The 57,039-nt window shown below is 66.2% G+C and carries 51 protein-coding genes (1 of these 51 only partly in view); 28 read left to right on the top strand and 23 right to left on the bottom strand.

Annotated features, from left to right (window positions below):
- The 7 genes from olsB to rsmI form a co-directional block, all read right to left on the bottom strand.
- Positions 1-394: the beginning of a l-ornithine N(alpha)-acyltransferase gene (gene olsB / locus IEV83_RS16740; protein ID WP_181760154.1), read on the bottom strand. It extends 548 nt beyond the left edge of the window; the window shows 394 of its 942 coding nt (coding positions 1-394); the start codon lies at positions 392-394; its stop codon lies off the left edge, out of view.
- A gap of 189 nt (positions 395-583) precedes the next feature.
- A complete protein-coding gene (locus tag IEV83_RS16735; RefSeq protein WP_181760032.1) occupies positions 584-2,875 on the bottom strand; it encodes an ATP-binding protein in 2,292 nt (763 codons plus the stop codon).
- Between the two features lie 171 nt (positions 2,876-3,046).
- A complete protein-coding gene (locus tag IEV83_RS16730) occupies positions 3,047-4,573 on the bottom strand; it encodes a YifB family Mg chelatase-like AAA ATPase (protein WP_181760031.1) in 1,527 nt (508 codons plus the stop codon).
- A gap of 87 nt (positions 4,574-4,660) precedes the next feature.
- A complete protein-coding gene (gshB, locus tag IEV83_RS16725) occupies positions 4,661-5,605 on the bottom strand; it encodes a glutathione synthase (RefSeq protein WP_181760030.1) in 945 nt (314 codons plus the stop codon).
- A gap of 144 nt (positions 5,606-5,749) precedes the next feature.
- Positions 5,750-6,145, bottom strand: a complete 396-nt coding sequence (locus IEV83_RS16720) for a YraN family protein (protein ID WP_181760153.1) — start codon at positions 6,143-6,145, stop codon at positions 5,750-5,752.
- 49 nt (positions 6,146-6,194) lie between these two features.
- Positions 6,195-6,368: a hypothetical protein gene (locus IEV83_RS16715; RefSeq protein WP_181760029.1), complete on the bottom strand. Its 174-nt coding sequence runs from the start codon at positions 6,366-6,368 to the stop codon at positions 6,195-6,197.
- Positions 6,365-7,348 (bottom strand): 16S rRNA (cytidine(1402)-2'-O)-methyltransferase, encoded by a 984-nt coding sequence (gene rsmI / locus IEV83_RS16710; protein WP_181760152.1) that lies wholly within the window; start codon positions 7,346-7,348, stop codon positions 6,365-6,367. The genes IEV83_RS16715 and rsmI overlap by 4 nt, the downstream gene beginning before the upstream one ends.
- Before the next feature lie 356 nt (positions 7,349-7,704).
- Between rsmI and IEV83_RS16705 the strand changes: the two genes are divergently transcribed.
- From IEV83_RS16705 to cysK, 4 genes are all read left to right on the top strand, one after another.
- Complete coding sequence (locus tag IEV83_RS16705; RefSeq protein WP_244628220.1) at positions 7,705-8,859, top strand: penicillin-binding protein activator; 1,155 nt, start codon at positions 7,705-7,707, stop codon at positions 8,857-8,859.
- 47 nt (positions 8,860-8,906) lie between these two features.
- On the top strand, positions 8,907-10,124 hold the full coding sequence (gene coaBC, locus IEV83_RS16700) for a bifunctional phosphopantothenoylcysteine decarboxylase/phosphopantothenate--cysteine ligase CoaBC (RefSeq protein WP_181760028.1): 1,218 nt from the start codon (positions 8,907-8,909) through the stop codon (positions 10,122-10,124).
- Positions 10,125-10,219: 95 nt separating this feature from the next.
- Entirely contained in the window at positions 10,220-10,669 is a 450-nt protein-coding gene (gene dut, locus IEV83_RS16695) for a dUTP diphosphatase (protein ID WP_181760027.1), read from the top strand.
- Positions 10,670-10,865: 196 nt separating this feature from the next.
- Positions 10,866-11,828, top strand: coding sequence for a cysteine synthase A (gene cysK / locus IEV83_RS16690; RefSeq protein WP_181760026.1), 963 nt, complete (start codon positions 10,866-10,868; stop codon positions 11,826-11,828).
- Positions 11,829-12,016: 188 nt separating this feature from the next.
- Here cysK and IEV83_RS16685 read toward each other — a convergent pair whose 3' ends face one another.
- Complete coding sequence (locus IEV83_RS16685) at positions 12,017-13,498, bottom strand: fused MFS/spermidine synthase (RefSeq protein ID WP_181760025.1); 1,482 nt, start codon at positions 13,496-13,498, stop codon at positions 12,017-12,019.
- 93 nt (positions 13,499-13,591) lie between these two features.
- Positions 13,592-14,239, bottom strand: coding sequence for a maleylacetoacetate isomerase (maiA, locus tag IEV83_RS16680; protein WP_181760024.1), 648 nt, complete (start codon positions 14,237-14,239; stop codon positions 13,592-13,594).
- 354 nt (positions 14,240-14,593) lie between these two features.
- Between maiA and IEV83_RS16675 the strand changes: the two genes are divergently transcribed.
- From IEV83_RS16675 to IEV83_RS16665, 3 genes are all read left to right on the top strand, one after another.
- The gene (locus tag IEV83_RS16675) at positions 14,594-15,949 is read left to right on the top strand and encodes an NAD(P)-dependent oxidoreductase (RefSeq protein ID WP_181760023.1); all 1,356 of its coding nucleotides are present in this window, start codon (positions 14,594-14,596) and stop codon (positions 15,947-15,949) included.
- A 69-nt stretch (positions 15,950-16,018) separates the two neighbouring features.
- Positions 16,019-17,329, top strand: a complete 1,311-nt coding sequence (preA, locus tag IEV83_RS16670) for an NAD-dependent dihydropyrimidine dehydrogenase subunit PreA (protein ID WP_181760022.1) — start codon at positions 16,019-16,021, stop codon at positions 17,327-17,329.
- Positions 17,330-17,360: 31 nt separating this feature from the next.
- A complete protein-coding gene (locus IEV83_RS16665; protein ID WP_181760021.1) occupies positions 17,361-18,266 on the top strand; it encodes a DMT family transporter in 906 nt (301 codons plus the stop codon).
- Positions 18,267-18,290: 24 nt separating this feature from the next.
- On the opposite strand, the gene IEV83_RS16660 is transcribed toward IEV83_RS16665, so the two are convergent.
- From IEV83_RS16660 to IEV83_RS16650, 3 genes are all read right to left on the bottom strand, one after another.
- On the bottom strand, positions 18,291-19,094 hold the full coding sequence (locus IEV83_RS16660; RefSeq protein ID WP_181760020.1) for a lytic murein transglycosylase: 804 nt from the start codon (positions 19,092-19,094) through the stop codon (positions 18,291-18,293).
- 113 nt (positions 19,095-19,207) lie between these two features.
- Complete coding sequence (locus IEV83_RS16655; protein WP_209003217.1) at positions 19,208-19,855, bottom strand: TetR family transcriptional regulator C-terminal domain-containing protein; 648 nt, start codon at positions 19,853-19,855, stop codon at positions 19,208-19,210.
- Positions 19,852-20,523: a TetR/AcrR family transcriptional regulator gene (locus IEV83_RS16650; protein WP_181760019.1), complete on the bottom strand. Its 672-nt coding sequence runs from the start codon at positions 20,521-20,523 to the stop codon at positions 19,852-19,854. Before IEV83_RS16650 ends, IEV83_RS16655 begins: the two co-directional genes overlap by 4 nt.
- Before the next feature lie 410 nt (positions 20,524-20,933).
- Here IEV83_RS16650 and aptA point away from each other — a divergent pair, with 410 nt between their 5' ends.
- From aptA to IEV83_RS16605, 9 genes are all read left to right on the top strand, one after another.
- On the top strand, positions 20,934-22,259 hold the full coding sequence (aptA, locus tag IEV83_RS16645) for an omega-aminotransferase AptA (RefSeq protein ID WP_181760018.1): 1,326 nt from the start codon (positions 20,934-20,936) through the stop codon (positions 22,257-22,259).
- 6 nt (positions 22,260-22,265) lie between these two features.
- Entirely contained in the window at positions 22,266-23,762 is a 1,497-nt protein-coding gene (locus IEV83_RS16640) for a CoA-acylating methylmalonate-semialdehyde dehydrogenase (protein ID WP_181760017.1), read from the top strand.
- A gap of 112 nt (positions 23,763-23,874) precedes the next feature.
- Positions 23,875-25,125, top strand: coding sequence for a Zn-dependent hydrolase (locus IEV83_RS16635; protein WP_181760016.1), 1,251 nt, complete (start codon positions 23,875-23,877; stop codon positions 25,123-25,125).
- A 304-nt stretch (positions 25,126-25,429) separates the two neighbouring features.
- Positions 25,430-26,887, top strand: coding sequence for a dihydropyrimidinase (gene hydA / locus IEV83_RS16630; protein ID WP_181760015.1), 1,458 nt, complete (start codon positions 25,430-25,432; stop codon positions 26,885-26,887).
- Between the two features lie 102 nt (positions 26,888-26,989).
- Entirely contained in the window at positions 26,990-27,796 is an 807-nt protein-coding gene (locus IEV83_RS16625; RefSeq protein ID WP_181760014.1) for an ABC transporter ATP-binding protein, read from the top strand.
- Positions 27,789-28,712 (top strand): ABC transporter permease, encoded by a 924-nt coding sequence (locus tag IEV83_RS16620; protein WP_181760013.1) that lies wholly within the window; start codon positions 27,789-27,791, stop codon positions 28,710-28,712. The genes IEV83_RS16625 and IEV83_RS16620 overlap by 8 nt, the downstream gene beginning before the upstream one ends.
- A 56-nt stretch (positions 28,713-28,768) precedes the next feature.
- Positions 28,769-29,836: an ABC transporter permease gene (locus IEV83_RS16615; protein ID WP_371873486.1), complete on the top strand. Its 1,068-nt coding sequence runs from the start codon at positions 28,769-28,771 to the stop codon at positions 29,834-29,836.
- A gap of 35 nt (positions 29,837-29,871) precedes the next feature.
- Positions 29,872-30,849, top strand: a complete 978-nt coding sequence (locus tag IEV83_RS16610) for an ABC transporter substrate-binding protein (protein WP_181760012.1) — start codon at positions 29,872-29,874, stop codon at positions 30,847-30,849.
- A gap of 211 nt (positions 30,850-31,060) precedes the next feature.
- Positions 31,061-33,166 carry a methyl-accepting chemotaxis protein gene (locus IEV83_RS16605; RefSeq protein WP_209003216.1) on the top strand — a complete coding sequence of 702 codons (2,106 nt, stop codon included), beginning with the start codon at positions 31,061-31,063 and terminating at the stop codon, positions 33,164-33,166.
- Positions 33,167-33,241: 75 nt separating this feature from the next.
- On the opposite strand, the gene IEV83_RS16600 is transcribed toward IEV83_RS16605, so the two are convergent.
- The 4 genes from IEV83_RS16600 to IEV83_RS16585 form a co-directional block, all read right to left on the bottom strand.
- Positions 33,242-34,780, bottom strand: a complete 1,539-nt coding sequence (locus IEV83_RS16600; RefSeq protein ID WP_181760010.1) for a tripartite tricarboxylate transporter permease — start codon at positions 34,778-34,780, stop codon at positions 33,242-33,244.
- A 4-nt stretch (positions 34,781-34,784) separates the two neighbouring features.
- Complete coding sequence (locus IEV83_RS16595) at positions 34,785-35,306, bottom strand: tripartite tricarboxylate transporter TctB family protein (RefSeq protein ID WP_181760009.1); 522 nt, start codon at positions 35,304-35,306, stop codon at positions 34,785-34,787.
- A 90-nt stretch (positions 35,307-35,396) separates the two neighbouring features.
- Entirely contained in the window at positions 35,397-36,374 is a 978-nt protein-coding gene (locus tag IEV83_RS16590; RefSeq protein WP_181760008.1) for a Bug family tripartite tricarboxylate transporter substrate binding protein, read from the bottom strand.
- A 159-nt stretch (positions 36,375-36,533) separates the two neighbouring features.
- Positions 36,534-37,679 (bottom strand): ABC transporter substrate-binding protein, encoded by a 1,146-nt coding sequence (locus IEV83_RS16585; protein WP_181760007.1) that lies wholly within the window; start codon positions 37,677-37,679, stop codon positions 36,534-36,536.
- A 166-nt stretch (positions 37,680-37,845) separates the two neighbouring features.
- Here IEV83_RS16585 and IEV83_RS16580 point away from each other — a divergent pair, with 166 nt between their 5' ends.
- Together IEV83_RS16580 and IEV83_RS16575 are read left to right on the top strand one after the other, a co-directional pair.
- Positions 37,846-38,511: a response regulator transcription factor gene (locus IEV83_RS16580; RefSeq protein ID WP_181760006.1), complete on the top strand. Its 666-nt coding sequence runs from the start codon at positions 37,846-37,848 to the stop codon at positions 38,509-38,511.
- A gap of 3 nt (positions 38,512-38,514) precedes the next feature.
- Complete coding sequence (locus tag IEV83_RS16575) at positions 38,515-39,978, top strand: sensor histidine kinase (protein WP_181760005.1); 1,464 nt, start codon at positions 38,515-38,517, stop codon at positions 39,976-39,978.
- Position 39,979: 1 nt separating this feature from the next.
- Here the strand turns inward: IEV83_RS16575 and glpD are convergent, their stop codons facing one another.
- Together glpD and IEV83_RS16565 are read right to left on the bottom strand one after the other, a co-directional pair.
- The gene (gene glpD / locus IEV83_RS16570) at positions 39,980-41,536 is read right to left on the bottom strand and encodes a glycerol-3-phosphate dehydrogenase (RefSeq protein WP_181760004.1); all 1,557 of its coding nucleotides are present in this window, start codon (positions 41,534-41,536) and stop codon (positions 39,980-39,982) included.
- Complete coding sequence (locus tag IEV83_RS16565; protein WP_181760003.1) at positions 41,536-42,321, bottom strand: DeoR/GlpR family DNA-binding transcription regulator; 786 nt, start codon at positions 42,319-42,321, stop codon at positions 41,536-41,538. Before IEV83_RS16565 ends, glpD begins: the two co-directional genes overlap by 1 nt.
- 158 nt (positions 42,322-42,479) lie before the next feature.
- Here IEV83_RS16565 and IEV83_RS16560 point away from each other — a divergent pair, with 158 nt between their 5' ends.
- From IEV83_RS16560 to acdA, 7 genes are all read left to right on the top strand, one after another.
- On the top strand, positions 42,480-44,219 hold the full coding sequence (locus IEV83_RS16560) for an ABC transporter substrate-binding protein (protein WP_181760002.1): 1,740 nt from the start codon (positions 42,480-42,482) through the stop codon (positions 44,217-44,219).
- 158 nt (positions 44,220-44,377) lie between these two features.
- The gene (locus IEV83_RS16555) at positions 44,378-45,445 is read left to right on the top strand and encodes an ABC transporter ATP-binding protein (RefSeq protein WP_181760001.1); all 1,068 of its coding nucleotides are present in this window, start codon (positions 44,378-44,380) and stop codon (positions 45,443-45,445) included.
- 15 nt (positions 45,446-45,460) lie between these two features.
- Positions 45,461-46,528 (top strand): ABC transporter ATP-binding protein, encoded by a 1,068-nt coding sequence (locus IEV83_RS16550; RefSeq protein ID WP_181760000.1) that lies wholly within the window; start codon positions 45,461-45,463, stop codon positions 46,526-46,528.
- A 15-nt stretch (positions 46,529-46,543) separates the two neighbouring features.
- Positions 46,544-47,407, top strand: coding sequence for a carbohydrate ABC transporter permease (locus IEV83_RS16545; RefSeq protein WP_181759999.1), 864 nt, complete (start codon positions 46,544-46,546; stop codon positions 47,405-47,407).
- A gap of 13 nt (positions 47,408-47,420) precedes the next feature.
- Entirely contained in the window at positions 47,421-48,221 is an 801-nt protein-coding gene (locus IEV83_RS16540; protein ID WP_181759998.1) for a carbohydrate ABC transporter permease, read from the top strand.
- 25 nt (positions 48,222-48,246) lie between these two features.
- Positions 48,247-48,528, top strand: coding sequence for a DUF2160 domain-containing protein (locus IEV83_RS16535; RefSeq protein ID WP_181759997.1), 282 nt, complete (start codon positions 48,247-48,249; stop codon positions 48,526-48,528).
- 100 nt (positions 48,529-48,628) lie between these two features.
- Positions 48,629-49,849 (top strand): 3-sulfinopropanoyl-CoA desulfinase, encoded by a 1,221-nt coding sequence (gene acdA, locus IEV83_RS16530; RefSeq protein WP_181759996.1) that lies wholly within the window; start codon positions 48,629-48,631, stop codon positions 49,847-49,849.
- Between the two features lie 82 nt (positions 49,850-49,931).
- Here acdA and hemA read toward each other — a convergent pair whose 3' ends face one another.
- Positions 49,932-51,152: a 5-aminolevulinate synthase gene (gene hemA / locus IEV83_RS16525; RefSeq protein WP_181759995.1), complete on the bottom strand. Its 1,221-nt coding sequence runs from the start codon at positions 51,150-51,152 to the stop codon at positions 49,932-49,934.
- A gap of 305 nt (positions 51,153-51,457) precedes the next feature.
- Between hemA and trpS the strand changes: the two genes are divergently transcribed.
- Positions 51,458-52,534, top strand: coding sequence for a tryptophan--tRNA ligase (gene trpS, locus IEV83_RS16520; protein ID WP_181759994.1), 1,077 nt, complete (start codon positions 51,458-51,460; stop codon positions 52,532-52,534).
- A 153-nt stretch (positions 52,535-52,687) separates the two neighbouring features.
- On the top strand, positions 52,688-53,185 hold the full coding sequence (locus tag IEV83_RS16515) for an MmcB family DNA repair protein (protein ID WP_181759993.1): 498 nt from the start codon (positions 52,688-52,690) through the stop codon (positions 53,183-53,185).
- 30 nt (positions 53,186-53,215) lie between these two features.
- Here the strand turns inward: IEV83_RS16515 and IEV83_RS16510 are convergent, their stop codons facing one another.
- Entirely contained in the window at positions 53,216-53,734 is a 519-nt protein-coding gene (locus tag IEV83_RS16510; RefSeq protein WP_308683741.1) for an ActR/PrrA/RegA family redox response regulator transcription factor, read from the bottom strand.
- Between the two features lie 79 nt (positions 53,735-53,813).
- On the bottom strand, positions 53,814-55,238 hold the full coding sequence (locus tag IEV83_RS16505; protein WP_181759991.1) for an ActS/PrrB/RegB family redox-sensitive histidine kinase: 1,425 nt from the start codon (positions 55,236-55,238) through the stop codon (positions 53,814-53,816).
- A gap of 208 nt (positions 55,239-55,446) precedes the next feature.
- On the opposite strand from IEV83_RS16505, the gene secB reads away from it, so the two are divergent.
- The gene (gene secB / locus IEV83_RS16500) at positions 55,447-55,935 is read left to right on the top strand and encodes a protein-export chaperone SecB (protein ID WP_181759990.1); all 489 of its coding nucleotides are present in this window, start codon (positions 55,447-55,449) and stop codon (positions 55,933-55,935) included.
- Positions 55,936-56,039: 104 nt separating this feature from the next.
- Here secB and IEV83_RS16495 read toward each other — a convergent pair whose 3' ends face one another.
- Together IEV83_RS16495 and IEV83_RS20100 are read right to left on the bottom strand one after the other, a co-directional pair.
- Positions 56,040-56,441: a DUF2852 domain-containing protein gene (locus IEV83_RS16495; protein ID WP_181759989.1), complete on the bottom strand. Its 402-nt coding sequence runs from the start codon at positions 56,439-56,441 to the stop codon at positions 56,040-56,042.
- Positions 56,438-57,039: hypothetical protein (locus IEV83_RS20100; RefSeq protein ID WP_209003215.1), on the bottom strand; the 602-nt coding region annotated here is incomplete at its 5' end. The genes IEV83_RS20100 and IEV83_RS16495, both read right to left, overlap by 4 nt.

The raw sequence follows: 57,039 nt of genomic DNA, 5'->3' as shown, positions 1-57,039 counted from the left end.
GGCGCAGCAGCCGGTAGGTGCCGACGATCCGAGGTTTCTTGCGTCCGAACGGCGCGTTCCGTTCCACCGCTTCATGGTCGAGCACCAGCAGGTGGTCGCAGATCGCGTCATAGGCATCGACGTCGCGCCGGCTGGCCAGGGCCTCGGCATTGGCGATGGCCGACATTTCCTCGTAGAAGACATGATACCGCAGTTGCTGCGCCTTGCGGATCTCCTTGGCGCTGCGCGCCAGGCGAACCTCCAGCGAGCCGATGCGGCCGAGACTGGGGCTGTCGCGCCGGACCCGCGATGCGCCAGCGCCGGGAAGCCAGGACGGACGATGGGCGCCAGAGGCGACGGCCGGAACGAATTTCCGCACGAAGTTGCGGGGTGACAAAAGTCCCGATCGTGGCATGACCATCACGCCCTTCCCTGTTGTGCCCCCGGACCGATCCGGCCAATCGGCGCTGCGGTCGAACCCTTGCTGTCCCGCGCCCGTCAGTCGTGAGAATGACGTCATGCACCGGGACATCGGAGCCGGATGGCTATCCACCTTGGCCGTGTCATAAATCATACTTTCCCGACACTTGCATGACAATCGTCGTTAGCCGGCGGCTTTGCCGCCATCCTGCGGCGCACTGAGGCGATTGCGCAACAGGTCCGGGTCCAGCGGCTTGGCCAGCACCGCATCCGCACCCGCTTCCAGCGCCGCATCGCGCGCCTCCGCCGTGACATCGGCGGTGACCGCGAACACCGCGACACGGGGCAGGGCCAGCTCCCGTTCCCGCGCGCGCAGGCGCCGAATGGCCGTGATTCCGTCAATGCCTGGCATGTGCAGATCCATCAGCACCGCATCGAAGTTGCCCTCGGCAAATGCCTTCAACGCCTCCGCGCCATCGCCGACGACAAGGGATTCATGCCCCAGCTTGCGCAACAGCGCTTCGGTCAGCATCCGGTTGATGTCGTTGTCCTCCGCGACCAGAAGCCGCAAGGGGCGGCGCGATTCCTGCCGTTGCTGCATGGCGGCAAGATGCGACCGGTCATCCTGCTGCAGGTCCCAGGAGGCCAGCGGTGCCCCGCTTTCCAGCATGGATTTCGTCACCTGCAGCAGCGAGGACGAGCGCACCGGGCGGATCAGATAGGCGCCAAAGCCGGCGGCCCGCAGGCGCGGCAGCCGGTCCCGCTCGGCGGGGGTGACGAGGACAACCGCGGGGGCGTCGATGCCGATCGCCCGGGCACCCGCCAACCATCCCCCGGCCTCGGTCACCGAGAGCTGGTCGAGCAGGATCAGATCGGCGTCGGCCAGAGCCTCGTCGATGGCCTCATCGCCCGGGGAAAGCAGGGTGACGCGCGCCCCCGCCTCGCCCAGTTGCCGGGCGATCAGCGGTCCCTCGACCTGGCTTTGCGTGATCAGGCAAATGCGCTGGCCGGCCAGCTCCGGCTGGGGGCGAACCCCGTCCGCGCCGGTCAGGGGCAGGTTGACCCGGAATTCCGCGCCGGCACCGGCAGTGGCCCGGGCCGCGATGGTGCCACCCATCATGTTGACGAGGCGCTGGGAGATGGCGAGGCCAAGGCCGGCGCCGTCGAAGCGTCGCGCCGGGCCGTGATCGATCTGTTCGAACTCCTGGAACAGCCGGTCGGCATCTTCCGCGGTAAAGCCGATGCCGGTGTCGCGCACGGTCACCAGCAGCCGGTCAGAGGGGACCTGTGCGGTGTCCCGGGTGCGGGCGACGTCGATGGTCACGCCGCCGGTCTCGGTGAATTTCAAGCCATTGCCGGCAAGATTGAACAGGATCTGCCGCAGCCGCGTGCCGTCGCCGACCAGATGGGTCGGCACTTCGGGGCCGATGTGGCATCCGATTTCCAGTCCCTTGGCCTGGGCGCGCGGGCTGAGAAGCTCCACCACCCCTTCCACCAGCGGCGTGAGTTCCAGCCGCGCGGGGGAGAGCTCCAGCCGCCCGGCCTCGATTTTCGACAGGTCGAGCACTTCGTCGATCAGCAGCAGCAGGATTTCGCCGGAACTGTGCACCGCATCCACATAGCTGTGCTGCTCCGCCGTCAGCCTTGTGTCCCTGAGCAGGCTGGCCATGCCGAGAATGCCGTTGAGCGGGGTGCGGATCTCATGGCTCACGGTGGCGAGAAACCGGCTTTTGGAGGCGCTGGCCGTCTCCGCCTGGTTGCGGGCGGCAACCAGTTCTTCCTCGACCCGGCGGCGATCGGTGACATCGCGCAGGATGGTCTGGACCAGCGGGGTTCCGTCGGTCAGATCGCGCACCGGCACATCGACCCGGGAGAACCAGCGCGGCCCCTCGGCCGTGTCGATGCGGATATCGGCGAAACCATCCCCGGTCTCGCGGCCCTCGCTTGCGTGCAGCGCGCTCATGCTGCCGTCGGGAAACAGGCGCATGGCCGCGTCGTTGGCGTAGGTCAGGGCGCCGCCCTCGCGCCAGCGGGTCACCACGTCGCCGAGCGTATCCAGCACATCGCGGTGCCGCGCTTCGCAATCCTTCAGCCGCCAGATGTCGTCAAGCAGGGCTTCGCGCTCCAGCGTCAGCGCCTCGATCGTGGCGGCTTGGGTGGCGTCATCCGGCCGGGCGCTGCCCGCGCGGGTCAGCCAGAGGGAGGCCAGCGCGCCGCTCAGAAAGGCAAGGGCAAGACCGACGAGCGGCACCGGACCTGACGATGGGGCCAGCAGCACCAGCGACACGGCGCCGGCCAGAAGCCCGGCGGTCACCAGGATCAGGAAGCCGGCAAATCGTGGAACGGCGGCGAGGGCGGTCAGGGACGGGGCGCGCGCGGCGGCTGCCGTGCTCTTGTGCCTGCCCGGGGGCGCGGTGGATGCGGCGGCGCGGCGTCGGGCCGGGTTCGGGGAACCATGATCGTCACGACCGGTCACGGCGGTCTCCTCCAGAGCGTGTGACCGGATTGCCCGGCATCAGGGGGCGCGGTTCTCCTCATGGCGCCGTGGGCAGCCAGGGACCGACGTTGCCAGCGTGACCGGAAAGGGGTTGAAAAACCGTTGCGCCAATGTCCTGCAAGGGCGGCGCTGGAGGGCAGGGCAGCCCGTTCAGGCGGCGCGCCGGTCCGGATCGGCGCCGCGATAGCTCAGGGCTTCGGCCAGATGCACCCGCCCCACCTTGTCCTCGCCGTCGAGGTCGGCCAGGGTTCGGGCCACCTTGAGGATGCGGTGATAGCCGCGCGCCGACAGATGCAGTGTGTCCGCCGCCCGTTGCAGCAGATCGAGGCCGGCCGTATCCGGCGCGGCGATCTGCTCGATCAGCCGGGCGCCCGCCTGGGCATTGGTGCGGGCGGCAACGCCGAGGGCGGCGAAGCGGTCGGACTGGATGGTGCGCGCCGCCGCGACCCGGGCGGCGACCGTTGCCGAGCTTTCCGCATCGGCGGGGCGGATCAGGTCGCTGGCGGTGACCGCCGGCACCTCGATGCGCAGGTCGAGCCGGTCGAGCAGCGGTCCGGACAGGCGGGCCTGATAATCGGCGGCGCAGCGCTCGCCGCGCCGGCACACATGGCCCGGCTCACCGGCATGGCCGCAGCGGCACGGGTTCATCGCCGCGATGAGCTGCACCCGTGAGGGGTAGGAGGTGCGGTGATTGGCGCGCACGATCACCGTCTCGCCGCTTTCCAGCGGCTGGCGCAGCCCATCCAGCACCTGCGGCTGGAATTCCGGCAACTCGTCCAGGAACAGAACGCCATTGTGCGCGAGCGATACCTCGCCCGGCCGGGCGCGGATGCCGCCGCCGACCAGCGCGGCCATGGAGGCCGAATGATGCGGCGCGCGAAACGGCCGTCGCTCGGTCAGCCGGCCGTCGGCCAGTTCTCCGGCAATGGAGGCGATCATCGACACCTCCAGCAATTCCTTCGGCGACAGGGCCGGCAGGATCGACGGCAACCGGGCGGCGAGCATCGACTTTCCGGCGCCGGGCGGTCCGACCATCAGGAGGTTGTGGCCGCCCGCGGCGGCGATCTCCAGTGCCCGTTTCGCGGTTTCCTGCCCGCGCACCTCCGCAAGGTCCGGCAAAGGGGCGGCGTTGGTGTTGAGCCGGGGCACGGGCCGGGACAGCATCTGCGTGCCCTTGAAGTGATTGGCGAGCTGGATCAGCGATTTCGGCGCGAGAATATCCATGTTCGGATCGGCCCAGGCGGCTTCAGAGCCGCAGGCGGCGGGGCAGATCAGCCCCTTGTCGAGCACATTGGCGCCGATGGCCGCCGGCAGCACCCCGGCAACTGGCGTGATACCGCCATCGAGAGCGAGTTCGCCGAGAATGACATAGCGTTCAAGCGCATCCGCCGGCACGGCCCCCATCGCCGCCATCAGCGCCAGCGCGATCGGCAGATCGTAATGGGAGCCTTCCTTGGGCAGGTCGGCGGGGGCGAGATTGATCGTCACCCGCTTGGCCGGCAGGGCAAGGCCGGAGGCAATCAGCGCCGAGCGCACGCGCTCGCGGCTTTCCCCGACCGCCTTGTCCGGCAGGCCAACGATGGTGAAGGCGACCTGTCCGGGGCCGATCTGCACCTGCACATCCACCGGCTTGGCCTCGATGCCCTGAAAGGCAACGGTGGTTACCCGCGACACCATTCTCGTCTCCCTGCATGGTCACGCGAGGCAATCTAGCGCAACCCATGCGGGAGAGCAAGAACATATGAGGAACGGGCGTGCGCCAGGTCAGCCGGCGCGCTTGGCCTCGACCGTGTCCCAAAACAGGGCGGCGATGTCTGGTCCGCCGAGCCGGGCGACGGCGCGGATGCCGGTGGGGGCGGTGACGTTGATTTCCGTCAGATGGCCATCGATCACGTCGATGCCGACCAGGATCAGCCCGCGTTCGCGCAGGGCCGGGCCGAGCCTTGCGCAGATCTCGCGCTCGCGCGGGGTCAGGTCGGCTTCGCGCGCCGCGCCGCCGCGCACCATGTTGGAGCGCAGATCGCCGGCCTGCGGCACCCGGTTGACCGCGCCGGCGAACTGGCCGTCGACCAGGAGGATGCGCTTGTCGCCTTCGGAGACATTGGGCAGGAACTTCTGGATCACCCAGGGCTCGCGGAAGCTGGCGGCGAAGAAATCGTAGAGCGAACCGTAGTTGAGGTCGTCGTTGGTGACCCGGAACACGGCGGCGCCGCCATGGCCGAACAGCGGTTTCATGACGATGTCGCCATGCTCGGCGCGGAAGGCGTCGATGGTCTCCCGGTCACGGGTGATCAGCGTTTCCGGCATCAGGTCGGCGAATTCGGTGACGAACAGCTTTTCCGGCGCATTGCGCACCGAGGCCGGATCGTTCACCACCAGAGTCTTCGGGTGGATCTTTTCCAGCATGTGGGTGGCGGCCACATAGGCCATGTCGAACGGAGGATCCTGCCGCATCAGGATCACGTCCATTTCCGACAGATCGACCATCTTCCGCTCGCCAAGAACGAAGTGTTCGCCCTTTGCGTCGCGCACCTCGACCGGCTCCAGGCCAGCGGTGACCGTATCGCCGGTCATGGCCAGCCGGTCGGGGGTGTAGTGGTAGAGCGCGTGACCGCGCGTCTGGGCTTCGAGCATCAGCGCGAAGGCGCTGTCGCCGGCAATGTTGATGGAGGAGATGTGGTCCATCTGGACCGCGACCTTGAGCGACATGGGCGTCTCCGCTGCCGTATGGCGAAGGGGGAGGGGCCGGGATCCGGAGCGGAACCGGCGACCTTGAGGGGTGTTGCCCAAGATATGCGGGCCGCCGCCGGGTTTGTCCAGATGCGCCGCCGTGGCAATGGTCTCGGGGCGGGATTAGCGCTCCTCGGGGATAAAGGCATTGGCGATATGCCGGGGCAGGTGCCGCGGGCACAGCAGCACCGCGTCGAAGCGCAGCGTCGACCGCGCGAGGTCAGTCCGGCCGCTCTGCCACATGCGCGCGGCTGCGGCAATCCGGCGCTGGCTTGCCGGGGTGATCGCGTCGAGCGCCGCCTGCGGCGTCGCCCGTGCCTTGACCTCGACGAAGGCGATGACCCGGCCCCGCCGGGCGATGATGTCGATCTCTCCGCCAGCGGCGCGGTAGCGCCGGGCGAGGATCCGCCAGCCCTTGAGGCGCAGGAACAGCGCGGCACGGGCCTCCGCCCGCAGGCCCAGCCGATAGGCGGCCTGGCGTCGCTCCGCCGAACTCCCGCTGCGCCCCCGCCGCTCCATCTGTTCGCCCTGCCCCTGTTGCTCCAAAGCCCGTCGCTCGACCTTTTCCTTAGGCGGGAAACTTGAACAGTGTTGTCAGCGCCAGCGCGAAGACGGTGGCGAGAAAGCCGCCAAGCGCCAGCTTCCAGGCATCGCGCCGGTGCTTCAGCCCGGGCCAGCCCAGCGGCTTGATGATCTGGATCGCCGCGACGGCGGCGAAGAACAGCATGATGATCTTGGTCATGTGTGCGGCTCCTCGTCGCCGTGGTCTCCGTCCGCCGCTTCGGGGTCGGCCTTCAGCTCCAGCGCCCGGGCATAGAGGGTTTTCCGGTCGAGCCCGGTTTTCTGCGCGACGAGCTTGGCCGCCGTCGCCGCCTTGTTGCCGGCAAGCGCGGCGATCAACAGCGCGTCCGCATCTTCCGCATCCGCTTCGGCCTCCGCTTGCGGCGGGCCGATGACGACGACGATCTCGCCCTTGACCGTCTGGTCGGCGAACAGCGCGGCGAGCGAGCCGAGCGTGCCGCGTTCGAAGGTCTCGAAGCGCTTGGTCAGTTCGCGGGCGACCGTCGCCTCCCGGTCGGCCCCCAGCACCGTCACCATGTCGGCCAGCGAGCGGGCCAGCCGGTGCGGGCTTTCGAACAGGATCAGCGTTGCCGGCAGCGTCCGCAATTCGGCAAGGCGGGCGGATCGGGCACCGCTTTTCTGCGGCAGGAAGCCGGCAAAGCAAACCGTGTCCGAGGCAAGGCCGGCGCCGACCAGCGCCGCGAAGGGCGCGTTCGCGCCCGGCACCGGGATCACCCGGTGGCCCGCCGCCACCACGTCGCGCACCAGCCGGTAGCCCGGGTCGGAAACGAGCGGCGTGCCGGCATCGGACACCAGCGCCACCGCCTCGCCGTTTTCCAGCGCCGCCAGCAGACGCGGGCGCATTCGGTTCGCATTGTGTTCGTGGTAGGCGATGAGCGGTGTGCGCAGACCGAAGCGCTGTACCAGCTTTGAGGTGATGCGCGTGTCCTCGCAGGCGATCAGGCTGGCGGAGGCCAGGGTTTCCAGGCCGCGTACGGTCATGTCGCCCAGATTGCCGATCGGCGTGGAGACGATGTAGAGCCCCGGCTCCAGCCTTGGTGCCTGAAACCGATGCGCGCCGATGATGAACCCCTTGTCCGGTGCGGAGCCACTGGCGGCCGGGTCCGTGTCTGGGGAAGCGTCAGGATCAGGGGAGGACATGCTCATCGGGGTCTTTCGCGGCACGGGCAGGGGCGGCGGTGCGGGGTGAGAGGGCTTGCGGGCGTTTCGGGTGGGCCAGGCCCCGGCAGGCCGGGCCGGCAAGCTCCGGCGCATGAAAATCCGCATCCGGCTCGCTTTTTGACAGGAAAAGGCGAGGATACCAAGATTTACATGCAATGGGCCGGGCTGATAAGCATCTCATCAGGATAATCTGGCAGGCGGACGCAGCGCGAAGGCGCATGTTCGCCCTGCACGCGGGCCGGTCCGCGGGTTCTGGGAGAACTGACGCCGTGCTTGGAATTTTCGACGTTATGCGTGGCTGCGCCGCGAAGGCGCGCCTAGGGTCCCTTGGAGCGATGCTCGCCGGTGCGGTTGCCCTGACCGGCTGCATGGGCTCGAGCCTTGGCGAATATCCCGGCTATCCGTCGACACCCGATGGCCAGCCGGCGACAACGGGCGAAACACTGGGGACCGGAACGGTGCGGGTCGGCCTGCTGCTGCCGATGTCGGGGGGCGGCAGCGCCTCGTCGATTGCCACCGTGTTCCGCAACACCGCCGAACTGGCGCTGAGCGATTTCCAGGGCGCCGATATCCAGATCCTCGTCAAGGATACCGCCGGCACGGCGGCCGGCGGCAAGGCCGCCGCCCAGGCGGCGATTTCGGAAGGCGCCGAATTGCTGCTCGGGCCGGTGTTCGCGCCTGCGGTGGGTGGTGCCGGCTCGGTGGCGCGCGCCTCCGGTGTGCCGATCGTCGCCTTTTCCAGCGATGAAGCGGTCGCCTCGCGCGGCATCTACCTCCTCAGCTTCCTGCCGCGCGGCGATGTCCGGCGGATCGTCACCTATGCGGCCTCGCAGCGCAAACGCTCCTTCGCCGCGCTCTTGCCCGACGATACCTATGGGGCGGTGGCCGAGGCGGCCTTCCGTCAGGAGGTCGGCCGGGCCGGGGCGCGGATCGTCACCATCGAGCGCTACAAGGTGCAGGGCGGCGACACCACCGACATTGCCGAAAAGGCCCGGCGCATCGCCGCCAACGCCAGCCAGATCGATGCGGTGTTCGTGCCCGCGGGCAATGTCGCGCCGTTCGTGGCGCAGACCCTGACGACCAGCGGCGTCAACCTGGCCACCACCAAGATGCTGGGCAGCGGCCAGTGGGAAGCCACGCAGGTGCTGAACGCGCCCCCCTTGTCGGGCGCCTGGTACCCGGGGCCGGATGGCGCGGGTTTCAAGGCCTTCGCGGAGCGTTACCGCGCTGCCCATGGCTCGGCGCCGCCGCGCAACGCCTCGCTCGCCTATGACGCGACGATCCTGGCCGCCGGGCTGGTGCGCTCCGCCGGGGCAAGCCGCTTCTCCGAGCGGGTGCTGACCAACCGCGACGGGTTTCTCGGCATCGACGGGGTGTTCCGCTTCAATCGCGATGGCCTGAACCAGCGCGGTCTGGCGATCTACGAGGTGACCGGCTCCGGCTCGCGCGTGATCGCGCCGGCACCGCGCTCCTTCGGCTCCGGAAGCTGACCGGTCGCCGCAACGGCGCGCGCAATCGTTATGGGGGAGGATGGCCGGTGAGCCTGACCGACAAGCGTATCCTGTTGATCATCGGCGGGGGCATCGCCGCCTACAAGAGCCTCGATCTCATCCGCCGCCTGCGCGAGCGCGGCGCCCGGGTGCGGGCGGTGATGACCGAGGGCGCCTGTCAGTTCATCACCCCGGTCTCGGTCGGGGCGCTGACCGGCGAGCGGGTGTTCCTCAACCTGTTCGACCGGGATGAGGAGCAGGATGTCGGCCACATCCGGCTGGCGCGCGAGGCGGATGCGGTCATCGTTGCCCCGGCGACGGCGGATCTGATGGCGAAGATGGCCAACGGCCTTGCCGGCGATCTGGCCACGGCGGTGCTTCTCGCCTGCGACCGGCCGGTGCTGGTGGCCCCGGCCATGAACCCGGCCATGTGGGCCCATCCCGCGACCCGCCGCAACCAGGCGCAGCTTCTGGCCGATGGCCTGCGCTTCGTCGGTCCGAACAGCGGCGAGATGGCTGAAAGCAACGAAGCCGGCCTTGGCCGGATGGCCGAGCCGATGGAAATCCTGCAGGCGGTGACGAAGATGCTGGCGCCGGTCCTGTCGGGGCTTGCCGGGCGGCATGTGCTGATCACCTCCGGCCCGACCCATGAGCCGATCGACCCGGTGCGCTACATCGCCAACCGCTCCTCCGGCCGTCAGGGCCACGCTATCGCCGCCGCCTTTGCCCGGGCCGGCGCCCGGGTGACGCTGGTGTCCGGGCCGGTGACGATCCCCGATCCGGCCGGTGTGGACGTGGTGCATGTGGAAAGCGCGCGGGAGATGCTGGCCGCCATCGATGCGGCCCTGCCGGCCGATGTGGCGGTGATGGCGGCGGCGGTCGCCGACTGGCGCATGGCCGAGGCGCAGAACGGCAAGATCAAGAAGGACGGCAGCGGCGCGGTACCGGCGCTGGCTCTGGTGGAAAACCCCGATATCCTCGCCACCGTCGGCCGGCATGCCACCTTGCGCCCGCGCCTTGTTGTCGGCTTCGCCGCCGAAACCTCGAATGTGGTCGACAATGCCAGGGCCAAGCTGGCGCGCAAGGGCGCGGACATGATCCTTGCCAATGATGTGTCGCCGGAACGCGGGGTGATGGGCGGGGACCGCAACACCATCCATCTGGTCAGCGGCGAGGGCGTTGCCAACTGGCCGACCCTGAGCAAAACGGAAGTGGCGGAACGGCTGGTGGCGGAAGTCGCCCGGCGTCTTCAGCCGGCGAAATGATCGCCCGAACCCGCGCCCGGCGGGCGGTTGATTCCGCGCCGGCACGGTGCCATTGAAGCCTTTCGATCCTCCCGCAGCCAGACCGGACCCAAGCCATGACCCTTCCCCTTCGCGTGCGGCGCCTGCCGCATGGCCTCGACCTGCCGCTTCCCGCCTACCAGTCCGATGACGCCGCCGGCATGGATCTTCTGGCGGCGGTCGACGCGCCGCTGCTGCTGGCGCCGGGCGCGCGGGCGCTGGTGCCGACCGGCATTGCCATTGCCCTGCCGCCCAACACCGAGGCGCAGGTGCGGCCCCGCTCCGGCCTTGCCGTCAAGCATGGGGTGACGGTGCTGAACACCCCCGGCACCATCGACCCGGACTATCGCGGCGAGATCAAGGTGATCCTGATCAACCTCGGCGAGGCGCCCTTCACCGTGGAACGTGGCAGCCGGATCGCCCAGATGATCATCGCCCCGTTGGCGCGGGCGGACCTGATCGAGGTCGATGCGCTGGACGAGACCCTGCGCGGCGACAACGGCTTCGGCTCCACCGGGCGACACTGACAGAACCTGCAACCAAGCGCGGGGGTCGATCGGCATTTGTTGGAAAATCGTTCTATCTGAGCGTCGGTTTGTAGGACGAGGTTTTACATTTCGCCATTTGGGGTAAGGCGTCCCCCTCGCTTCCTGTGCAGTGCGCTTCTACATTGGGCGGCAAGACACGCGGCCGTTCTCGCGCCGCTTTTCAGGAGAGCCTGTCATGAGCGATCAAACCCCCGGCCGGGGCCGGATCTATTCCTCCATTGTCGAGACCATCGGCGACACGCCGCTGGTGCGCCTCGACAAGCTGGCGAAGGATGCCGGCGTTAAGGCGGAGATCCTTGGCAAGCTGGAGTTCTTCAACCCGCTTGCCAGCGTCAAGGACCGCATCGGCCTCGCCATGATCGAGGCGATGGAAGCGGCCGGCAAGATCGCCCCGGGCAAGTCCACCCTGATCGAGCCGACCTCGGGCAACACCGGCATCGCGCTTGCCTTCGTCGCCGCCGCCAAGGGCTACCGGCTGATCCTGGTGATGCCGGAAACCATGTCGGTGGAACGGCGCAAGATGCTGAAGCTGCTCGGTGCGGAGCTGGAGCTGACCGAGGGGCCGAAGGGCATGAAGGGCGCCATCGCCCGCGCCGAGGAATTGCTGGCCGAGATCGACGGTGCGGTGATCCCGCAGCAGTTCGAGAACCCGGCCAATCCGGAGGTGCATCGCCGCACCACGGCGGAGGAAATCTGGAACGACACCGGCGGTCGGATCGACGCCTTCGTGTCCGGTATCGGCACCGGCGGCACCATCACCGGCGTTGCTGAGGTGTTGAAGCCGCGCAATCCGGATCTGCATGTGGTGGCGGTGGAGCCGACCGACAGCCCGGTGCTGTCCGGCGGGGCGCCCGGCCCGCACAAGATTCAGGGCATTGGCGCGGGCTTCGTTCCCGGCGTGCTCAACACTGCCGCCTATGACGAGGTGCTGCAGGTCGCCAACAACGAGGCCTTCGAGATGGCGCGCAAGGTGGCGGTTCTGGAAGGGCTGCCGGTGGGCATTTCCTCCGGTGCGGCGCTGGTCGCGGCGCTGAAGGTCGGCGCGCGGCCGGACATGGCCGGCAAGCGGATCGTCGTGATCATCCCCTCCTTTGCCGAACGCTACCTCTCCACCGCTCTGTTCGACGGGCTGGAGTAGGCGCGGCCCACGCTGCGAACAAGATGACCTGAACGGATCCGGCGCGGAAGGGGACTTCGCGCCGGACTTTCTTGTCCCTTGCGCCCGGCGGTTTCAAGACATGCGGGCGGGCGCCGGTCATCCGGCCGGGCCGATCAGCCGGGCGATGGGCGCGTAGTCGTCGGTGAGCACCGGCGGGTCGAGCCGCGCTACCAGCGCGTCGATCCGCGCCTGAGGAATGCGTCCGAGAATCCGTGTCGTGCCGCCGGCGTGCGCCGGCGGCAGCAGGATGCGGCCCCGGGGCGAGGGCCCCCGCCTGCCGCGAGCACGAAGGTGGTGCGCCCGCCGCTGGCGAAATCCTCCGCCTCGATCCACACCTCGACCACCGGGAACACCGTCTTGAGGGTGCGCACCGTTGAGGCCAGCGCCTGCAGCCGGTCCATGTGGTCGATCAGGTTCATCAGGTAGACGCCATCGGCCGTCAGCTTCGCCGCGATCTCGGCGTAGAACTCGCGCGTGACCAGATGTGCCGGCACGGCGATGTCGGTGAAGGCATCGCCAATCACCGCCTCCACCTTGCCCGCGCCGCGAAGCGCGGCGCGGGCATCGGCATGGCGCAGGGTGAAGCGGCTCGGGTCCACATCGAAATCCCGGGCGGCGATGCGGGTCACTTCCGGGTCGATCTCGGCGACGACGAGGCCGGGTCGGGGCGCGTCCGCGCTCCAGGCACGCGGCAGGGTCAGGGCGCCGCCGCCAATGAAAAAGGCGCTCTTCGGCGGCCCGCCGAAGCGTTGCCGTGCCAGCGCGTCGATCACCGCCGTATAGGGCATTTCGAGCCGCTGCGGTGCGCCCAGCACATTGATGCCATGGCCCAGATGGTCGATCACCATCAGCCGCGCCGGCGCGCCGATTTCGCTGGAGATGTCGAGCGAGCGGATGCAGTAGTAGCGGCTTTCCACCGTGCAGGCGGACCCGGTGAGGAAGGGGGCGGCACTGAGCGCCAGCAGCCCGGCAAGGCAGGTCAGCGTTGCGGCGCGCGCCCGTGCCTCCCCTGGCCGCCGCAGGGCCGCCAGCAGGCAGACGAGGGCAAAGCCCGCGTAGATCGCGGCAACGGTGACCAGGGTCCAGCCGGTGCCCAGCCAGGCGATGAAGAGGTAGCCGGCGGCCAGGGTGCCGGCGATGGCACCGATGGCGCTGACCGCGTGCAGGGCGCCAAGCGCCCGGCCGCTGCGGGCGGTGTCGATGATCGCCAGCCGGGCAAGGATGGGCGAGGGAATGCCGGCGGCGAGCGAGGGCAGGAAGAACAACAGGCCGGTGAGAATGACGATCCCGGCGACCGGATCGGTGAGGGTGCCGAGCACGGGACCCGACAGGAGACGCACCAGCGGCAGGGCGGCAATGGTGGTGATCGTGCCGAAGGCGCCGGCCATGGCCAGGGCAAAAAGCGCGGTCCGGGGCGGCCGGTCGGCATAGAGCCCGCCGATCCAGTGGCCGGCGGAAAAGCCGGCCAGCACGACGGCGATGACCGCGGTCCAGGTGTAGAGCGACATGCCGACGTAAGGGGCGAGCATGCGGCCGGCGACGATCTCGACGATGAGCCCGGCGGCGGCAATCAGGAATTGCGCCAGCAGCAAGAGCGAGAGGGCGATCCTGCCGGAATCGGCAGGATCCTGAGCATGAAAACCGGTCATGCCGGGAGACTAGATCAGTTCCGCCTGGTTGGGGAGCCGGTTTTCCGCAACCGGGCATTGCTGCCGGATTGGAACGGCAAGTCGGGCGGCGGGTCAGGCCGCCGGCGGCCCGATCTGGTCCGGATGGGCGGCGGCGAAAGCGGTCAGCGCCTCGCAGCGCTCGCCGATCTCCACCACCCTCGGGCAGGCGTCGAGATTGGCGCCCCAGCGGCGGGCGTTGTAGAGCTGCGGGACCAGGCAGAGATCGGCCATGGTTGGCGTGTCGCCATGGCAGAAAAGGCCGGTGCCCGGGGCGTCCAGCAGGGTCTCCACCGCCGCCAGGCCGGAGGAAATATACTGCTGCATCCATGCGTTTCGGATCTCGTCGCCGCCGCCGGCCAGCTCGACGATGTGCTTTACGACCCGCAGGTTGCAGACCGGGTGGATTTCCATGGCGATGGCATGGGAGATGGCCCGCACCCGCTGGCGTCCCAGGGCATCTGGCGGCAACAGGCCGCCTTCCGGCCGGGTGTCATTGAGATATTCGATGATTGCCAGCGACTGGGTCAGCATCTGCCCGTCGATTTTCAGCGCCGGCACCAGACCTTGCGGGTTGCGGGCAAGATGCTCCGCCGACCGGTGCGTACCGGCGAGCAGGTCGACGGCGACGGTGTCGTGCTCGATCCCGGCGAGATTGAGCGCGATCCGAACCCGGTAGCTCGCCGAGGAGCGCCAGTAGTCGTAAAGGACGGGTCGGGTCATTGCGAAAATCTCCTGCGCGGGTCTGGCGTTCGGGGTTGGGCCTTGAGGGCCGGGGCGAGGCGGCGGCGAGGCGCCGACACCCGCGTATTGCATGGCACCGGGCGTTTCGCCAAGCCCTGCCGGCTCGGGTGGAGGCTGGCAGCTTTGCAAAATAAATTTGACTAATTGGTCAAAATTCAGCCCAATACCGAAGTGGATGCGGGTCCGGCCAATGAGATCCGCGGCGCAAGCAATCGCCAGAGCCGCACATGCGCCCCATGTTTTCTGGGGCCTTGCGGCTGTTGAGGAGAACACACGCCGGAGGGCGCGCGGGATCCCCGTGCGTTCGCGGCCGGCTTTCGCGGAGGTTCAGCCATGGCTGACGCACTCTCGGCGCCCGACATCCGCTCGGGGCGCCTGACACCTGAGGACTATCTGGAGAATTTCGACGATCTGCATCCGCCGCTCGGCGCCCATGAGGCCTCGGTGGAAGCGGACCGCTGCTACTTCTGCTACGATGCGCCCTGCACGATCGCCTGTCCCACGTCCATCGACATTCCCAAATTCATCCGCCAGATTTCGACGGGCAATCCGGTCGGCTCCGCCAGGACGATTTTTGCGGAAAATATCCTCGGCGGCATGTGCGCCCGGGTCTGTCCGACCGAGACCCTGTGCGAGGAAGCCTGCGTGCGCAACCTTGCCGAGGATAAGCCGGTGCAGATCGGCCTGTTGCAGCGCCATGCCACCGACATCTATCTCAGCCAGACCGAGCGGCACCCGTTCGAGCGGGCACCGGAGACGGGGCGCAAGGTGGCGGTGGTCGGCGGCGGACCGGCGGGGCTCGCCTGTGCCCATGCGCTCGCCCGGCGCGGCCATGCGGTGACCATTTTCGATGCCCGCGACAAGATCGGCGGTCTGAACGAATTTGGCATTGCCGCGTACAAATCGACTGACGATTTTGCGCAATTTGAGACCGAGTTTGTGCTGTCGATTGGCGGAATTGTCGTCGAATGTGGCAAGGCGCTGGGCCGCGACATCGCCCTTGCCGATCTGCGCCGGGACTTCGATGCAGTGTTCCTCGGCATGGGGCTTGCCGGCGTCAACGCCCTCCGCACGGACGGAGAGGACCTTGCCGGCGTGATCGACGCGGTCGCCTATATCGCCGAGCTGCGCCAGGCGGAGGAGCTGTCCGCCCTGCCGGTCGGCCGCAAGGTGGTGGTGATCGGCGGCGGCATGACCGCCATCGACATTGCCGTGCAGATCAAGCGCCTGGGCGCCGAAGAGGTGACCATCGCCTATCGCCGCGATCGCGAGGCCATGAAGGCCAGCGCCTATGAGCAGGAGCTGGCCCTCACCGATGGCGTCGTCATCCGCGAGTGGCTGCAGCCGAAACGGCTTCTTGGCGAAGCCGGCCACGTGACGGGCATCGAGCTGGAACGCACGGCTGAGGACGACGCGGGCCGGCTTTCCGGCACCGGCGAGACGATGACGCTTCAGGCGGATCAGGTGTTCAAGGCCATTGGCCAGAGCTTCGTCGCCGATCCGCTCGGCGCGGGCGACGTGCCCGCGCTTGAGGGCGGACGCATCCGCGTCGACGGCGACCGCCGGACCTCGCTGGCCGACGTCTGGGCGGGTGGCGACTGTGTTGCCGGCGGTGAGGACTTGACCGTTGCCGCGGTCGAGGACGGCAAGGTTGCCGCCGCCGCCATCCACGCCGCGCTCAGCGCCTGACAGGGCCGCGACGCGGGCACTGTCCCGCGCGCCAGGAATTCACCCCAACCCGATCTGGGGAGACCGAACATGGCTAATCTCAGCAGCAATTTTATCGGCATCAAGTCGCCGAACCCGTTCTGGCTGGCCTCCGCGCCGCCGACCGACAAGGAATACAACGTCGTGCGCGCCTTCAAGGCGGGCTGGGGCGGCGTCGTCTGGAAGACGCTTGGCGAGGATCCGGAGGTGGTCAATGTCAACGGACCGCGCTACGGCGCCATCCATGGCCGCGACCGAAACCTCATTGGCTTCAATAACATCGAGCTGATCACCGACCGTCCGCTGGAGGTGAACCTGCGCGAGATCAAGCGGGTCAAGCGCGACTGGCCCGACCGGGCGATGGTGGTCTCGCTGATGGTCCCGTGCGAGGAGCAGAACTGGATCGACATCCTCAAGCGGGTCGAGGACACCGAGGCCGACGGCATCGAGCTCAACTTCGGCTGCCCGCATGGCATGTCCGAGCGCGGCATGGGCTCGGCGGTCGGGCAGGTGCCGGAATACATCGAGATGGTCACCCGCTGGTGCAAGCAGCACACCCGCATGCCGGTGATCGTCAAGCTGACGCCGAACATCACCGATATCCGCAAGCCCGCCCAGGCAGCCAAGGCCGGCGGCGCCGATGCGGTGTCGCTGATCAACACCATCAATTCGATCGTTTCGGTCGATCTCGATGCGATGGCGCCGAACCCGACCATCGACGGGCGCGGCGCTCATGGCGGCTATTGCGGCCCGGCGGTCAAGCCGATCGCCCTCAACATGGTGGCGGAAATCGCCCGCGACGCGGCGACCCACGGGCTGCCGATCTCCGGCATCGGCGGGGTCACCACCTGGCGCGACGCGGCCGAATTCATGGCGCTGGGCGCCGGCACGGTGCAGGTCTGCACCGCCGCGATGACCTACGGGTTCAAGATCGTCGAGGAGATGATCGACGGGCTGAGCGACTGGATGGACGAGAAGGGCTACACCTCGACCGATCAGTTCATCGGCCGGGCCGTGCCCAATGTCACCGACTGGCAACAGCTCAATCTCAACTACGTGGTCAAGGCGAAGATCGACCAGGACGCCTGCATCAAGTGCGGCCGCTGTCACATTGCCTGCGAGGACACCTCGCATCAGGCGATCACGGCAATGAAGGACGGGGAGCGGCATTTCGAGGTGATCGACGCCGAATGCGTTGGCTGCAACCTGTGCGTCTCGGTCTGCCCGGTGGAAGACTGCATCACCCTGGAGCAGATGACCGAAGGGGTGGATCCGCGCACCGGCAAGCCGATCAACCCGGCCTATGCCAACTGGACGACCCATCCGAACAACCCCAACCGGGTGATGGACGCGGCCGAATGAGGAAAGGCGCGGGAAGCGGCGCCGGCACCGCGTGAGCGGGACCGGCACATCGGCGGCCAGCGGGCCGGGCATGGCGCATCTTGCCATGCTCGGCTTCGTGTTTCTGGTCTCCACCTCGTTTCCGGTCGGGCACGCCATCACCGCCGCGCTCGACCCGGCGGCGCTGAACGCCCTGCGCTTCACCCTGGCGGCGGTTCTCTTCGCTGGGGTGGCGACCGCGAAGGGCAGCTGGCATTGGCCGCGCCTGTCGCGGCTGCCGGTCTATCTCCTGATCGCCGGGGCGCTCGATGTCTTCTTCGTCACCATGTTCGAGGCGCTGCGCCTGACCAGTGCCCTCAATGCCGGGGCGATCTTCACCCTGCTGCCGGCCTTCACCTGCCTTGCCGGCTATCTGCTCTTGCGCCAGACCATCAGCCGTTTCCAGGTCCTTTGCCTGCTGGTTGGGGCGATTGGTGCGCTGCTCGTCCTGTTCGGCAATGACCTGTCGCAGCTCGCCAGCCTGTCGCTCGGGGACGGCGAGCGGATCTTCCTGATCGGCGTTGTCGCCTACGCGTTCTATGCCCCGCTGATGCGGCGGTTCAACCGTGGCGAGCCACTGGAATCCTTCAATTTCTGGATCCTGGTAACGGCGGCCCTCTTGCTGTGCGCCTATGCGGCGCCGCAGATGCTGGCGACCGACTGGCGTGCGGTTCCTGCTCCGGTCTATCTCGGCATCGTCTATCTGGCGGTGTTCCCGACGGCGGCCAGTTTCTTTCTGGCAAGCTACGCCAGCCTGCGCCTGCCCTCCGGACCGGTGATGGCCTACACCTATCTGCTGCCATCCTTCGTGCTGGCGGAAACCCAGCTTCTCGGCGCCCCCTTCCCGGGCGTGCCCGTGTTCCTTGGGGTGGTCACGAGCGCTGCGGCAACGCTTCTGCTGCAACGTGATCTGCGCTGATAAGCCGGCTCGATACCGTGCCGCTTACCGCCTGAGGGCCGTTGCCATGTAGGCGATGGTCTTGCGATAGACCTCCGCCCGGTTCCACTGTTTCAGAACCCCGTAATTGGCGGTTCCGGGCGACCAGTCGCCGCCCTTGCGCCAGCCATGCTGGCGCAGGAAATTGGCGGTGGAGGCAAAGACATCGGGCTTGCTGCGGACCAGGTTCGGCCGCCCGTTGCCGTCAAAATCTACCGCGAAGCGTTCGTAGCTGGAGGCAAGAAACTGGGTCTGGCCGATCTCGCCGGCCCAGGCGCCCTTCATATCGGAAATCCGCATGTCGCCGCGATCGGCGATCCGCAAGGCGCTCATCAACTCGTTGGTGAAGAATCGGGAGCGGCGGCAGTCATAGGCGAGCGTTGGCAGGGAGCTGAAGACCGGGATGTTGCCCATATAGCGGCCGAAGCCGGATTCCAGCCCCCAGATGGCGACGATCACCTCCTTGGGCACGCCGAAGCGGCGCTCCACCCGGTCCAGAATGGTGCTGTGCTGGCGCATCCGCCGCTTGCCGATGGCAATGGTGCTGGGCGGGGCCCGCCGGGCGAGAAACTTCTTGAAGCTCAGCTTGAACGAGCGCTGGCTGCGGTCGCGGCGGATGACCTTGGTGTTGTAGCGAACGCCGGAAAGCGCCGCATTGACGGTCCGCTGCGAGATGCCCGAGGCGACCGCCTGTCGCTTGAAGCTCTCCAGCCAGGTGGGAAAGCCTTTCGCCGTATTGCCGCAGGAAGCGGCGCTGGCGGTGCCGGCGGCAAGGCACAGAAAACCGGCAACCAGAAGAGCTTTGCGCATGATACCTCCCACGAAACGTTGGGTCGGGCCAGCCGCCCACCGAAGGGCTTGCGCGGTCCGGCACAGGAAAACGCTGCGTCACTCGTAAAAGGATACCCCGCGTTCCCCCAAGATCAAGCGGGCGGCAGCAATCCGTCGAAGATAAGAGCGGTCAGGGTCTTCCGTACTTCGGCGCGGTAAGCCGGATCGGCGATGTCCCGCCCGGTCAGCGCGGCGATCTGCGGGGCGAAATCCGCATAATGCTGGGTCGTCGCCCAGATCAGAAAGATCAACTGATGCGGGTCGACATCGCGGATCCGACCCTCCGCCGCCCAGCGCCGCAGCACGCCGGTTTTCTCATCGACAAGCTCTTTCAGGGGCCCCTCAAGCACATCGCGGATCATTGGCGCGCCCTGCATCACTTCATTGGCGAAGAGACGCGAGGCTTCAGGCTCCTCCGCAGAAAACCGCAGTTTCTGCTCGATATAGGCGGTCAGTTCCGCACGCGGGTCGCCCTCCGGATCAAGCGTGCGCAAGGGGGCGAGCCAGCGCTCCAGGAGCGCGGCCAGGACCGCCTTGTACATCTCCGTCTTGGAGCGGAAGTAGTAGAGCAGGTTCGATTTCGACATGCCGGCGGCTTCGGCGATCTGCTCCACCCGCGCTCCGCGATAGCCGAACCGGGCGAAGGCGACGAGCGCCGCATCGAGGATCCGCGCCCGGTTGCGTTCCTGAATGCGGGTCCGGGTGCCGCCCTGTGCCGGTGTGTCACCATCCGTCATCATGCCTGGCTGCCCTCCCCGCCAGGGGCGGCGGGCACCGCGCCGATCCCCGCAAGGACGATGCGCACGACCGTTTGCTTGGCTTCCTCGAACTGGGCGTCGCTGAGCGGCGCGCCGCCGTTCAGCGTGTCGATCTGGTGATTGAAATCCGCGTAATGCTGGGTGGTGGCCCAGATCATGTAGAGAAGATATTCGCCGTTGACCGGGGCGATCCGTCCCTCCGCCACCCAGCGGTCGATCACGGCGACCCGGCTGGAGGTCCAGCTGCGCAAGGTGGTTTCCAGATAGTCCTGGATCACCGGCGCCTTGTGCAGGATCTCGTTGGCCCAGACCTTGGAGCCCATCGGATGGGCGCGGGAGATGTCCATCTTCGTCGAGATGTAGGCGGTGAGCGCCTCGACCGGATCGTCGTTCTCGTCGAAGGAATTGGCCGCATCGAGCCAGATAGTGAAGATATGTTCCACCACCTTGCGGTAGAGCGCTTCCTTGGTCGGGAAATAGTAGTGCAGGTTGGCCTTGGGAAGGCCGGCGCGTTCGGCGATCATGCCGGTGGTGGCGCCGCGAAACCCGCTTTCGGCGAACACCTCCTCGGCGGCGGCCAGGATGGCCCGCTCGTTCTCCGCGCGTGCGGCGCTTTTCTGGGTTTGCCTTGCCTGTTGCTTCGCCGCCATGAGCCTTGATCGCGGTTTCACCGTTCGGCCCAAAAAATGATCTTGACCATCTGGTCAAGCCTTCCTAGGCTCGATTTGACCATTTGGTCAGGTTTTCTTGCCTGAAGCAATGGCAAACGAATAACGGACCGTCGGCGGCAAGATGTCGACAAGCGACGGCCAGGACCTTCCAGATAGCGGTTTTCGCGCGTAACGTGCGAAGACCTGCCGGTGAACGGGCGCCGCACGCCAGTATTTTCGATGTGTGCGAGGGGCCATTCGCCGGGAGACGGGAACCGATCGGCGGTGCTAGGCTTTTTGCCGGCGCACCGCGTCTGCGCAATCGCCGGATTTGCCGGCGGGACGGGTGGAGCCGATCGCATCAGCTTGCAATGGACGCCCGTGCGGGATCGCGGGCGATCGGAGGATCTATGTCGCAGCCGGCGCTTACCAGCAACAATCTCGATGCCTTCTGGATGCCGTTCACGGCCAATCGCCAGTTCAAGAAGAATCCGCGCCTGTTCGTGGGCGCGGAAGGAATGTACTACAAGACCGCCGATGGCCGGGATGTGCTGGATGGCACCGCCGGCCTGTGGTGCTGCAACGCCGGCCATGCCCGCCCGCGCATCACCGAGGCGGTGCAGCGGCAGATCGCCGAGCTCGACTACGCTCCGGCCTTCCAGATGGGCCATCCCCATGCCTTTGAGCTGGCCGCGCGCCTGTCGGCCCTGATGCCTTCGCCGCTCGACCATGTGTTTTTCACCAACTCCGGCTCGGAATCGGTCGAAACCGCGCTGAAGATGGCCATCGCCTATCACCGGGTGCGCGGCGACGGCGCCCGGACCCGGCTGATCGGCCGCGAGCGCGGCTATCACGGTGTCAATTTCGGCGGCATCTCCGTTGGCGGCATTGTCTCCAACCGCAAGATGTTCGGCACCCTGCTCGGCGGCGTCGACCACCTGCCGCACACCCATGACCTGTCGCGCAACGCCTATTCCCGTGGCCAGCCGGAAAGCGGCGCCGAATATGCCGAGGAGCTTATCCGGCTGATCCAGCTGCATGACGCCTCGACCATCGCCGCGGTGATCGTCGAGCCGGTGGCCGGATCGACCGGCGTGCTGATCCCGCCCAAGGGCTATCTCAAGCGCCTGCGCGAGATCTGCGACCAGCATGGCATCCTGTTGATCTTCGATGAGGTGATCACCGGATTCGGCCGTCTCGGCTCGCCCTTTGCCGTCGAACATTTCGACGTCACCCCGGATCTCGTCACCACCGCCAAGGGTATCACCAACGGTGTCATTCCCATGGGCGCGGTGTTCTGCTCGCGCGATGTGCATGAAGCCTTCATGACCGGGCCGGAGCATCTGATCGAGTTCTTCCACGGCTACACCTATTCCGGCCATCCGGTGGCCTGCGCCGCCGCGCTCGGCACCCTCGACACCTACGAGGAGGAGGGGCTGCTGACCCGGGCGGCGGAGCTCGACGGCTACTGGGCCGATGCGCTGCATTCGCTGCGCGGCACCCGCCATGTCATCGATATCCGCAACATCGGGTTGATCGGCGCCATCGAGCTGGAGCCGATTGCCGGTGAGCCGACCAAGCGGGCCTTCAATGCCTTCCTCAAGGCTTATGAGGCTGGCGTTCTGATCCGCACCACCGGCGACATCATCGCCCTGTCGCCGCCGCTGATCATCGAGACCGCGCAGATCGACCAACTGGTCGACACCATCAAGACCGTGCTGGAAAGCCTGGACTGAGGCATCATGACCCTGATTGAAAATGCCATCGGCGGGGCGCGCGTTGCGTCCCGTTCCGGCCGCACCTCGGCCGTCTACAATCCCGCCACCGGCGAGCAGACTGGAACGCTCGGGCTCTCCTCCGCCGCCGAGGTTGGCGAGGCCATCGCCAATGCCAAGGCGGCCTTTCCCGCCTGGCGCGATACCCCGCCCCTGAAACGGGCGCGGATGATGTTCCGCTTCAAGGAACTGCTGTCGGCCAATGCGGAGGCCATCGCCCGGGCGATTTCCGCCGAGCATGGCAAGACCCACGACGATGCCCTCGGCGAGGTGGCGCGCGGCATCGAGGTGGTGGAGTTCGCCTGCGGCATTCCGCATCTCTTGAAGGGCGAGTTCGCCCGCAATGTCGGCCCGGCCATCGACAGCTATTCCGACCGGCAGCCGCTCGGCGTCGTCGCCGGCATCACCCCGTTCAACTTCCCGGCGATGGTGCCGTTGTGGATGTATCCGCTGGCGGTGGCCTGCGGCAACACCTTCATCCTCAAGCCGTCGGAGCGCGATCCTGGCGCCGTGATGGTGGTCTATGACCTCTTCCGCGAGGCCGGCTTCCCCGATGGGGTGCTGAACGTGGTGCATGGCGACAAGGAAGCGGTGGACGCGCTGCTGACCCACCCGGATGTGAAGGCGATTTCCTTCGTTGGCTCAACGCCGATCGCCGAATACGTCTATGCCACCGGCACGGCGCACGGCAAGCGGGTTCAGGCGCTGGGCGGCGCCAAGAACCACATGATCGTCATGCCCGACGCGGACATGGATCAGGCCGCCGATGCGCTGATGGGCGCGGGCTACGGTTCGGCCGGCGAGCGCTGCATGGCGATCTCCGTTGCCGTGCCGATTGGCGAGGAGACCGCCGACCGGCTGGTGGAAAAGCTCATCCCGCGGGTGCAGGCGCTGAAGATCGGCCCGGCCACCGACAAGGACGCGGAAATGGGGCCGCTGGTCACAGAGGCGCATATGCGCAAGGTGCTCGGCTATATCGACCAGGGCGAGAAGGAAGGCGCGGAGCTGCTGGTCGACGGACGCGGCTTTTCGCTGCAGGGCTACGAGAACGGCTATTTCGTCGGCGGCACCCTGTTCGACCGGGTCACCCGCGACATGACCATCTACCGGGAAGAGATCTTCGGACCGGTGCTCTCGGTGGTGCGGGCCAAGGGCTATGACGAAGCGCTGTCGCTGATCAACGAGCATGAATACGGCAACGGCACGGCGATCTTCACCCGCGATGGCGACGCCGCCCGGGCCTTCGCCGATGGCATCGAGGTCGGCATGGTCGGCATCAACGTGCCGATACCGGTGCCGGTCGCCTATTTCTCCTTTGGCGGCTGGAAGCGCTCGCTGTTCGGCGATCATTCGATCTACGGCGCGGAAGGGGTGCGGTTCAACACCCGGCTGAAGACCGTGACCACGCGCTGGCCCGCCGGCATCAAGGACGGCGCGGTCTACACCTTCCCCAGCATGGAGTGAGGAAGAACCCGCGCCATGACCCGCCCCGCCGGGCCGGGCAGACTGACATCAAGGACGGCAAGGCCTTGAAGGGCCTTGCCGAAGTGGAACGCAAGACCTGAAGGAGGGGCGCATGAGCGCACCGGGAAAGAACCTGCGCATCGACGGCGACCGGCTCTGGGAGAGCCTGATGGAGATGGCGAAGATCGGACCGGGTGTCGCCGGCGGCAACAACCGCCAGACCCTCACCGACGCCGATGCGCAAGGGCGCAAGCTGTTCCAGTCCTGGTGCGAGGCCGCCGGCCTGTCCATGGGGGTCGACACCATGGGCAACATGTTCATGACCCGACCGGGCACGGACCCCGAGGCGCTTCCCGTCTATGTCGGTTCCCATCTCGACACCCAGCCGACCGGCGGCAAGTATGACGGCGTGCTCGGGGTGCTCGGCGGGCTGGAACTGGTGCGCACCCTCAATGATCTCAACATCAAGACCCGCCGGCCGATCGTCGTCACCAACTGGACCAATGAGGAAGGCACCCGTTTTGCCCCGGCGATGCTGGCATCGGGCGTCTTTGCCGGGGTGCACCAGCTCGACTGGGCCTATGCCCGCGAGGACGCGGAGGGAAAGACCGTCGGCGACGAGCTGAAGCGCATCGGCTGGGTCGGCGAGGAAGAGGTCGGCGCGCGCAAGATGCACGCCATGTTCGAATTGCACATCGAGCAGGGCCCGATCCTGGAGGCAGAGCACAAGGACATCGGCGTCGTCACCCATGGCCAGGGCTTGTGGTGGCTGCAGGTGACGGTGACCGGCAAGGACAGCCACACCGGCTCCACGCCGATGCCGATGCGCCGCAACGCCGGTCTCGGCATGGCGCGCCTGACCGAACTGGTGCATGAGATCGCCATGAGCCACCAGCCGCGCGCGGTCGGCGCCATCGGTCATTGCGATGTTTATCCCAACTCGCGCAACGTCATTCCCGGCAAGGTGGTCTTCACCGTCGATTTCCGCTCGCCGGACCGGGACACCCTCGACGGCATGAAGGCCGAGTTCGAAAGGCGCGCGCCGGCGATTGCCGAGGAGCTGGGGCTGGGCCTTGAAATCGAGGCGGTCGGCCATTTCGACCCGGTCACTTTCGACGAGACCTGCGTCAAGGCGGTGCGCGGCGCGGCCGAGAAGCTCGGCTACTCGCATATGGATATCATTTCCGGCGCCGGTCATGACGCCTGCTGGGTCAACCGGGTGGCGCCGACGGCGATGATCATGTGCCCCTGCGTCGACGGGCTGTCGCACAACGAGGCGGAGGATATTTCCAAGGAGTGGGCCACCGCCGGCGCCGATGTGCTGCTGCACGCGGTGCTTGAGAGCGCGGAGATCGCCGAGTGAGGCGAAGGGCCCCTCGGTTCGGCTTTGTGCCTCTCCGATCCCGGGGCGCGGCGTCGCCTTGCCCGGGATGACGCGAGAGGGGGGGCGGCGAGGCGTATCTTCTCGAAGGCGCGGAGGGAGAGCCGGGAAACGGGAAGAGAGCCGGCAAAGGGGCGTCATCCCGGACGAGCGCCAGCGAAATCCGGGATCGGAGAGCCACCGGGAGGCGACCAGCGCGCGTGACACGCGCGCGCAGACGAAAAACAGGATACCGGCAAGGCCCGCCAAGAGGCCGACCCGGACCGAAAACCAGAGGGAAAGTGACATGGCCAGCAAAGTCATTAAGGGCGGGACGGTGGTCACCGCCGATCTCACCTACAAGGCCGATGTGAAGGTCGAGGACGGGAAGATCGTCGAGATCGGGCCGGACCTTTCCGGCGATACGGTTCTGGACGCCAGCGGCTGCTACGTCATGCCGGGCGGCATCGACCCGCATGTGCATCTGGAAATGCCCTTCATGGGCACCTATTCCACTGACGATTTCGAAAGCGGCACCCGCGCCGGCCTGGCCGGCGGCACCACCATGGTGGTCGATTTCTGTCTGCCGGCGCCCGGCCAGTCGCTGCTGGAGGCGCTGACCATGTGGGACAACAAATCGACCCGCGCCAATTGCGACTATTCCTTCCACATGGCGATTACCTGGTGGGGCGAACAGGTCTTCAACGAGATGGAGACCGTGGTTCGCGACAAGGGCATCAACACCTTCAAGCATTTCATGGCCTACAAGGGCGCCTTGATGGTGCAGGACGACGAGATGTACGCCTCGTTCCAGCGCTGCGCCGAGTTGGGCGCGATGCCGCTGGTGCATGCGGAAAACGGCGATGTGGTTGCGGACCTCTCGGCGCGGCTTCTGGCGGAAGGCAACAACGGGCCGGAGGCTCATGCCTATTCCCGCCCGCCGCAGGTGGAGGGCGAGGCGACCAACCGGGCGATCATGATCGCCGACATGGCCGGCGTGCCGCTCTATGTGGTGCACACCTCCTGCGAGGAGAGCCACGAGGCGATCCGCCGGGCGCGGCAGCAGGGCAAGCGGGTCTACGGCGAGCCGCTGATCCAGCATCTGACCCTCGATGACAGCGAGTACTTCAACAAGGACTGGGACCATGCCGCCCGCCGGGTGATGTCGCCGCCGTTCCGCAACAAGCAGCATCAGGATTCGCTCTGGGCGGGGCTGGCCTCCGGCTCGCTGCAGGTGGTGGCCACCGATCACTGCGCCTTCACCACCGAGCAGAAGCGCACCGGCCTCGGCGACTTCACCAAGATCCCCAACGGCACCGGCGGTCTGGAAGACCGGATGCCGATGCTGTGGAGCAATGGCGTTGCCACCGGCCGGCTGACCATGAACGAATTCGTCGCCGTCACCTCCACCAACATCGCCAAGATCCTGAACATCTATCCGCGAAAAGGGGCGATCCTGGTCGGCGCCGATGCGGATATCGTCGTCTGGGATCCGGCGAAGGAGAAGACCATCTCCGCCGCCAGCCAGCAGTCGTCCATCGATTACAACGTGTTCGAGGGCAAGCATGTGACCGGCCTGCCGCGCTTCACCCTGACGCGCGGCGAGGTGGCGATTGACGACGGCGCGGTGAAGACCCGCGAGGGCCATGGCCAGTTCGTCGCCCGCGAGCCCTATCAGGCGGTGGGCCGGGCGCTGTCCACCTGGAAGGAACTGACGGCACCGCGCAAGGTGGAGCGCAGCGGCATCCCGCAAAGCGGCGTCTAGGCCGTAGTCTTCGCAAGAGCTGGCACGCGCCGGTGGCGCGGGCCGGCGTCACAACAAGAAAAAGCCCGGCCATCGGGAGCCGGGCAATGGGGTACGCGAGCCATGCAGCCACAGCCAGCGGACAACGCGGCAAGATCCGTCATTGATATCGCCAAGCTTTCCCTGACATTCGAGACCGGCGACGGCCCGGTCCATGCCCTCTCCGATATCGATCTCAACATCGGCGCGGGCGAATTTGTCTCCTTCATCGGCCCCAGCGGATGCGGCAAGACCACGCTTCTGCGGGTGATCGCCGATCTGGAGGCGCCGACCGGCGGTACCATTTCCGTCAATGGCATGAGCCCGCATGAGGCGCGGCTCGCCCGCGCCTATGGCTATGTGTTCCAGGCCGCCGCGCTCTATCCCTGGCGGACAATTGCCGAGAACATCGCCCTGCCGCTGGAGATCATGGGCCACTCCCGCGAGGAGCAGGCGGAACGGGTCCGGCGCAATATGGAGCTGGTCGATCTCGACGGCTTTGAGCGCAAGTATCCTTGGCAACTGTCGGGCGGCATGCAGCAGCGGGCCTCCATCGCCCGCGCCCTGTCCTTCGATCCTGACCTTCTGTTGATGGACGAGCCCTTTGGCGCGCTGGACGAGATCGTGCGCGATCATCTCAACGAGCAACTGCTGAAGCTTTGGGCCAAGACCGACAAGACCGTGGTGTTCGTCACCCATTCGATCCCGGAGGCGGTGTTCCTGTCGACCCGGATCGTCGTCCTGTGTCCGCGTCCCGGCCGGATCTACGACATCATCGACAACCCGCTGCCGCGCGACCGCGGGCTCGACATCCGCGAGACCGCCGAGTTCCTGAAGGTCGCGCATCGAGTGCGCGAGGGCCTGCGAGCGGGGCACAGCTACGATGACTGAGGCCGGCACGTTTCAGACCCCGTCCCGCTCGCCCTTCGCCGGGCTGATGTCCGGAACCGCCGGGCCGGTGATCGTTGTCGTCGCGGCGATCATCGCCATCTGGTATCTGGCGGCGGTGCTGCTCAACACGCCGTTCCAGCGCGACATCTATCAGCGCGGCGGTATCGAAAACCCGCCGCTGGCCCAGCTTGTCGCCGACACCCTGTCGCAGCCGCGCCCGGTGCTGCCGGCGCCGCATCAGGTCGCCGAGGAGATCTGGAAGACCACGGCGGAAAAATCGATCACCTCGAAACGCAGCCTCGTCTACCACAGCGGCGTGACCCTCTCCTCGACCCTGCTTGGCTTCATCATCGGCACGGGGCTGGGCATTGCGCTCGCCATCGGCGTGGTGCACAGCCGGGTGCTCGACAAGAGCCTGATGCCCTGGATCATTTCGTCCCAGACCATCCCGATCCTGGCGATCGCGCCGATGATCATCGTGGTGCTCAATGCCATCGGCATTACCGGACTGCTGCCCAAGGCGATGATCTCCACCTACCTGTCGTTCTTCCCGGTGACGGTGGGCATGGTGAAAGGCTTGCGCGCGCCCGAAGCGATCCAGCTCGATCTGATGAAGACCTATTCGTCTTCCACCGCCCAGACCCTGTGGAAGCTGCGTCTGCCCTCGGCCATGCCCTATCTCTTCGCTTCGATGAAGGTGGGGGTGGCCGCCAGTCTGGTCGGGGCCATCGTCGGCGAATTGCCGACCGGCGCGGTGGCCGGGCTCGGCGCCCGCCTGCTCGCCGGCTCCTACTATGGCCAGACCGTGCAGATCTGGTCGGCGCTGATCGTCGCGGCGGTGCTCGCCGCCGGCCTCGTCAGCCTGATCGGCCTGACCGAACGGGTGGTGCTGCAACGCATGGGGATGGCGCGATGAGCCCGGTAACGCGAATCCTCTCGACCCTGGCGCTGGTCGTCGCCCTCATGGGCAGCATGCTGACGGTTGTCGAGACACCGATCATGACGCTGGGGCTGTTCGCCCTGCCGGTGCTGCTGGTCGGCGTCCTTCTCTCCATTCTGGTGCTGGCGCCCTACCGCACCGGCCTTTTGTCCGGTGCTCGCGCCTGTGCGGCGCTGACCGGCGTGTCGCTGCTGATGGCAGCGGCATTGCTCGGCACGGTGAGCGCCTATCCGGCCGCGGCCTCGCATGGGTTCTGGGCCTATGTGCTGGTGGCCTGGGCGATGGCCTGGCTGTCGGTGGAGGAGCTGTCGGGCTTGACGCCGCAGAGCCCCCTGGGGCAGCGGCTGGTGGCGCTGGCGATCCCGCTTGCCTTCGGCGTCTGGCTGCTGATCCTGTGGCAGCTCGCGGTGGTCGGCTTCGGCGTGCCCCGGGTGCTGCTGCCGGCGCCGTCCGAAATCTGGCTGCGTCTCCTCTCCTCGCCGCAGATCCTTTGGGAGGATTTCCGCCAGACCTTCCTGAAGGCGGTTCTGATCGGCTACGCCCTTGGCTGTGGCAGCGGCTTCCTGGTGGCGATCCTGGTCGACCGGGTACCGTTCCTGCGCCGGGGGCTGCTGCCGATCGGCAATCTTGTCTCCGCCCTGCCGATCATCGGCGTGGCGCCGATCATGGTCATGTGGTTCGGCTTCGACTGGCCGTCCAAGGCGGCGGTGGTCGTGATCATGACCTTCTTCCCGATGCTGGTGAACACGGTCACCGGACTTGCCGCCGCCGACCGCATCCAGCATGACCTGATGCATACATATGCGGCAAACTACCTCCAGACCCTGCTGAAGATGCGGCTGCCGATGGCCATGCCGTTCATCTTCAATGCCCTGAAAATCAACTCGACGCTTGCGCTCATCGGGGCCATTGTTGCGGAATTCTTCGGCACGCCCATCGTCGGCATGGGCTTCCGCATTTCCACCGAGGTCGGGCGGATGAATGTCGACATGGTCTGGGCGTCGATTGCCGTGGCGGCGCTCGCCGGATCGCTTTTCTACGGCTTGGTGACGCTCATCGAACGGGTGGTCACCTTCTGGCATCCGTCAGTCCGGGGATAACGGGCGGCGGGAGTCGAAACCAGAGGGAGTAGGATATGAGGAAGATATTGCTCGCAGGCGCCATGCTGGCCGCGGCCTTCGGCCCGGCCCGGGCGGCGGACGATGTGACCCTGCAATTGAAATGGGTGACGCAGGGCCAGTTCGCCGGCTACTACGTCGCCGCCGACAAGGGATTTTACGAGGAAGAAGGGCTCAACGTCACCATCAAGCCGGGCGGTCCGGACGTGGCCCCGGTGCAGGTGCTGGCCGGCGGCGCCGCCGATGTGATGGTCGACTGGATGCCCTCGGCGCTGGCGGCGCGGGAAAAGGGCGTGCCAGTGGTCAACATCGCCCAGCCCTTCGCCCGCTCCGGCCTCAACATGGTCTGCCGCAAGGAAACCGGCATCGAGAAGCCGGAGGACTTCAAGGGCAAGACCCTCGGCACCTGGTTCTTCGGCAACGAGTACCCGCTCTACAGCTGGCTCGCCAAGCTCGGCCTGCCGCGCGATGGTTCGGCGGAGGGTGTGACCATCCAGAAGATCGGCTTCAACGTCGACCCGCTGCTGCAGAAGCAGGCCGATTGCATCACGGCGATGACCTATAACGAATACTGGCAGATCATCGATGCCGGCATTCCGGAAAGCGAACTCGTGGTCTTCAACTACACCGACGAGGGCGTCGCGACGCTTGAGGACGGGCTTTACGTGCTTGAGGACAAGCTGAAGGATCCGGCCTTCGTCGACCAGATGGTTCGTTTCGTCCGTGCCTCGATGAAGGGGTGGGAATACGCGCGCGAGAACCCGGACGAGGCGGCCGATATCGTTCTGGAGAACGATGCCACCGGCGCCCAGACGGAAAAGCACCAGCGCCGCATGGTGCGGGAGATCAACAAGCTGACCGAAGGCACCGACGGCACGCTGAACATGGTCGACTATGAGCAGACGGTGAAGACGCTGCTGTCCGGCGGCTCCACGCCGGTGATCACCAAGGTGCCGGAAGGGGCGACCTCGACGGCGGTGACGGACAAGCTCTGAGCGCACGACATGAAGGCGCCGTGCATTCGGCGCCTTCATGTATTTCCGGTTGAATTTTCTTATGCTAATACTTTTGGATTATTCGCTGGATAAGCATTGTCCGGGAGTAGTTCTGAATAGGCGCCATTTACGCTTTCTTATACCAATTCAGTCCAAGCATCCGATTGCAGGTTTCGCAAGTTCTTGCGGCTTCCCTCTGAATCGGATGGTCATGATGTTGAAGAAGGCGTCAATCACGACGAAGCTGGTGATCACCAGCACGGCGGTCCTCGTTGCCACGCTCCTTGTCGGTATCTCGCTGATTGCCTGGCAGTCGTCCCGCATCGCCCGGGAGATCGCGATCAGCGAGGCGCGGGCGATTGGCGAGCGGGAAGCCCAGGCGATCCGCCGCCAGCTTGAGGTCGGGCTGGCCACCACCCGGGATCTGGCGGCGACCTTCACCGCGCTGAAGGCGGCGGGCATGGTCGACCGGGATGTGTGGACGGCGGTGCTCGACCGGGCGCTGCGTGACAACGGGGCGCTCTCCGGCGTCTGGGGCGGCGTCATCACCGACGATCTCGACGGCCGCAACGCGGAGTTCGCCAACAAGAACGATTGGTACGACGCCACCGGCCAGTGGCGCCCGTACATCTATCGCAAGGCAGACGGCAGCATCGGCCATCGCCCGACCGGCGAAATCACCGATGAGCCGGACAACGCCTGGTTCAATCACAGCTATCGCACCGGTGAGAATTTCGCCACCGAGCCCTACACCTGGGATGTGGGCGGCAAGATGGAGATCGGCATCTCAATGGCCGCGCCGATCCGCGCCGAGGGGCGGATCCTCGGCGTTGCCGGTATCGATGTGTTCGCCAGCGGCTTCTCCGAACAGCTTGCCAAGATCAAGCCGCTCGGCTCCGGCCACGTCGCGCTGGTGTCGCAGAAGGGCATCTTTGTCGCCCACCCGGATGCCGGTCTGATCGGCAAGCCGTTTGCCTCCGCCTATGCCGCGGAAGAGCAGGCTGCGGCGGCGACGGCGCTTGCGGCAATCGGTGATGGCCGGCCCATGAGCTATGACGGGTACTCCAAGGCGCGCGGCGAGGACATGTACCGGATGCTCATTCCGGTGCGGATCGGCGACACCCGCCAGACCTGGTCGGTGGTCGTCAGCGTTCCGACCGCAAGCCTGGCGGTCGCCTCGAACACCATCGTGATGTGGGTGGTGGGCATCGGTCTGGCCCTGGTGCTGGCCGTGGCCGCCGCGCTTTATCTGGTCGGCCAGCGGGTGATCCGCCGTCCGGTCGAGCACACGCTCGGTCATATCCAGGCGCTGGTCGATGGCGACTATGGCGTCGAGATCGACACCACCGAACGTCATGACGAAATCGGCAAGATCGGCCGGGCGCTGGAGGTGTTCCGGGAAAAATCCGCTCAGGCCGAGGCTCTGGCCAGCGAGCAGCAGCGCGACCAGCGTGAGCGGATCGCCCGGGCGGAAACCGTCGGCGCGCTGACATCCGAGTTCGATGCCTCGGCTGCGCAGCTTCTGGAATCGGTGGCGGCCTCCGTCACCAGCCTCAACCAGGCGGTGGCGGAACTGACCGGCGCGGCGGAGGAAACCAGCGCCCAGAGCACGGCGGTGGCTGCGGCCTCGGAGGAAGCCTCCTCCAATGTCGGCACGGTGGCGGCTGCGGCGGAAGAGCTGTCCGCCTCGGTGTCGGAAATCGCTCGGCAGGTGCGCAACTCGGCGGAAATCGCCGCCAATGCGGTGTCTCAGGCGCATCAGACCAATGCCAAGATCGAGGGCCTGTCGACGGCGGCCAGCCGTATCGGCGAGGTGGTCAAGCTGATCAACGACATTGCCGAGCAGACCAACCTTCTGGCGCTGAACGCCACCATCGAGGCGGCACGGGCCGGTGAGGCCGGTCGGGGCTTTGCCGTGGTCGCGGCGGAGGTGAAGGAGCTGGCGACCCAGACCTCCAAGGCGACGGACGAGATCGTCAGCCAGATCAGCCAGGTGCAGACCGAGACCGACGGTGCGGTCGGCGCGATCCGCGACATTTCGCGAACCATCGAGGAGATTAACAAGATCTCCGGCGATATTGCCGCGAGCGTCGAGCAGCAGGGCATGGCGACCAATGAAATCGCCATGAACGTTCAGGAGGCGACCGCCGGCACGCAGGATGTTTCGCGCAACATCGCCGGCGTGTCGGAAGCAGCGCAACTGACCGGATCGGTGGCGCAGCGGATCCGCCAGGATGCGGAAACTCTGCAGAGCGAGGAAGAGCGTCTGCGCGCCAATGTAGAAGCCTTCCTTTCCGGCATCCGCGCCGCGAGCTGACGGGCGTCCGGACGCATAAGGTCCCCGCGAACACCGACGCGCCGCCGGTTTCCCCGGCGGCGCGTTTTTTTGTTTTTATCCGCCCTCGCCGGCGTCCTCGCGCCGGCCGGCCAGGCTGCGGCCGATCAGCGGCGAGATCATCGGCGCCACCAGCACCAGCGCCGCGATCACCAGGATCGACAGGGTCAGCGGCCGCTCCCACAGGAAGCTCCAGCTGTCGTTGTTGATGATGAGCGCCCGCCTCAGGTTCTCCTCCATCATCCCGCCAAGGATGAAGCCGAGCAGCATCGGTGCCATCGGCATGTCGAGCAGGCGCAGCACCACGGCGGCGATGGCGAAGATCACCATCAACTGGATGTCGAAGGTGTTGAAGGAGACGAAGTAGACGCCGATCAGCGAGAAGAACAGGATCAGCGGCACCAGCACGGTATGCGGCAGGGCGAGGACGCGGGCGATATAGGGAATGAGCGGCAGGTTCAGGACCAGGAGGATCACATTGCCCAGATACATGGAGATGATCACCGACCAGAACACTTCCGGGTTTTCCACGAACAGCCGGGGGCCGGGCTGGATGCCGTAGGAGATCAGCGCGCCGAGCATGATCGCCGTGGTGCCGGATCCGGGAATGCCGAGAGTGAGCAGCGGCACGAAGGAACCGGAGCAGGCGGCGTTGTTCGCAGTTTCCGGCGCCGCCAGTCCGCGGATCGAGCCCTTGCCAAATTCCTTGCCCTTGTCCGGGCCGGCGAGACGTTGCTCCATGCCATAGGCGAGAAACGAGGCGATGGTCGCTCCGGCGCCGGGCAGGACGCCGACAAGGAACCCCAGTATCGACGACCGGCCGACCACCGGGGCAATGTCCTTGACCTCGGCGCTGGACAGTTTCATCGACCCCAGATTGGCATTGGCCTCCTTTTCCCGCTGGATATCCGCCGCCGTCTTCGGCTTCAGCACCGACATCAGCGCCTCGGAAAGGGCGAATGTGGCCATCGCCAGCAGCAGGAAGGAAATGCCGTCGATCAGGTCGAGCATGCCGAAGGTGAAGCGCTGCATCCCTAGCGTCTGGTCGGTGCCGACGGTGGAGAGCATCAGGCCGAGCACGGTCATCAGCAGCGCTTTCAGAACCTTGCCGCGCCCGGCGAAGGCGGCGACGGCGGTCAGCCCGAGCACCATCAGCGCGAAATAGTCGGTCGACTGGAAGGCGAGGGAGACGACGGCCAGCGATGGAGCGGCAATGAGCAGGAAGATCGCGGCGATGGTGCCGCCGGAAAAGGAGGAATAGGCGGCAATCGCCAGCGCCTTGCCGGCATGGCCCTGTTTGGCCAGCGGATAGCCGTCGAAGGCGGTGGCCACGGTGCCGGCGACGCCCGGTGCGTTGATCAGGATCGAGGAGGTCGAGCCGCCGAAGATTGCGCCGTAGTAGACCCCGGCCATCAGGATCAGGCCGGTCGCCGGGTCGAAGCCATAGGTGATCGGGATCATCAGGGCGATGGCGGAAATCGGCCCCAGACCAGGCAACATGCCGATGAAGGTGCCGGCAAAGCAGCCCACGGCGACCATCAGGATGTTGAGCGGGGAGGCGGCGGTCGACAGGCCGACCAGAATACCGTCGAGCATGGATTTACCGTCCCAGGACCTGAGGAAGCGGCGCGATATAAACGCCGAGGAACTGGGTCATCAGCACCCAGAAGAAGAGGGTGACGGCGATGGACACGCCCAGCAAAAGCCACAGCCGCCGCTCGCCGAGGACGAACATGCCGCCAGCCAGAAAGACCGTGGTCGACAGCAGAAAGCCGAACGGGCGAACGGTCAGGCCATAGACGACCATCAGGGCGCACAGCAGCGCGACCCGGACCAGCGGATGGGTTCGCCGCCCCTCCTCGTCAGCCGGTGTCGGGCGCAGCAACTGGCGCATTGCCTGCCGCCAGGCCGCCTCCTCGTTCGTTTCGGCAGCGCTGACCGGTCGCAGCAGCAGGGCGAGCGACAAGACGATGCCGAGCACGCTGAGGGCCTGCGGCATGGTGCGGGCGGTGAAGGCCTGATTGGCCTGAAACGGCAGCAGCGGAATATCGAAGATCATCACGCCGTAGCCGAGGGAAAACACCAGCATGAGAAGGGCGCCAAGGCGGTCGCGGGTCAACATGTCATCGCTCGATGGTCGGAGATGGGGCGGGGCGAGGGCTTTCGGGCGCGGCCATTGGGCCGCCGCGCCCGTTTGTGCAGGAAGGAGGCTTCAGAGGAAGCCCAGTTCCTTCATCAGCCCGCCGATTTCCTGTTCCTGCTTTTCAAGAAAGGCAGTGAAGTCATCGCCCGGATTGTAGATGTCGACCCAGCCGTTGCGCGTGCGCACGGCTTCCCATTCCGGGGTGTCGTACATCTTGGCGAAGGCCGCCTGATAGGCTTCGCGCTTTTCCGCGCTGAGGCCCGGAGGGCCGAAGAAGCCGCGCCAGTTGACGAATTCGGCGCCCGGCGCGCCCGCTTCGTCGCAGGTGGGCACATCGGCGGCGATGTCGAGGCGCTTCGGCGCGGTGACGCAGAGAATGCGCACCTGATCCTGTTTCGCCAGGTCGATGGCCTCGCCGAAACCGGTCGACAGAGCCATGATCTCGCCCGACAGCAAGCCGGCCATGGCCTTGCCGCCCGCGTCATACGGCACGTATTTGACGTCGGTCGGTGTGCCGCCGGCGCTCTTCATGATCATAGCGGCGACGATGTGGTCCATGCTGCCGGCGACCGAGCCGCCGCCGATCGAGACCTTGGTCGGATCGCTTTTGAAGGCCTCCGCAAGGCCGGCGAAGTCCTGGATCTGGCTGTCCTTGCCGACCACGAGCGCGGCGTAGTCGCCGATGGTTCCGGCGACCGGCGTCAGGTCGCGGAAGGACTGGGGAAACACCTTTTGCAGCGAGCGGATGACGATCGGGGTGGAGTTCACCATCAGCGTGTCATCGGCTTTGTCGGCGATCTCGATCAGATGGGCGATGGCCTTGCCGCCGCCGCCGCCGGACATGTTTTCATAGGAGGCCTGGCCGACGATGCCGGCCTTGGTCAGCGCCTCGCCGGTGCCGCGTGCGGTGCCGTCCCAGCCGCCGCCGGCGCCGCCGGGAATGAGGAAATGGATGCTGTCGATATCGGCCGCATGGGCGCTGGCGCCAAGTGACAGGCCAAGGGCCGTGGCGACGGCGACAAGGCCGCGTCGTGAAATGGTCTTCATGGTTTTCCTCCCTGACACGGCCCCTCCCGGACCGCGACATCTGTTGCGGTGGCGCGCCAGGCGCCGCCGATAGGAAACCATGACATGCCAGTCTGACGCGAAGCTGTCGCTGCGCCGCGGAAACGATGCCGCATTGCAAAAGGGAAGAACCGGAAAGGGCTACTGGATGCGCAAGGCCTGGTTCCAGCGGTCGATCAGCCGCTGCCGCTTGACCTGATCGAGATAGACCACAAGGGCCGGACCGACCGGCACCGGCCGCAGCCGGTCACCGAACGTCGCATGCAGGGAACTGGCGGTGTTCGGCCCGTCCAGATCCTGGCGGAGAGCGGCAAGGCTGCCGGTTTGCGCCAGGATTTGCTGGCCTTCGCGCGACAGCATGAAGTCGAGAAAGGCCGCGCCGAGGTCGGGGGCGGCGGCGTTGCGCGGCACCAGACCGGTGCGCGACATCACCACCGTGTAATCCTCCGGCAGGATGATGCCCAGGTCCGGAGCGGAGCGGGCCCAGGCGGCCGCGTAGGAGCCCAGGATGTTGTAGCCGAGGAGGAACCGCCCGTCGGCGACCCGTTCGACGATGGCCGAGGAGTTGGAGTAGAGCTTGACCCCGGCCGCGCCGAGGGCGCCGAACAGCTCCCAGATCTCCTTGTTGTGCTCCCGGTCACGGGCGAGGAAGAACAGGCCGAGCCCGGCCCGCTCCACGTCATAGGTGCCGACCCGGCCATAAAGGTTGGCTTCGTTGGCCTTCAGATAGCGGGTCAGCGCCGCCCGGGTCCGGGGCGGTTCGTGCCCGGCGAAGGCGGGCTTGTGATAGAGGATCACCGCCGGCTCAAAGGTGACGCCATAGACCGTGTCGCGCCAATGCGCCCAGTCCGGGAGGCTCGCGGCTTCGCGCAAGGTCACCGCCTGGGCATAGCCATCGTTTGCGAGCTTTACCTGAAGGTCCATCGCCGAGGAAAAGGCGAGATCCGCCGTGGGCGCGTCCCGGTCTGTCTCGTCGATGATGCGGGCATGGATATCCTGGGTCTGGAGTTCGAAATAGCGCAGGCCCACCCCCGGGTAGAGCCGCTGGAACCCGATTAGAAGCGGTTGCGCCAGGGCGGCGTCGAGCGAGGAATAGATGGTTACGCTCCGCGCCGGCTGTTGATCGCCGGCGGGCGGCAGCCACCGCGTCGGGGTGTCGTCGTCGGCAGCCCAGGTTGGCGCAACCGGGCCGGCGGCAAAAACAAGCGCGGCGAGCAGACACAACAGGACAAGACGCAGCGGAAGGGGCGGGCCGGGTCGGCAGAGGAAGCGGTGGGGCTCGGTCATGCGGCGAAGTATGGCGATGAACGGCCGGCGCTTTCAAGCGATGGATTGCGGCTGGCCGGCTCCCGGCGAAGGGCGAGGCTTGCCAGGATGAGGCGGGTGTCGTCTAAATTTCGGCGGGAGTGGCCTCGGGGACGGCAAAGGCAGGGCAACAAGGGAGAGCGGACGGGTGCGGCTTCTGGTTGTGGAGGACAACAGGGCGCTGGCGGCGGGACTGTCGCAGATGCTGCGCGCCGCCGGCTATGTGGTCGATGCGGTGCATGACGGGGAGACCGCCGAAGCGGCGCTCGACACCGGCAGTTTCGACCTGATCGTGCTGGATCTTTCCCTGCCGGACATGGACGGGCTCAGCCTGCTGCGCGGCTTGCGGGCGCGGGGCACCCAGACGGCGGTTCTGGTGCTGACGGCGCGCGGGGCGCTCGACGACCGCATTCGCGGCCTCGACTGCGGCGCCGACGACTACATGACCAAGCCGTTCGAGGTGGAGGAACTGGTGGCGCGGATCCGGGCGCTGCTGCGCCGTCACGTGGGCGCGCGCAGCGGGGTTCTCGATCATGGGCCGCTGCGCTTCGATCTGACCCGCCGGCAGGCCTATCTCGACGACATGCCGCTCGATCTGACCGCCCGTGAGCTGAATGTGTTGCAGATCCTGATGAGCCATCCGGACCGGGTGGTGTCCAAGCAGCAGATCGCCGAGCGGCTGACCGAATTCGGTGACGAGCTGTCGGACAATGCGGTGGAGCAATATGTGTCGCGCCTGCGCAAGCGGCTCGAACCGCATGGCCTGCGCATTCGCACCGCGCGCGGTCTCGGCTACCGGCTGGAAGTGGGGTAGCGCATGGCATGGCTGCGGCCCCAGGCCCCCCGCTCGCTGTCGACGCGGCTGCTGCTATGGCTGCTGGTGCCGCTCAGCCTGCTTGCCGGTCTTGGGCTGGTGGATGCCTACCGCGAGGCGCGGGCAACCGCCAATGCGGTGCTGGACCGGGTGCTGACCGGATCGGCGCTGGCAATCGCCGAAAGGGTCGCGGTCAATTCCGAGGGCGAGTTGGAGGTGGACGTTCCCTATGTGGCGCTGGAAATGCTCACCAGCGCCGCCGAGGACCGGGTGTTCTACAAGGTCGAGGGGCCGCCGGGCACCTTCGTGACGGGCTATCGCCAGCTTCCCGTGCCCGAGACGACGCCCACGGCGCGGATGGCCCATGACGTGCGGTTCGCCGATGCGGTGTTTCGCGGCGCGCCGGTGCGCATCGCCATTTTGAGCGGCGCCGCCGCCTCGCGCGACCGGTCGATTTCCTTCCGCGTTTCGGTCGCCGAAACCACCACCGCGCGGCGGGCGCTGGCCCGAGACATCCTTGTTCGTACGGCCCTGCGTCAGATGATGTTGATCGTCATTGCCGCGACGGCGGTGTTTCTTGGCATTCGCCGGGCCTTGCGCCCGCTGGCGCGCCTGGAGGAGGCGATCGACCGGCGCAGCCCGGACGATCTCCGGCCGATCCGCCATCAGGTGCCCCGCGAGGTGGGCCGGCTGGTGGGGGCGATCAACGGCTTCATGCTGCGGCTGAGCGAGGCGCTGGCGGCGCTACGTCGCTTCACCGGCAATGCCTCGCATCAGATCCGCACGCCGCTGACGGTGATCCGCACCCAGATCGAACTGGCCCGCCGCGCCGGGGACCGGCAGACGGCGCTCGCCGCCCTCGATGTGGCCGATCAGGCGGTGGCCCAGAGCGAGCGCACGCTTGCCCAGCTTCTGGTGCTGGCCCGGGTCGACGAGGCATCGGCCGACCGGATGGATACGGCGCCGCTCGATCTGGCGGAACTGGCGCGGGCGGTCACCGGTGAGCTGGAACCGGGCGCGGCGCGGGCCGGCCTCGACCTTGGCTTTGAGGCGCCGGAGGGGGAGCCGGTGCCGGTGCGCGGCAATGCCATGCTGCTGCGCGAGCTTCTGCGCAACCTGATCGAAAACGCCATCGCCTATGCCGGCGCGGGCTGCCGCGCCACGGTGCGGGTCGGGATGGAGGGCAAGACCGCGCTGCTGGAGGTGGAGGACAATGGGCCCGGCATTGCCGCTGCAGCGCGCGCCCGGGCGGTCACGCGCTTTGAGCGCCTTTCGGCGGAGGGGCCGCAAGGCGCCGGCCTCGGCCTTGCCATCGTCGATGAGATCGCCAAGCTGATGGGCGCCCGGATGGCGCTGCGCGATGGGCGGGATGCCCCGGCCGGCGAGGCCGGCGACGGCCAGGGATTGCGCGTGTGCCTGCGCTTTCCGCTGGCGGACCGGGCGGGCGCTGGCGCCTCCGGGGCGTGACCTAGCTACCCTGTGCGCCAGGTGAGTGAAGGCTGCCGCGCGTGCGGGCCTGCATCCACCGGTCAAGGGCGGCGGCTTCTTCCGCCGTGACGCGGAGCCCAAGTTTGGAGCGGCGCCACAGCACGTCCTCGGCGGTTCGCGCCCATTCCCGATCCATCAGGTATCCCACTTCGCGGGCGCTGAGATCGGCGCCGAACAGCGGCCCAAGGTCGTCCATGGTGACAACGCCGTCGAGAATGACCCGCGTCGCGGTGCCGTAGTGGCGGGCGAGCCGGGTGAGCAACGCCGGGTCGAGCTGGGGCCAGTCGCGGCGGAACTCCTCGACCAGCGCGTCAAACCCGGTGGTGGGGAAATCGCCGCCGGGCAGCACCGCGTCGCGGGTCCAGGCGGGGCCGGAGGCGCCAAGCACGGTTTCCACCTCTTCAAGCGCCGACTGGGCCAGCCGGCGATAAGTGGTGATCTTGCCGCCGAAGATGTTGATCAGCGGCGCGTCCTTGTCGCCGTCCGGGCCGCCTTCCAGCTTCAGTACATAGTCGCGGGTAGCTTCCTGTGCCTTGGAGGCGCCATCGTCGAACAATGGACGCACGCCCGAATAGGTCCAGACCACATCCTCGCGGGTGATCGGCTGGTTGAAATACTCGCTCGCCGCCTCTGCGAGATAGAGGATTTCCTCCTCGCTGGCCGCGACCTTGGCCGGATCGCCGGTGAAATCCCGGTCGGTGGTGCCGATTAGGGTGAAGTCATGCTCGTAAGGAATGGCGAAGACGATCCGCCCATCGGCATTCTGAAAGATATAGGCGCGGTCATGGTCGAACAGCTTGTTGACGACGATATGGCTGCCCTGCACCAGCCGCACATTGTGCGGCGCCTTCCGCTCCAGCGCGCTTTCCAGCAGATGATCGACCCAAGGCCCGGCGGCATTGACCATCAGCCGGGCGGAAACCTCGCGCGTCTCGCCGGTCTCCTCGTCGCGCAGCACCGCATGCCACAGCCAACCCGCGCGCCGGGCGGAGATCACTCGGGTGCGGGTGTTGATCTGCGCGCCCCGATCGGCGGCGTCGCGGGCGTTGAGCACAACGAGGCGGGCGTCGTCCACCCAGCAGTCGGAATACTCGAACGCGGTGGTGAAGCCGGGCTTCAGCGGCTGGCCGGCGGCATCGCGCCTGAGATCCAGCGTTTTGGTCGCCGGCAGCAGCTTGCGCCCGCCGAGGTGGTCATAAAGGAACAGCCCGAGGCGCAGCAGCCAGCGCGGGCGAAGCCCCTTTTGATGCGGCAGGACGAAGCGCAAGGGGCGGATGATGTGCGGCGCGTTCGACCACAGAAGCTCGCGTTCGCTCAAGGCTTCGCGCACCAGGCGGAACTCGTAATACTCCAGGTAGCGCAGGCCGCCGTGGATCAGCTTGGTCGACCAGGAGGAGGTGCCGCTGGCCAGATCGTTCATTTCCGCAAGGCAGACGGAATAGCCACGGCCGGCCGCATCGCGGGCGATGCCGCAGCCATTGATACCGCCACCGACGATCAACAGATCATACGGGGGTGTTTGCGGTTGCGGGGACATCAACTGGGGCGCTCCGTTCTGTCTGAGGCGATTTCCACCTTGACGCCATTCTCGCGGCAGGTTTTCAGGACCCGGTCCGGCGGGGCGGTGTCGGTGACGAATATGTCGATTTCGGAAAGATGGGCGATGCGCACCGGCGCGCTGCGCTGGAACTTCATGGCATCGGCCACAAGCAGGGTCTGACGCGCATGGGTCATGATCTCGCGGGCAACCCGCACCTCGCGAAAGTCGAAGTCGAAGATCGTGCCGTCCTCGTCGATGGCCGAGGCGCCGATCACCGCGTAGTCGACCTTGAACTGGCGAATGAAATCGACGGTGGCCTCGCCGACGATGCCGCCATCGGAGGCGCGCACCTGACCGCCGGCGATGATCACCTCGATCGCGGGCGCCGCGCGCAGGGTGTTGGCAACGTTGATGTTGTTGGTGATCGCCATGATGCCGTCATGCTGCAACAGCGCCCGCGCGACCTGTTCGGTCGTGGTGCCAATGTTGAGCATGATCGAGGCGTTGTCCGGGATCAGCGCGGCCGCGCGCTGGCCGATCCGGCGCTTCTCCTCCGAGGCGAGCTGACGACGGGCATCATAGGCGTAGTTGGCGATCCCGGAGGGCAGCACCGCGCCGCCATGGACCCGCTGCAGCATTCCCCGTTCGCACAGCTCGTTCAGGTCCTTGCGGATCGTCTGCGGCGTCACGTTGAATTCGCTCGCCAGCCCGTCCACATCCACCCGCCCCGCCGTGCGGGCCAACGCCAGGATATCGGCCTGCCGCGGTGGCACCGGATCCATTCGCATTCCTTTCGTTTTCATTCGTATGAATGGAGATCTAACGCCATCCTCCCTAAATCCTGCGCATTTTCCGGTCGTATGGCAATATTCTTTCCGGGTTGACCTTCATTTTTTTTCGTTTGATAGTCGCATTGCGGTTTCATATGGGAGGAACACCGATGCGACAGAAAATGCTTGCGGCGGTTGCGGCCGCGGCGCTGTTTGCGGTTGCCGGAAACGCGTTTGCGGGACCGGAAGAGGCAAAGAAGTGGATCGACAGTGAATTCCAGCCATCCGTGCTTTCCAAGGACGAGCAGATGGCGGAGATGGATTGGTTCATCAAGGCCGCCGAGCCGTTCAAGGGGATGGAGATTAACGTGCTGTCGGAAGGCATTCCGACGCATGAGTATGAATCCAAGGTGCTGACCAAGGCATTCGAGGAGATCACCGGCATCAAGGTCAATCACCAGATTCTCGGTGAGGGCGAGGTGGTGCAGGCGGTTCAAACGCAGATGCAGACCAACCGCAACCTTTATGATGCCTATGTCAACGATTCCGATCTGATCGGCACCCATTCGCGGCTGCAGCTCGCGGTCAACCTGACCAAGTGGATGGCGGGCGAGGGCAAGGATGTCACCTCGCCGACCCTCGATCTTGACGATTTCATGGGTATCAGCTTCACCACCGGGCCCGATGGCGACCTTTACCAGCTGCCCGACCAGCAGTTCGCCAACCTCTACTGGTTCCGCAAGGACTGGTTCGACCGCCCGGACCTGAAGGAGCGCTTCAAGGCGAAATACGGCTATGAGCTCGGCGTGCCGGTGAACTGGTCCGCCTATGAGGACATCGCCGAATTCTTCACCAACGACGTGAAGGAAGTCGACGGCGTCCGGGTCTTCGGTCACATGGATTACGGCAAGCGCGCACCGGATCTCGGCTGGCGCATGACCGATGCCTGGTTGTCGATGGCCGGTGCCGGGTCGCCGGGCGAGCCGAACGGCCGGCCGATCGACGAATGGGGCATTCGCATGGAGGAGGGGTCGTGCAACCCCTCCGGTGCTTCCGTTTCGCGCGGCGGTGCCACCAACGGCCCTGCTGCGGTCTATGCGATCCGCAAATGGGATGAGTGGTTGCGCAACTACGCGCCCCCGGGTGCGGCCGACTATGACTTCTACCAGTCCCTGCCGGCGCTCAGCCAGGGCAATGTCGCCCAGCAGATCTTCTGGTACACCGCGTTCCTCGCCGACATGGTCAAGCCGAAGTCGGAAGGCAACAACACGGTGGACGACGAGGGCACGCCTCTGTGGCGTGCCGCGCCGAGCCCGCATGGTCCCTATTGGGAAGAAGGGCAGAAGGTCGGCTACCAGGACGTGGGCTCCTGGATGATCCTGAAGTCGACGCCGACCGATCGTGCCAAGGCGGCCTGGCTCTATGCCCAGTTCGTGACGTCCAAGACCATCGACACGAAGAAGAGCCACGTGGGTCTCACCTTCACCCGCGACAGCACGGTGCGGCACGAGAGCTTCACCGAGCGGGCGCCCAAGCTCGGCGGTGTGGTCGAGTTCTACCGCTCGCCGGATCGGGTGCGCTGGTCGCCGACCGGCATCAACGTGCCGGACTATCCGAAGCTGGCGCAGCTTTGGTGGCAGAACATTGGCGATGTGAACTCCGGCGCCTTCACACCGCAGCAGGCGATGGATCGCCTTGCCGGCGAGATGGACACCATCATGGCCCGGATGCAGCGCGCCGATGAGGCCAACAACACCTATGGCGGCTGCGGTCCGCGTCTCAACGAGCCGAAGGATCCGTCCGAATGGCTCGGCAAGGGCGGCGCCAAGGCCAAGCTCGAAAACGAGAAGCCGCAGGGCGAGACCGTCAACTACGACGAACTCGTCAAGCGTTGGTCGGAAGCCAACTGATCGGCCGATGACACGACCATCCGGGGGCGGTTCGCCCCCGGATGATGCGCCCGGAGAAATGCGGGAGCCGATGTGGCGGCAGGCGGTGCCTTGCGCCTTTTGGCGGCGCGCGCCGATGGCAAACCAGAAATCGACAGTCTTGCGAGGGCGAGCGACACATGTCCCTTGAATTGAGACGCGCCGCGCTGCGCGTCGGTGCGGAAACGCATATTCACCCGACCGATCTTGTCTGCGAGCCGGGCAGCTTCAACATCCTGCTCGGCACGACGCTGGCCGGCAAGACGACCTTGATGAAGTTGATGGCCGGGCTGGAGAAGCCGACCTCCGGCGAGGTCTGGTTCGGCGGCCGGAACGTTACCGGCGTGTCGGTGCGCCGGCGCAATGTGTCGATGGTCTACCAGCAGTTCATCAACTACCCGAACATGACCGTTTTCGAGAACATCGCCTCGCCCTTGCGGGTGGCGCGCATGGCCGAGACGGAGATCAAGCGGCGGGTCGGCACCATGGCCGAGTTGCTGAAGCTTTCGCCGATGCTGGAGCGGCGCCCGGCGGAACTCTCCGGCGGCCAGCAGCAGCGCACGGCGATGGCCCGCGCGCTGGTCAAGGATGCCGACCTGGTGCTGCTGGATGAGCCGCTCGCCAATCTCGATTTCAAGCTGCGCGAGGAGTTGCGGGACGAGTTGCCGCGCCTGTTCGCCGGTCGGGAGTGCATTGTCGTCTATGCGACCACCGAGCCGGTCGAGGCGCTGCTGTTCGGCGGCTTCACCGCCTGTCTGCACGAGGGCCGGGTGACCCAGTTCGGCCCCACCGGCGAGACCTACCGGGCGCCGGTCGACCTCGTCAGCGCGCAGGTGTTCTCCGATCCGCCGATCAATGTGGCCACCGTCACCAAGGCGGGGGCGGAATTCCGGCTTGGCAAGATGGTCGGCTGGCATGCGGAAGGCCCGCTCGCCGGGTTGGCCGATGGCACCTACACGGTCGGCGTGCGGCCCCACCACGTGTCGCCGGAAGAGGCCGGCGGCCAGCCGGTGCCGGTCGAGGGCAAGGTGCTGGTGACGGAGCTTTCCGGCTCGGAAAGCGTCATCCACTTCACCATGCGCGGCGAGACCTGGGTCTCGCAATCCCATGGCATTCATCCCTTCCCGGTGGGATCGGAGCAGCGGCTCTACGCCGACATGTCGCAAGCGCTCTTCTTCGACGCCGCCGGCCGGCGGATCACGGCGTAAGGCAAGGACCGACCGATGGCGAAAATTGTTCTCGACACGCTGCGGCATTCCTACATGCCCAACCCGGTGCAGGACAGCGACTGGGCGCTGAAGCAGCTCGACCTGCAATGGGACGATGGCGGCGCCTATGCCCTGCTCGGACCTTCGGGCTGCGGCAAGACCACGCTGTTGTCGATCATTTCCGGCCTGCTGCGCCCGACCCATGGCCGGGTGCTGTTCGACGGCACTGATGTCACTGACCTGCCGCCGGACCGGCGGCATATTGCCCAGGTGTTCCAGTTCCCGGTCGTCTACGACACCATGACGGTCTACGACAATCTCGCGTTTCCCTTGCGCAATCGCGGGGTCGATGAGGCGCATGTGGACGCCCGTGTGCGTGAGATCGCCGAGATGATCGACCTGACCCACATGCTGGAGCGCCGCGCCGCCGGCCTGACCGCCGACGGTAAGCAGAAGATCTCGCTGGGCCGCGGGCTGGTGCGCTCCGACGTCAATGCCATCATGTTCGACGAGCCGCTGACGGTGATCGACCCGCATCTGAAATGGCAGTTGCGCTCCAAGCTGAAGGAGCTGCACCAGCGGGTGCGCACCACCATGATCTACGTCACCCACGACCAGACCGAGGCGTTGACCTTCGCCGACAAGGTGGTGGTGATGAACGAGGGCCAGGTGGTGCAGATCGGCACGCCGGTGGAGTTGTTTGAGCGGCCGCAGCACACCTTCGTCGGCCATTTCATCGGCTCGCCGGGCATGAACGTGCTGCCTTGCGAGATTCGCGAGGGGAGGGCGCATGTGGCCGGAACCGCTGTGGACACCGCGACCACCGGCGAGATCGGCGCGCTGACGGGCGAGGTGCGCATCGGCGTGCGGCCGGAATTCATCCGCTTTGCCGACAAGGGCGTGCCGGCGCGGGTGGTCAAGGTGAGCGACGCCGGCCGTTTCCAGGTGGTCGAGGTGCGGGCCGGCGATCTGCCGCTGAAGCTCTTGGTGCCGGAAGGCATGGAGATCCCCTCGCAGGAGGCGCGGCTCGCGTTCGACCCCACCCGCACGCAGATCTATCGCGATGGCTGGATCGTGGCCTGAGCCGGAGAGCATGAGATGAACAAGACATTCGACAACAAGGCCTGGCTGTTCGTTCTTCCGGTGGTCGCGCTGGTGGCGTTCAACGCCGTGATCCCGTTGATGACGGTGGTCAATTACTCGGTTCAGGAAACCTTTGGCGACAACGTGTTCTTCTGGGCCGGGGTGACGTGGTTCGAACAGGTGCTGCAATCGGAGCGCTTTCACGATGCGCTGCTGCGGCAGATGTTCTTCACCTTCTCCATCCTCCTGATTGAGGTGCCGCTGGGCGTGGCCATCGCCCTGACCATGCCGCGCAAGGGGCCCTGGGTGCCGGTCTGCCTGGTGCTGATGGCCCTGCCGCTGCTGATCCCGTGGAATGTGGTCGGCGCCATGTGGAACATCTTCGCCCTGCCGGATATCGGCCTGCTCGGCCGCACCCTCAATGCGCTCGGTTTCGACTACAACTTCACCCGCCAGCCGGGGGATGCCTGGTTCACCCTGATCCTGATGGATGTCTGGCACTGGACCTCGCTGGTGGTGCTCCTGGCCTATGCCGGCCTCGTCTCGATCCCCGACGCCTATTACCAGGCGGCGAAGATCGACGGCGCGCGGCCCTTCGCCATCTTCCGCTACATCCAGTTGCCGAAGATGAAGCGGGTGCTGACCATCGCCGTGCTGCTGCGCTTCATGGACAGTTTCATGATCTACACCGAGCTGTCGGTGCTGACCGGCGGCGGGCCGGGCAATTCGACGACGCTGCTGTCGATCGACCTGGTCAAGATCGCGCTCGGCCAGTTCGATCTCGGACCGGCGGCGGCCATGTCGCTGATCTACTTCCTCATCATTCTGGCGCTGAGCTGGGTGTTCTACACCCTGATGATGCGCAACGAACAACAGTGACGGAGCGACCCTGATGACCCGACCAAGCCGCTACGTTCCGCTGCTCTATATCGTTTTTCTGCTGTTGCCGATCTATTGGCTCGTCAACATGTCCTTCAAGACGACCAACGAGATTCTCGGCTCCTTCACCCTGTTCCCGCGTGAAATCACGCTGGAAAACTACATCGCCATCTTCACCGATCCGACCTGGTACATGGGGTATGTCAATTCGCTGACCTATGTGCTGATCAACACGGTGATCTCGGTGCTGGTGGCGCTGCCGGCGGCCTATGCCTTCTCGCGCTACCGCTTCCTCGGTGACAAGCATCTGTTCTTCTGGCTCCTGACCAACCGGATGGCGCCGCCGGCGGTGTTCGCGCTGCCGTTCTTCCAGCTTTACTCGGCGGTGGGGCTGTTCGATACGCCGATTGCCGTGGCGCTGGCCCATACCCTGTTCAACATTCCGCTGGCGGTGTGGATCCTGGAAGGCTTCATGTCCGGCGTGCCCAAGGAACTCGACGAGACCGCCTATGTGGATGGCCATTCCTTCTGGTCGTTCTTCCTGAAGATCTTCGTGCCGACCATCGCCGCCGGTATCGGTGTCGCCGCTTTCTTCTGCTTCATGTTCTCCTGGGTGGAGCTGCTGCTGGCCAAGACCCTGACCTCGGTTGCCGCCAAGCCGATCGCCGCGGTGATGACCCGCACCGCCAGCACCTCCGGCTATGAACTGGGGCTGCTTGCCGCTGCGGGCACGCTGACCATCATTCCCGGCGCCTTCGTCATCTATTTCGTTCGCAACTACATCGCCAAGGGCTTCGCGCTGGGCCGTGTGTGAGGCCGCCTGAAAAGGGAGAGACGTCATGGGATTGAGCTGGATGGCCTGGACCTGGCCGACCGCCGCCTTCTTCATCTTCATCGGCCTGTGCTTCGTCGCCATGTCGGTGTGGGAATATGCCGATCCGGGCGGGGGGCCGCGTCACGGCATTCTCGGCCTCGATACCACACGCGGCGACCGGTTGTTCATCTCGCTGCTCGGCAGTGCCTTCATCTTCCTCGCCTGGCTGGGGCTGATGGGCACGCCGCTCTGGGCGCCACTTGGCCTGGCGCTGGTCTATGCTGTTTGCGTGTTCCGCTGGGTGTAGCTGCTGCTGGAAAGCAAGGGGTGTCGCCGGACCCGTTCGCGTCCTAAGCTTGTTCTCTCGGCGGCGAGGAGGTCGCCGCCGCGAATGAGGGAGGCGGGGGATGTTCGGGCAGTTGTCGGAAAGCCAGGCGCAGCTCAGGGCGAAGGCCCGCGCGCTGGCGGAAGGCCGGTTTGCCGATCGGGCTGCGGAGATCGACCGCAGCGAAGCCTACCCGCATGACAATGTAGAGGCCTTGCGCGCCGCCGGTTTCATGGGCATGACCATTCCGACCGCCTATGGCGGGCCGGGCCGCTCGCTGTTTGACGCGGTGTTGGTGATCGAGGAGATCGCGCGGCAGTGCGGCGTCACCGCCCGGATTGTCGTCGAGGCCAACATGGGGGCGCTTGGCGCGATCCTGGCCTATGGCAATGAGGAGCAGAGGCGCCGGGCAGCGGACGCGGTGCTTGCCGGCGACAAGCCGGCGATCTGCATCACCGAGCCGGAGGCGGGCAGCGCGGCAACGGCGATGACCACGACGGCGGTCCGGACCGGCGGCCGCTATCTCCTCAATGGCCGCAAGCACTGGATCACCGGTGGCGGCATCTCCCGTCTGCACCTGATCTTCGCCCGGGTGGTGGAAGGTGGCGAGGACCGGGGCATCGGCGGGTTCATTGCCTATCGCGGCGAGGATCAGGGACTGGTGACGGGTGCCCGCGAGCCGGCGATGGGCCTGCGCGGCCTGCCGGAAACCGAGGTGCTGTTCCAGGATCTGGAGCTGGGGGAGGAGCGGTTGCTGCGGCCGGAGGGCGGCTTGCGCCACGGCTTTGCCGCGCTGATGCGTGCCTATAACGCCCAGCGGGTCGGTGCGGCCACCGTGGCGCTTGGCATTGCCGCCGGAGCGTTTGACCGGGCGCTGGCCTATGCACAGGAGCGGCGCCAGTTTGGCCGGCCGATTGCCGAGTTTCAGGGGCTGCAATGGATGCTGGCGGATATGGACACGGGCCTGAGCGCGGCGCGGGCACTGGTGCACAAGGCGGCGGTCCGGGCGGGCGATGGCTTTCCCGATGCCCGCGAGGCGGCGCAGGCCAAGATCCTTGCTGCGGAAACGGCGGTGAAGGTCACCAACGAGGCGCTGCAGATCCACGGCGCCGCCGGCTATTCGCGCAACCTGCCGCTGGAAAGGATGTTGCGCGATGCGCGCATGTTCACCATCGGTGGCGGTACCGCGCAGATGCTGCGCAATCAGGTCGCCGGCACCCTGCTTGGGCGCAAACTGCCCCAGGGCATGGCAGCGGAAACGCATCGGGACACGCCCGCCTCAGGCAAGGCGGCGGCTGAATAGTTCTGAATTTTCGGGAGTGGAAAAGGGGAATGGCGACGCGACGACCCCGATGGGATCGCCGCGTGCTGAAAACCTATGTGCGTCAGGCGACGGCGCGGCTCAGCGCACACTGCGACCAGAGGTCTTCCAGCGCCCGCACCAGACCGCCGATATCGTCATCGGTATGCAGCGGCGAGGGGGTGATGCGCAGCCGCTCGGTACCCCGGGGGACCGTCGGATAGTTGATCGGCTGGATGTAGATCCCGTAATTGTCGAGCAGGATGTCGGACAGCATCTTGCACTTGACCGGATCCTTGACCATCACCGGAACGATGTGGCTGGGGTTCGGCAGATGCGGGATGCCGGCGGCATCGAGGCGACGGCGCAGGGTTTCCACCCGGTTGCGATGGCGCAGCCGCAGCTTTTCGCCCTCCGGCGACTTCAGGTAGCGGATGCTGGCACAGGCTCCGGCGGCCAGCGCCGGCGGCAGGGCGGTGGTGAAGATGAAGCCCGAGGCGAAGGAGCGCACGAAGTCGCACAGCGCGGCGGAGGCGGTGATGTAGCCGCCCATCACGCCGAAGGACTTGCCGAGCGTGCCTTCGATCACCGTCAGCCGGTCCATCAGCCCTTCGCGTTCGGCGATGCCGCCGCCGCGCGGGCCGTAGATCCCCACCGCGTGAACCTCATCGAGATAGGTCATCGCGCCGTATTTGTCGGCAACGTCGCAGATCTCCTTGATCGGCGCGATATCGCCATCCATCGAGTAGACGCTTTCGAAGGCGACGAGCTTGGGCCGGCCCGGTTCGATCTCGGCGAGCTGGCGCTCCAGGTCTTCCACATCATTGTGCTTGAAGATCCGCCGTTCGGCGCGCGAATAGCGAATGCCCTCGATCATCGAGGCATGGTTCAGCGCATCGGACAGGACGACGCAATTGGGCAGCCGGGCGGCGATGGTGCCGAGCGCGGCCCAGTTGGACACATAGCCGGAGGTGAACAGCAGCCCCGCTTCCTTGCCATGCAGGTCGGCCAGCTCCCGTTCGAGCAGCACGTGATAATGGTTGGTGCCGGAGATGTTGCGCGTGCCGCCGGCACCGGCGCCGCAGCGCTCGATTGCCTCGTGCATGGCGCTGGTCACGACCTCGTGCTGTCCCATGCCGAGATAGTCGTTCGAGCACCAGACGGAGACATCGTGGCTGTCATCCCCGGTGTAGCGGGTGGCACGGGGGAACTGGCCCGCCTGGCGTTCAAGTTCGGCAAAAACCCGGTACCGGCCTTCCGCGTGCAATCCTTCGATCTCGCTCCGAAAGAAGCTTTCGTAGTTCATCCTGGCCTCCGGGACCTTCTCGCTTCCACCCTGACGGCACAGGCCGTCCTGTGCGCACCTTATCAGGCGCACCCTGTTGTTTCACCTACCTCTATAACCCGTCAATGGCTTCGTGGTGAATGTGTTTCCACCTGAAGGGTCGATTCGACGCAGGCTAACCCGGTCAGGGTCGATCCGCCTTGACCAAACGCAAGCGCCTTGCGTCGGTCCGCCAGCTTCGTCATAAGACCGGAAGAAGCACGGGTACCGAACGTCAGCCACGCCCGGACCCGTGTCGTCCCAGGTCCAGATTGGGAGACAGTTTCTTGACCTCTTTTCAGCCGCGCGTGTTTTCCGGCGTTCAGCCGACGGGCAACCTCCATCTTGGCAACTACCTCGGCGCGATCGCCAATTTCGTTCCGCTTCAGGACGAGATGCCGGCGATCTACTGCGTTGTCGATCTCCATGCGATCACCGCCAAGCACGATGCCGATGGCCTTGCCGGGGTGACCCGTGAGGTGACCGCGGCCTATCTCGCCGCCGGGATCGATCCTGCCAAGGCGATCATCTTCAACCAGAGCCAGGTCAAGGAACACGCCGAACTGGCCTGGATCTTCAACTGCGTCGCGCGGATGGGCTGGCTGAACCGCATGACCCAGTTCAAGGAGAAGGCGGGCAAGAACCGGGAAAACGCCTCCGTTGGCCTGTTCGCCTATCCCACGCTGATGGCCGCCGACATTCTCGCCTACCGGGCGACCCATGTGCCGGTGGGCGATGACCAGAAGCAGCATCTGGAACTGACCCGGGACGTGGCTCAGAAGTTCAACAACGACTTCGCCGAGCGGATCGTGGAGCTGGGGCTGGGCGTCGACAATCCGAACCCGAATCCGGAACTGCCCGATCAGCTCTACTTCCCGTTGACCGAGCCGATCATCGCCGGCCCGGCGACGCGGATCATGTCCTTGCGCGACGGCACCAAGAAGATGTCGAAATCCGATCCTTCGGATCTGTCGCGGATCAACCTCAAGGACACGGCCGAGGATATCGCCAAGAAGATCCGCAAGGCCAAGACCGATCCGGAGCCGCTGCCGAGCGAGATGGAAGGGCTGAAGGACCGGCCGGAAGCGGAAAATCTGGTCGGCATCTTCGCCGCCCTGTCCGGCCTGTCCCGGGAGCAGGTGCTGGCCGATTTCGCCGGGCAGCCCTTCTCCGTGTTCAAGCCGGCGCTCGCCGATCTGGCGGTTGAAAAACTCGCGCCGATCACCGGCGAGATGAACCGGCTGGTGGCCGATCCGGGGCATATCGATGCGGTTCTGCGCGATGGCGCCGAGCGTGCGGCGGCAATCGCCGAGCCGGTGCTGAAGGACGTGCGCCGGATCTGCGGGTTTCTGGAGTGTCGCTGAGCCGGTCGTCGCGCCGGCCGTGAAAGGCTCGGCGGCGACCGCCGGATAGAAGCAGATGTCGGGGGCGTCGGCGCGGTTTGCGCGCCGGCGCCCTTTCTGTATAGTGGTCCCTTCGAACAAAGAGAGAACGAGCGAGGCGGCGGGAGAGGTGCCATGATACCCGGCGGGGCAGTCTCCAACAGGGTGCGTCTGGAGGATCCGCTGGCGGATGGCCGGCAATCGGAGGCGGCGATCCGTGTCTGGCGCGGCGCCGCGCGGCTTCTCAGGCAGCATGGCTTTGCCTGTGTCGGTGAGTTGACGCTGGCCTCGGGGCGGCGTGCGGATCTGGCCGCGCTTGGACCCAAGGGTGACGTCTGGATCGTCGAGGTGAAATCCTCGCTGGCCGATTTTCGCGCCGACAGCAAATGGCCGGACTATCGCCTTCATTGCGACCGGCTGTATTTCGCCACCCATGCCGAGGTGCCGCTGGATGTATTTCCCCAGGAGGCCGGCCTGATCCTGTCGGACGGGTTTTCCGCCGAGATTCTGCGGGCCGCGCCGGAGCACCGGATGGCGGCGGCGACCCGCAAGGCGGTGACCCTGCGCTTCGCGCAAGCCGCGGCCAACCGGCTGCATGATGCGCTGGACCCACAGGCGCGCGGGGAGGTCTAGCCGGACTGCCGCAAGGCAGACTGTGGCGTGTTAGCGCGGGGCGCGCTTGGCCAGAATCCGCTGCAGGGTGCGCCGGTGCATGTTGAGCCGGCGGGCGGTCTCCGAGACATTGCGGTCGCAGAGCTCATAGACACGCTGGATATGCTCCCAGCGTACCCGGTCTGCGGACATTGGGTTTTCCGGCGGTGCGGCCTTTTCCTCGCCCGTGCGGGTGAGGGCGGCAAGAATATCGTCCGCATCGGCGGGCTTGGCCAGATAGTCGATGGCGCCGAGCTTGACCGCGGTGACGGCGGTGGCGATGTTGCCATAGCCGGTCAGGATCACGATCCGCGCGTCGGGGCGGCTCCCGCGGATCGCCTCGACCACGTCGAGGCCGCTGCCATCGCCAAGGCGCATGTCGACCACGGCATAGTCGGGCGGCTGGATGCGCACCTTGTCGAGCGCCTCGCGTACGCCATCGGCCGTTTCCGTCTGGAAGCCGCGTTTTTCCATGGCGCGCGCCAGGCGTTGCTGAAACGGGCGATCGTCATCGACGATCAACAGGTTCATGGGCGCATCGTCTGCAGCGTCGCCATTTGGCCGTTCGTCCATATCGGGTTTCTCAAGTCCTGTTGCGTTTCTGGAACCGTTATAAAGAGCCGGAGCCGTTCGGCAAAGTCCGGTCCGGTGCCGAGCCTGCGGCAATTTCGCCCGCGATATCTTGCCACGCCGGGGCTCCGCCCTGCCGGCCGTCCATTGCCAGCCGTGGCCAGGAGATGCGCACCACCGCGCCCTTTGCCGGTGGTGGCCGGTTGCGCAGCCTCAGATCGGCGCCGGTGCGCTCCAGCAGGGTCTTGGCGATGAAGAAGCCAAGCCCGAGGCCGCCGCCGCTCTTTCCCTGCCCGGGCCGGGCATCGCGGCCGCCGCCGCGCGCGGTGACGTAAGGCTCACCCAGCCGGGTGATCACATCGGGGGCAAAGCCGGTGCCATCATCGGCGATTTCGATCCGCACTTCCTGCGCGTCCCAGCGGGCGGTGATCTTCACGGTGCTGTCGGCGAAATCGATGGCGTTTTCCAGGAGATTGCCGAGACCATAGGGAATCGCCGGGTTGCGCAGGCCGATCGGTTCCGGTCCCTCGCCGCGAATGTCGATGTCGATGGCAACGCCGAAGGCGCGGCAAGGCTCGACAACCTCCTCGATCAGATGGGAGAGCGGCAGACCCTGGAAGTTCTGGTCGCGGTCATCGGACAGCGAGGAGAGTTTCGACAGGATTTCGCGGCAGCGTTCCGCCTGGGACAGGATCAGCGCAATGTCCTCCCTGTGCCCGGCGGTGACCGGTTGGTCCTCCGCGCCTTGCAGGTCGCCGCTCAGCTCCTTGGCGGTGAGGTAGATCGTCGCCAGCGGGGTGCCCAGTTCATGGGCCGCCGCCGCGGCCAGCCCATCAAGGGCATGCAGATGGTGTTCGCGCGCCAGAACCAGCTCGCTGGCGGTCAGCGCATCGGACAGTTGCCGGGCCTCCTCCGCCACCCGGAACGCATAGGCCCCCATGAAACACAGGGACAGCACCAGCGCGACCCAGACGCCGGTCAGATAAAGCGGGGGCAGGGTGAAGTTCTCCGCCCCGGGCCAGGGGAGCGGCAGATGCACCCAGGCGAGAAAGGTCGCAATGGCTGTCGCGAGAATGCCGAGCAGCACCGTCTTGTGCGCTGACAATCCGGCTGCGGACACCATCACCGGGGCGAGCAACAGGAAGGCGAACGGGTTGCCGAGCCCGCCGGTCAGCGCAAGCAGGCCGCCGAGCTGGCTGAGGTCATAGGCAAGCTGCAGGGTTGCCGAGCGCTCCGACAGCCGGTGCAACTGCGGTTGGCGGATCTTGAGAAAGATGTTGATCCACGCGGAGGCTGCGACCAGGGCAAAGCAGAAGGACAGCTGCAGGGGGTATTCCAGAATGAAATGCACCACCAGCAGCGCCGAGGTCTGTCCGGCAATCGCCAGCCAGCGCAACCGCACCAGGGTGTCGAGCTTCAGCCGCCGATGTGACGTGGCAAGGTCGCGGGGGTGGATATCGGACATGGAAGAACGCCGGTCGGAACGTGAGAACATGTGGATTGGGTTTTGGCGCTGCCGGGGCCATCCGTCAATCAAACCTTGTGTTGCGGGGGGCGGCCATGCTAGCCACCGGCTCGGGAAACAGCGTTTTCAGCCCCCCTTGACGGGGCGGCATCCGACGCGGCCGGCGCACGCTGCCCGGTCGCCAGCAAGCCGAAACAGGAAGCCAGAAATGAGCGACACGAACGACGCGGCCGGTGGTCAGGCCAACGAGGCGGGCGCCGCCCCCGGCATGAGCATCCTTGCCCAGTATATCAAGGATCTGTCTTTCGAGAATCCGAATGCCCCCGGCTCGCTGCAGCCGCAGGAGCAGCCCAAGCTCGACATCAATGTCAATGTGTCGGCGCAGCCGATGGGCGAGGATCAGTTTGAAGTGGTCCTGACGCTGACCGCGAGCGCCAAGACCAGCGCCATGACCGTGTTCGCCATCGAACTGGTCTACGGCGGCCTGTTCAAGGTCACTGGCGTGCCGCAGGAGCACATCCATCCGTTCGTTCTGATCGAATGCCCGCGGATGCTCTTCCCCTTCGCCCGCAACATTCTGGCCGATGCCTCGCGCAACGGCGGCTTCCCGCCGCTGATGATCGATCCGATCGATTTCGCCGCGCTCTACCGCCAGAACCTGGAGCAGGCGCAGCAGGGCGAAGCCCGCCCGAACTGATTTGTCTGCGCTCCGGTGACGGAGTTTTCAGAGAACAAGAAAAGCCGCAAGGGACATCCCTTGCGGCTTTTTCTTTTCCTTGGTCGGTGATCGCCGGCTTGACGTCAGATGTGCTCCGGTCCGGCGGGGGTGCGGCCGCGACTGGCCATGAACCGGTCGAATTCCTCCTGATCCTTCGCCCGGCGCAGCTCCTGCAGGAAGCTGTCGAATTCGGCGCGCATGGCCTCGATCCGCTGCCGCTCTTCTTCCAGGCGCTTCAACTCACGCTCCCGATAGGCATCGAACGCGCTGTTTCCGGTGCGCGGCGCGGTGGCCTGGAAAGTGTCGCGCAAGGGACTGGCCTGCCATTGCGCGCGGGCGTTGCCGGCGATGCTGTGGAAGCGGTCACCCCAAAGGATATAGGCAAGCATTGCAAGCCCCAACGGCCAGAATACAATGAAGCCGAGAACCATCAGGCCGATCGTCAGCGGCGACCAACCGGGCCTGAGCGTCGATGTGCAGGTCATTTCCAATCCTCGCAGGTTGTGTCAGCAGAACAAGATGTGGTCACGCTCCCCCGTTGTTTCAAGAACGGAGAGGTTCCCCTGCGGTTCTGGGGGAGGACATCCCGCCCGCCTGCGCTGAACACGATCTGTTGATTGAAGGCAGGCAGGATTTCACCTTCCGATGACGTTTGTTTGACGGTTTTCGGTGGTGGTCGGTGTGTTTGGGAGGTGTTTGCGGGGCCTGTGCGGTGGCGTCTGGCTGGCGGATTGTGGCTGTTGATAGTCATAAGATGTTGGGTTATTTTATGTTTTTGTGCTTGACGGGGTGTGTTGTTCACAAGGGGGGTGGTGTGATTGGTGTGTTTTTTCGGGTCTTGCGATTTTTTCTGGCGGTCGGGCTTGACGGTTTGCGGGGGCGGTGAGTATATAGCTCCCACAACGACGGCGGCGCCGGGGTTTGGCCGGCGCCTAGAGCTGTCGTCCTCATCTTCCAGGTGCTGACGGGGAAGCGAACCTCTCGCAGGTTGGCTTTGTTGCTGTCTCGCCTTTCGGGGTGGGGAGAGGTTTTGAAGGGCTTTGCCTTTCGGTTCTTTGACAAGTGCATATTGAAGAAAGAGAA

Origin of the sequence: Stappia taiwanensis (assembly GCF_014635285.1) — a bacterium.
Classification (GTDB): domain Bacteria; phylum Pseudomonadota; class Alphaproteobacteria; order Rhizobiales; family Stappiaceae; genus Stappia; species Stappia taiwanensis.
Note: the sequence above shows the minus strand (reverse complement) of the source record. Positions and strands in the feature narration are given on the sequence as shown.

Bases quoted from the DNA above. Each gene is read 5' to 3' on its own strand.
- IEV83_RS16595 (WP_181760009.1), bottom strand. From the start codon at position 35,306: ATGTTGACCCGCGACCGCCTTGGCGCCCTTCTCATGCTGGTGTTTTCC.
- IEV83_RS16565 (WP_181760003.1), bottom strand. From the start codon at position 42,321: ATGGATCCGGTGCCACCGCGGCAGGCCGATATCCTGGCGTTGGCCCGC.
- IEV83_RS16675 (WP_181760023.1), top strand. From the start codon at position 14,594: ATGGCTGACGCACTCTCGGCGCCCGACATCCGCTCGGGGCGCCTGACA.
- gshB (WP_181760030.1), bottom strand. From the start codon at position 5,605: ATGTCGCTCAAGGTCGCGGTCCAGATGGACCACATCTCCTCCATCAAC.
- dut (WP_181760027.1), top strand. From the start codon at position 10,220: ATGACCCTTCCCCTTCGCGTGCGGCGCCTGCCGCATGGCCTCGACCTG.
- IEV83_RS16510 (WP_308683741.1), bottom strand. From the start codon at position 53,734: ATGAACCTGTTGATCGTCGATGACGATCGCCCGTTTCAGCAACGCCTG.
- IEV83_RS16600 (WP_181760010.1), bottom strand. From the start codon at position 34,780: ATGCTCGACGGTATTCTGGTCGGCCTGTCGACCGCCGCCTCCCCGCTC.
- IEV83_RS16575 (WP_181760005.1), top strand. From the start codon at position 38,515: ATGGCATGGCTGCGGCCCCAGGCCCCCCGCTCGCTGTCGACGCGGCTG.
- IEV83_RS16515 (WP_181759993.1), top strand. From the start codon at position 52,688: ATGATACCCGGCGGGGCAGTCTCCAACAGGGTGCGTCTGGAGGATCCG.
- IEV83_RS16555 (WP_181760001.1), top strand. From the start codon at position 44,378: ATGTCCCTTGAATTGAGACGCGCCGCGCTGCGCGTCGGTGCGGAAACG.
- IEV83_RS16545 (WP_181759999.1), top strand. From the start codon at position 46,544: ATGAACAAGACATTCGACAACAAGGCCTGGCTGTTCGTTCTTCCGGTG.
- cysK (WP_181760026.1), top strand. From the start codon at position 10,866: ATGAGCGATCAAACCCCCGGCCGGGGCCGGATCTATTCCTCCATTGTC.
- rsmI (WP_181760152.1), bottom strand. From the start codon at position 7,348: ATGTCCTCCCCTGATCCTGACGCTTCCCCAGACACGGACCCGGCCGCC.
- IEV83_RS16730 (WP_181760031.1), bottom strand. From the start codon at position 4,573: ATGGTGTCGCGGGTAACCACCGTTGCCTTTCAGGGCATCGAGGCCAAG.
- acdA (WP_181759996.1), top strand. From the start codon at position 48,629: ATGTTCGGGCAGTTGTCGGAAAGCCAGGCGCAGCTCAGGGCGAAGGCC.
- secB (WP_181759990.1), top strand. From the start codon at position 55,447: ATGAGCGACACGAACGACGCGGCCGGTGGTCAGGCCAACGAGGCGGGC.
- glpD (WP_181760004.1), bottom strand. From the start codon at position 41,536: ATGTCCCCGCAACCGCAAACACCCCCGTATGATCTGTTGATCGTCGGT.
- IEV83_RS16715 (WP_181760029.1), bottom strand. From the start codon at position 6,368: ATGACCAAGATCATCATGCTGTTCTTCGCCGCCGTCGCGGCGATCCAG.
- IEV83_RS16615 (WP_371873486.1), top strand. From the start codon at position 28,769: ATGCTGACGGTTGTCGAGACACCGATCATGACGCTGGGGCTGTTCGCC.
- IEV83_RS16495 (WP_181759989.1), bottom strand. From the start codon at position 56,441: ATGACCTGCACATCGACGCTCAGGCCCGGTTGGTCGCCGCTGACGATC.
- aptA (WP_181760018.1), top strand. From the start codon at position 20,934: ATGTCGCAGCCGGCGCTTACCAGCAACAATCTCGATGCCTTCTGGATG.
- IEV83_RS16685 (WP_181760025.1), bottom strand. From the start codon at position 13,498: ATGACCGGTTTTCATGCTCAGGATCCTGCCGATTCCGGCAGGATCGCC.
- IEV83_RS16550 (WP_181760000.1), top strand. From the start codon at position 45,461: ATGGCGAAAATTGTTCTCGACACGCTGCGGCATTCCTACATGCCCAAC.
- IEV83_RS16505 (WP_181759991.1), bottom strand. From the start codon at position 55,238: ATGTCCGATATCCACCCCCGCGACCTTGCCACGTCACATCGGCGGCTG.
- IEV83_RS16590 (WP_181760008.1), bottom strand. From the start codon at position 36,374: ATGAAGACCATTTCACGACGCGGCCTTGTCGCCGTCGCCACGGCCCTT.
- IEV83_RS16620 (WP_181760013.1), top strand. From the start codon at position 27,789: ATGACTGAGGCCGGCACGTTTCAGACCCCGTCCCGCTCGCCCTTCGCC.
- IEV83_RS16585 (WP_181760007.1), bottom strand. From the start codon at position 37,679: ATGACCGAGCCCCACCGCTTCCTCTGCCGACCCGGCCCGCCCCTTCCG.
- IEV83_RS16705 (WP_244628220.1), top strand. From the start codon at position 7,705: ATGCTCGCCGGTGCGGTTGCCCTGACCGGCTGCATGGGCTCGAGCCTT.
- preA (WP_181760022.1), top strand. From the start codon at position 16,019: ATGGCTAATCTCAGCAGCAATTTTATCGGCATCAAGTCGCCGAACCCG.
- IEV83_RS16560 (WP_181760002.1), top strand. From the start codon at position 42,480: ATGCGACAGAAAATGCTTGCGGCGGTTGCGGCCGCGGCGCTGTTTGCG.
- IEV83_RS16625 (WP_181760014.1), top strand. From the start codon at position 26,990: ATGCAGCCACAGCCAGCGGACAACGCGGCAAGATCCGTCATTGATATC.
- IEV83_RS16720 (WP_181760153.1), bottom strand. From the start codon at position 6,145: ATGGAGCGGCGGGGGCGCAGCGGGAGTTCGGCGGAGCGACGCCAGGCC.
- IEV83_RS16660 (WP_181760020.1), bottom strand. From the start codon at position 19,094: ATGCGCAAAGCTCTTCTGGTTGCCGGTTTTCTGTGCCTTGCCGCCGGC.
- hydA (WP_181760015.1), top strand. From the start codon at position 25,430: ATGGCCAGCAAAGTCATTAAGGGCGGGACGGTGGTCACCGCCGATCTC.
- IEV83_RS16635 (WP_181760016.1), top strand. From the start codon at position 23,875: ATGAGCGCACCGGGAAAGAACCTGCGCATCGACGGCGACCGGCTCTGG.
- IEV83_RS16535 (WP_181759997.1), top strand. From the start codon at position 48,247: ATGGGATTGAGCTGGATGGCCTGGACCTGGCCGACCGCCGCCTTCTTC.
- IEV83_RS16610 (WP_181760012.1), top strand. From the start codon at position 29,872: ATGAGGAAGATATTGCTCGCAGGCGCCATGCTGGCCGCGGCCTTCGGC.
- IEV83_RS16655 (WP_209003217.1), bottom strand. From the start codon at position 19,855: ATGATGACGGATGGTGACACACCGGCACAGGGCGGCACCCGGACCCGC.
- IEV83_RS16540 (WP_181759998.1), top strand. From the start codon at position 47,421: ATGACCCGACCAAGCCGCTACGTTCCGCTGCTCTATATCGTTTTTCTG.
- IEV83_RS16605 (WP_209003216.1), top strand. From the start codon at position 31,061: ATGATGTTGAAGAAGGCGTCAATCACGACGAAGCTGGTGATCACCAGC.
- IEV83_RS16650 (WP_181760019.1), bottom strand. From the start codon at position 20,523: ATGGCGGCGAAGCAACAGGCAAGGCAAACCCAGAAAAGCGCCGCACGC.
- maiA (WP_181760024.1), bottom strand. From the start codon at position 14,239: ATGACCCGACCCGTCCTTTACGACTACTGGCGCTCCTCGGCGAGCTAC.
- hemA (WP_181759995.1), bottom strand. From the start codon at position 51,152: ATGAACTACGAAAGCTTCTTTCGGAGCGAGATCGAAGGATTGCACGCG.
- IEV83_RS16640 (WP_181760017.1), top strand. From the start codon at position 22,266: ATGACCCTGATTGAAAATGCCATCGGCGGGGCGCGCGTTGCGTCCCGT.